This window comes from Amycolatopsis sp. NBC_01488, from assembly GCF_036227105.1.
Taxonomy (GTDB): Bacteria; Actinomycetota; Actinomycetes; order Mycobacteriales; family Pseudonocardiaceae; genus Amycolatopsis.
On the sequence record NZ_CP109434.1, the window covers coordinates 5,862,501 to 5,920,171 of the forward strand.

General features: G+C 71.2%; 44 protein-coding genes, 2 rRNA genes and 1 pseudogene (2 of these 47 cut by a window edge). 33 read left to right on the forward strand and 14 right to left on the reverse strand.

Annotation, left to right across the window (positions count from 1 at the left end; genetic code table 11):
• From OG738_RS27840 to OG738_RS27895, 12 genes and pseudogenes are all read left to right on the forward strand, one after another.
• Positions 1-2,233 (forward strand): 23S ribosomal RNA (locus OG738_RS27840); it begins 894 nt to the left of the window's first position.
• Positions 2,234-2,313: 80 nt separating this feature from the next.
• Positions 2,314-2,430: ribosomal RNA gene (rrf, locus tag OG738_RS27845) — 5S ribosomal RNA — on the forward strand.
• Between the two features lie 97 nt (positions 2,431-2,527).
• Positions 2,528-4,813, forward strand: a complete 2,286-nt coding sequence (locus tag OG738_RS27850) for a hypothetical protein (RefSeq protein WP_329045268.1) — start codon at positions 2,528-2,530, stop codon at positions 4,811-4,813.
• A complete protein-coding gene (locus OG738_RS27855; RefSeq protein ID WP_329045269.1) occupies positions 4,806-5,771 on the forward strand; it encodes an HAD-IIA family hydrolase in 966 nt (321 codons plus the stop codon). Before OG738_RS27850 ends, OG738_RS27855 begins: the two co-directional genes overlap by 8 nt.
• A 17-nt stretch (positions 5,772-5,788) precedes the next feature.
• On the forward strand, positions 5,789-5,986 hold the full coding sequence (locus OG738_RS27860) for a hypothetical protein (protein ID WP_043774930.1): 198 nt from the start codon (positions 5,789-5,791) through the stop codon (positions 5,984-5,986).
• A 5-nt stretch (positions 5,987-5,991) separates the two neighbouring features.
• Positions 5,992-6,819: a TlyA family RNA methyltransferase gene (locus OG738_RS27865; protein WP_329045274.1), complete on the forward strand. Its 828-nt coding sequence runs from the start codon at positions 5,992-5,994 to the stop codon at positions 6,817-6,819.
• Positions 6,816-7,742, forward strand: a complete 927-nt coding sequence (locus OG738_RS27870) for an NAD kinase (RefSeq protein WP_329045276.1) — start codon at positions 6,816-6,818, stop codon at positions 7,740-7,742. Before OG738_RS27865 ends, OG738_RS27870 begins: the two co-directional genes overlap by 4 nt.
• Before the next feature lie 90 nt (positions 7,743-7,832).
• The gene (gene recN / locus OG738_RS27875; RefSeq protein WP_329045277.1) at positions 7,833-9,614 is read left to right on the forward strand and encodes a DNA repair protein RecN; all 1,782 of its coding nucleotides are present in this window, start codon (positions 7,833-7,835) and stop codon (positions 9,612-9,614) included.
• 70 nt (positions 9,615-9,684) lie between these two features.
• Positions 9,685-10,677: pseudogene (locus OG738_RS27880) on the forward strand (zinc-binding alcohol dehydrogenase family protein).
• On the forward strand, positions 10,674-11,849 hold the full coding sequence (locus OG738_RS27885) for a DUF1266 domain-containing protein (RefSeq protein WP_329045278.1): 1,176 nt from the start codon (positions 10,674-10,676) through the stop codon (positions 11,847-11,849). Before OG738_RS27880 ends, OG738_RS27885 begins: the two are co-directional and overlap by 4 nt.
• A 98-nt stretch (positions 11,850-11,947) precedes the next feature.
• Complete coding sequence (gene steA, locus OG738_RS27890; RefSeq protein ID WP_329045279.1) at positions 11,948-13,132, forward strand: putative cytokinetic ring protein SteA; 1,185 nt, start codon at positions 11,948-11,950, stop codon at positions 13,130-13,132.
• Positions 13,129-14,079: a copper transporter gene (locus OG738_RS27895; RefSeq protein WP_329045281.1), complete on the forward strand. Its 951-nt coding sequence runs from the start codon at positions 13,129-13,131 to the stop codon at positions 14,077-14,079. Before steA ends, OG738_RS27895 begins: the two co-directional genes overlap by 4 nt.
• Before the next feature lie 52 nt (positions 14,080-14,131).
• On the opposite strand, the gene OG738_RS27900 is transcribed toward OG738_RS27895, so the two are convergent.
• The 4 genes from OG738_RS27900 to OG738_RS27915 form a co-directional block, all read right to left on the reverse strand.
• Positions 14,132-15,832, reverse strand: a complete 1,701-nt coding sequence (locus OG738_RS27900) for a glycosyl hydrolase family 18 protein (RefSeq protein WP_329045282.1) — start codon at positions 15,830-15,832, stop codon at positions 14,132-14,134.
• A gap of 204 nt (positions 15,833-16,036) precedes the next feature.
• Positions 16,037-17,305 carry an alginate lyase family protein gene (locus OG738_RS27905; RefSeq protein WP_329045285.1) on the reverse strand — a complete coding sequence of 423 codons (1,269 nt, stop codon included), beginning with the start codon at positions 17,303-17,305 and terminating at the stop codon, positions 16,037-16,039.
• Positions 17,306-17,397: 92 nt separating this feature from the next.
• Positions 17,398-18,105 carry an aspartate/glutamate racemase family protein gene (locus OG738_RS27910; protein ID WP_329045286.1) on the reverse strand — a complete coding sequence of 236 codons (708 nt, stop codon included), beginning with the start codon at positions 18,103-18,105 and terminating at the stop codon, positions 17,398-17,400.
• Positions 18,102-19,523 carry an NCS1 family nucleobase:cation symporter-1 gene (locus tag OG738_RS27915; protein ID WP_329045289.1) on the reverse strand — a complete coding sequence of 474 codons (1,422 nt, stop codon included), beginning with the start codon at positions 19,521-19,523 and terminating at the stop codon, positions 18,102-18,104. Before OG738_RS27915 ends, OG738_RS27910 begins: the two co-directional genes overlap by 4 nt.
• A gap of 212 nt (positions 19,524-19,735) precedes the next feature.
• Here OG738_RS27915 and OG738_RS27920 point away from each other — a divergent pair, with 212 nt between their 5' ends.
• Complete coding sequence (locus tag OG738_RS27920; RefSeq protein ID WP_329045291.1) at positions 19,736-20,419, forward strand: GntR family transcriptional regulator; 684 nt, start codon at positions 19,736-19,738, stop codon at positions 20,417-20,419.
• Here the strand turns inward: OG738_RS27920 and OG738_RS27925 are convergent.
• Positions 20,389-21,009, reverse strand: coding sequence for a DJ-1/PfpI family protein (locus OG738_RS27925; protein WP_329045292.1), 621 nt, complete (start codon positions 21,007-21,009; stop codon positions 20,389-20,391). The genes OG738_RS27920 and OG738_RS27925 overlap by 31 nt on opposite strands.
• A 62-nt stretch (positions 21,010-21,071) precedes the next feature.
• On the opposite strand from OG738_RS27925, the gene OG738_RS27930 reads away from it, so the two are divergent.
• The 4 genes from OG738_RS27930 to OG738_RS27945 all read left to right on the forward strand — a co-directional run bounded on the left by OG738_RS27930 (position 21,072) and on the right by OG738_RS27945 (position 26,196).
• Positions 21,072-22,403 (forward strand): aminotransferase-like domain-containing protein, encoded by a 1,332-nt coding sequence (locus OG738_RS27930; protein ID WP_329045293.1) that lies wholly within the window; start codon positions 21,072-21,074, stop codon positions 22,401-22,403.
• A 216-nt stretch (positions 22,404-22,619) separates the two neighbouring features.
• Positions 22,620-23,780: an acyltransferase gene (locus OG738_RS27935; protein ID WP_329045295.1), complete on the forward strand. Its 1,161-nt coding sequence runs from the start codon at positions 22,620-22,622 to the stop codon at positions 23,778-23,780.
• Between the two features lie 89 nt (positions 23,781-23,869).
• Positions 23,870-25,570, forward strand: coding sequence for a CTP synthase (locus OG738_RS27940; RefSeq protein ID WP_329045297.1), 1,701 nt, complete (start codon positions 23,870-23,872; stop codon positions 25,568-25,570).
• On the forward strand, positions 25,567-26,196 hold the full coding sequence (locus tag OG738_RS27945) for an NUDIX hydrolase (RefSeq protein ID WP_329045298.1): 630 nt from the start codon (positions 25,567-25,569) through the stop codon (positions 26,194-26,196). The genes OG738_RS27940 and OG738_RS27945 overlap by 4 nt, the downstream gene beginning before the upstream one ends.
• A 21-nt stretch (positions 26,197-26,217) precedes the next feature.
• On the opposite strand, the gene OG738_RS27950 is transcribed toward OG738_RS27945, so the two are convergent.
• Entirely contained in the window at positions 26,218-26,754 is a 537-nt protein-coding gene (locus tag OG738_RS27950; RefSeq protein ID WP_329045300.1) for a DUF1707 domain-containing protein, read from the reverse strand.
• A 79-nt stretch (positions 26,755-26,833) separates the two neighbouring features.
• On the opposite strand from OG738_RS27950, the gene xerD reads away from it, so the two are divergent.
• The 6 genes from xerD (at position 26,834) to OG738_RS27980 (ending at position 32,090) form a co-directional block, all read left to right on the forward strand.
• On the forward strand, positions 26,834-27,766 hold the full coding sequence (gene xerD / locus OG738_RS27955; RefSeq protein ID WP_329045302.1) for a site-specific tyrosine recombinase XerD: 933 nt from the start codon (positions 26,834-26,836) through the stop codon (positions 27,764-27,766).
• 147 nt (positions 27,767-27,913) lie between these two features.
• Positions 27,914-28,885, forward strand: a complete 972-nt coding sequence (locus OG738_RS27960; protein ID WP_329045304.1) for a ParA family protein — start codon at positions 27,914-27,916, stop codon at positions 28,883-28,885.
• Complete coding sequence (locus OG738_RS27965) at positions 28,882-29,298, forward strand: cobyrinic acid a,c-diamide synthase (protein ID WP_329045306.1); 417 nt, start codon at positions 28,882-28,884, stop codon at positions 29,296-29,298. Before OG738_RS27960 ends, OG738_RS27965 begins: the two co-directional genes overlap by 4 nt.
• On the forward strand, positions 29,298-30,212 hold the full coding sequence (locus OG738_RS27970) for a segregation and condensation protein A (RefSeq protein WP_329045308.1): 915 nt from the start codon (positions 29,298-29,300) through the stop codon (positions 30,210-30,212). Before OG738_RS27965 ends, OG738_RS27970 begins: the two co-directional genes overlap by 1 nt.
• Positions 30,213-30,649: 437 nt before the next feature.
• On the forward strand, positions 30,650-31,351 hold the full coding sequence (gene scpB, locus OG738_RS27975; protein ID WP_442875958.1) for an SMC-Scp complex subunit ScpB: 702 nt from the start codon (positions 30,650-30,652) through the stop codon (positions 31,349-31,351).
• Entirely contained in the window at positions 31,338-32,090 is a 753-nt protein-coding gene (locus OG738_RS27980; RefSeq protein ID WP_329045310.1) for a pseudouridine synthase, read from the forward strand. The genes scpB and OG738_RS27980 overlap by 14 nt, the downstream gene beginning before the upstream one ends.
• A 58-nt stretch (positions 32,091-32,148) precedes the next feature.
• Here OG738_RS27980 and OG738_RS27985 read toward each other — a convergent pair whose 3' ends face one another.
• The gene (locus OG738_RS27985) at positions 32,149-32,961 is read right to left on the reverse strand and encodes an SAM-dependent methyltransferase (protein ID WP_329045311.1); all 813 of its coding nucleotides are present in this window, start codon (positions 32,959-32,961) and stop codon (positions 32,149-32,151) included.
• A 66-nt stretch (positions 32,962-33,027) separates the two neighbouring features.
• Here OG738_RS27985 and OG738_RS27990 point away from each other — a divergent pair, with 66 nt between their 5' ends.
• A complete protein-coding gene (locus OG738_RS27990; protein ID WP_329045313.1) occupies positions 33,028-34,869 on the forward strand; it encodes a Xaa-Pro dipeptidyl-peptidase in 1,842 nt (613 codons plus the stop codon).
• Here OG738_RS27990 and OG738_RS27995 read toward each other — a convergent pair.
• Genes OG738_RS27995 through OG738_RS28005 form a run of 3 tightly spaced genes read right to left on the reverse strand, consistent with a single transcriptional unit; the run spans position 34,866 to position 36,955 of the window.
• On the reverse strand, positions 34,866-36,059 hold the full coding sequence (locus tag OG738_RS27995) for a cation:proton antiporter (RefSeq protein ID WP_329045314.1): 1,194 nt from the start codon (positions 36,057-36,059) through the stop codon (positions 34,866-34,868). The genes OG738_RS27990 and OG738_RS27995 overlap by 4 nt on opposite strands.
• Positions 36,060-36,066: 7 nt before the next feature.
• Positions 36,067-36,549 (reverse strand): cation:proton antiporter regulatory subunit, encoded by a 483-nt coding sequence (locus OG738_RS28000; RefSeq protein ID WP_329045315.1) that lies wholly within the window; start codon positions 36,547-36,549, stop codon positions 36,067-36,069.
• 37 nt (positions 36,550-36,586) lie between these two features.
• Positions 36,587-36,955, reverse strand: a complete 369-nt coding sequence (locus OG738_RS28005) for a DUF4267 domain-containing protein (RefSeq protein WP_329045316.1) — start codon at positions 36,953-36,955, stop codon at positions 36,587-36,589.
• 92 nt (positions 36,956-37,047) lie between these two features.
• Here OG738_RS28005 and OG738_RS28010 point away from each other — a divergent pair, with 92 nt between their 5' ends.
• From OG738_RS28010 to OG738_RS28035, 6 genes are all read left to right on the forward strand, one after another.
• Positions 37,048-37,614, forward strand: a complete 567-nt coding sequence (locus OG738_RS28010) for a TetR/AcrR family transcriptional regulator (protein WP_329045318.1) — start codon at positions 37,048-37,050, stop codon at positions 37,612-37,614.
• A 91-nt stretch (positions 37,615-37,705) separates the two neighbouring features.
• Entirely contained in the window at positions 37,706-38,410 is a 705-nt protein-coding gene (gene cmk, locus OG738_RS28015; protein ID WP_329056861.1) for a (d)CMP kinase, read from the forward strand.
• On the forward strand, positions 38,407-39,066 hold the full coding sequence (locus OG738_RS28020; RefSeq protein WP_329045319.1) for a lysophospholipid acyltransferase family protein: 660 nt from the start codon (positions 38,407-38,409) through the stop codon (positions 39,064-39,066). The genes cmk and OG738_RS28020 overlap by 4 nt, the downstream gene beginning before the upstream one ends.
• 15 nt (positions 39,067-39,081) lie before the next feature.
• Entirely contained in the window at positions 39,082-40,551 is a 1,470-nt protein-coding gene (gene der, locus OG738_RS28025; protein WP_329045321.1) for a ribosome biogenesis GTPase Der, read from the forward strand.
• 331 nt (positions 40,552-40,882) lie between these two features.
• The gene (locus OG738_RS28030) at positions 40,883-44,770 is read left to right on the forward strand and encodes a Pls/PosA family non-ribosomal peptide synthetase (RefSeq protein WP_329045323.1); all 3,888 of its coding nucleotides are present in this window, start codon (positions 40,883-40,885) and stop codon (positions 44,768-44,770) included.
• 91 nt (positions 44,771-44,861) lie between these two features.
• Positions 44,862-46,283 carry a M1 family metallopeptidase gene (locus OG738_RS28035; RefSeq protein WP_329045326.1) on the forward strand — a complete coding sequence of 474 codons (1,422 nt, stop codon included), beginning with the start codon at positions 44,862-44,864 and terminating at the stop codon, positions 46,281-46,283.
• 10 nt (positions 46,284-46,293) lie between these two features.
• Here OG738_RS28035 and OG738_RS28040 read toward each other — a convergent pair whose 3' ends face one another.
• Entirely contained in the window at positions 46,294-47,058 is a 765-nt protein-coding gene (locus OG738_RS28040; protein WP_329045328.1) for a hypothetical protein, read from the reverse strand.
• Positions 47,059-47,222: 164 nt separating this feature from the next.
• Here OG738_RS28040 and OG738_RS28045 point away from each other — a divergent pair, with 164 nt between their 5' ends.
• The 3 genes from OG738_RS28045 to OG738_RS28055 all read left to right on the forward strand — a co-directional run bounded on the left by OG738_RS28045 (position 47,223) and on the right by OG738_RS28055 (position 52,888).
• Entirely contained in the window at positions 47,223-49,514 is a 2,292-nt protein-coding gene (locus OG738_RS28045) for a glycosyl hydrolase family 95 catalytic domain-containing protein (RefSeq protein ID WP_329045329.1), read from the forward strand.
• A 24-nt stretch (positions 49,515-49,538) separates the two neighbouring features.
• Positions 49,539-51,815 carry a glycosyl hydrolase family 95 catalytic domain-containing protein gene (locus tag OG738_RS28050; protein ID WP_329045331.1) on the forward strand — a complete coding sequence of 759 codons (2,277 nt, stop codon included), beginning with the start codon at positions 49,539-49,541 and terminating at the stop codon, positions 51,813-51,815.
• A 128-nt stretch (positions 51,816-51,943) separates the two neighbouring features.
• On the forward strand, positions 51,944-52,888 hold the full coding sequence (locus OG738_RS28055; RefSeq protein ID WP_329045333.1) for a peptidylprolyl isomerase: 945 nt from the start codon (positions 51,944-51,946) through the stop codon (positions 52,886-52,888).
• A 119-nt stretch (positions 52,889-53,007) separates the two neighbouring features.
• On the opposite strand, the gene OG738_RS28060 is transcribed toward OG738_RS28055, so the two are convergent.
• From OG738_RS28060 to OG738_RS28070, 3 genes are all read right to left on the reverse strand, one after another.
• Positions 53,008-54,750, reverse strand: a complete 1,743-nt coding sequence (locus OG738_RS28060; protein ID WP_329045335.1) for an FAD-dependent monooxygenase — start codon at positions 54,748-54,750, stop codon at positions 53,008-53,010.
• Positions 54,747-56,522, reverse strand: coding sequence for a maleylacetate reductase and hydroxyquinol 1,2-dioxygenase domain-containing protein (locus OG738_RS28065; RefSeq protein WP_329045336.1), 1,776 nt, complete (start codon positions 56,520-56,522; stop codon positions 54,747-54,749). The genes OG738_RS28060 and OG738_RS28065 overlap by 4 nt, the downstream gene beginning before the upstream one ends.
• A 281-nt stretch (positions 56,523-56,803) precedes the next feature.
• Positions 56,804-57,671, reverse strand: the 3' portion of a protein-coding gene (locus tag OG738_RS28070; RefSeq protein ID WP_329045338.1) for an AraC family transcriptional regulator. 8 nt of this gene lie beyond the right edge of the window; 868 of the gene's 876 nt are visible here — the last part of the coding sequence; its start codon lies beyond the right edge, outside the window — the gene reads right to left on this strand; it ends in the stop codon at positions 56,804-56,806.

Genomic DNA, 57,671 nt, shown 5'->3' on the forward strand with positions numbered 1-57,671 from the left:
TTCTCCCCGAAATGCATTTAGGTGCAGCGTCACGTGTTTCTCTGCGGGGGTAGAGCTACTGGATGGTCTAGGGGCCTTACCGGGTTACCGAAATCAACCAAACTCCGAATACCGTAGTGTGAGAGCGTGGCAGTGAGACGGCGGGGGATAAGCTTCGTCGTCGAGAGGGAAACAGCCCAGAACACCAGCTAAGGCCCCTAAGTGTGTGCTCAGTGGGAAAGGATGTGGGATTGCCCAGACAACCAGGAGGTTGGCTTAGAAGCAGCCACCCTTGAAAGAGTGCGTAATAGCTCACTGGTCAAGTGGTCCTGCGCCGACAATGTAGCGGGGCTTAAGCACACCGCCGAAGCTGTGTCATTCATGCAATACATCGGTTGTTCTCCTTGAGGGAACGATCTAGTGGTGTGGATGGGTAGGGGAGCGTCCTGCATCCGGGGAAGCGGCGGCGGAAGCCAGTCGTGGAGGGTGTGGGAGTGAGAATGCAGGCATGAGTAGCGAATGCAGAGTGAGAAACTCTGCCGCCGGATGACCAAGGGTTCCTGGGCCAGGCTAATCCGCCCAGGGTAAGTCGGGACCTAAGGCGAGGCCGACAGGCGTAGTCGATGGACAACGGGTTGATATTCCCGTACCCGAGCATGTGCGCCCATGACGAGGCGTTTGATACTAACCACCCGAAGCCGCTCGGCGAAGTCTTCGGACCTAGTTGGGTGTGTGGAGCGTGGGGCCTGATTTCGTAGTAGTCAAGCGATGGGGTGACGCAGGAAGGTAGCTCCGCCAGGCGATGGTTGTCCTGGTGTAAGCGTGTAGGCCGGAACATAGGCAAATCCGTGTTCCATATAGGTTGAGACGTGATGCGTAGCCGTTTGAGGCGAAGTAGAGTGATCCTATGCTGCCGAGAAAAGCCTCTAGTGAGTGCATGCACGGCCCGTACCCCAAACCAACACAGGTGGTCAGGTAGAGAATACCAAGGCGATCGGGTGAACTGTGGTTAAGGAACTCGGCAAAATGCCCCCGTAACTTCGGGAGAAGGGGGGCCAAACACTCTGAAGCCTTTTTCGGGCTAGGGGTGGGTGGCCGCAGAGACCAGCGGAAAGCGACTGTTTACTAAAAACACAGGTCCATGCGAAGTCGCAAGACGATGTATATGGACTGACGCCTGCCCGGTGCTGGAACGTTAAGAGGACCGGTTAACTCCCTTTGGGGGGTGAAGCTGAGAATTTAAGCGCCAGTAAACGGCGGTGGTAACTATAACCATCCTAAGGTAGCGAAATTCCTTGTCGGGTAAGTTCCGACCTGCACGAATGGCGTAACGACTTTCCGGCTGTCTCAACCACAGGCCCGGCGAAATTGCACTACGAGTAAAGATGCTCGTTACGCGCGGCAGGACGGAAAGACCCCGGGACCTTTACTATAGTTTGGTATTGGTTTTCGGTTCGGCTTGTGTAGGATAGGTGGGAGACTGTGAAGTGGTCACGCTAGTGGCTGTGGAGTCGTTGTTGAAATACCACTCTGGTCGAATTGGGAATCTGAACCTCGGGCCATGATCTGGTTCAGGGACAGTGCCTGATGGGTAGTTTAACTGGGGCGGTTGCCTCCTAAAGAGTAACGGAGGCGCCCAAAGGTTCCCTCAGCCTGGTTGGCAATCAGGTGTTGAGTGCAAGTGCACAAGGGAGCTTGACTGTGAGACAGACATGTCGAGCAGGGACGAAAGTCGGGACTAGTGATCCGGCACCTCCTGGTGGAAGGGGTGTCGCTCAACGGATAAAAGGTACCCCGGGGATAACAGGCTGATCTTGCCCAAGAGTCCATATCGACGGCATGGTTTGGCACCTCGATGTCGGCTCGTCGCATCCTGGGGCCGGAGTAGGTCCCAAGGGTTGGGCTGTTCGCCCATTAAAGCGGCACGCGAGCTGGGTTTAGAACGTCGTGAGACAGTTCGGTCCCTATCCGCCGCGCGCGTAGGATACTTGAGGAAGGCTGTCCCTAGTACGAGAGGACCGGGACGGACGAACCTCTGGTGTGCCAGTTGTCCCGCCAGGGGCATGGCTGGTTGGCCACGTTCGGAAGGGATAACCGCTGAAGGCATCTAAGCGGGAAGCCTGTTCCAAGATGAGGTATCCCACCCTTTGTGGGTTAAGGCCCCCAAGAGACCATTGGGTTGATAGGCCAGAGATGGAAGCACAGTAATGTGTTGTCGAGTTGACTGGTACTAATAGGCCGAGGACTTGCCTACGAAGGTGTTACGCATCCACTCTACGGTTCTGAAACACCACACGCTGCTCTAGGTTGAGCAGATGTGTTGTTTCGTAGTGTTTCGGTGGTTTTAGCGTCAGGGAAACGCCCGGTCCCATTCCGAACCCGGAAGCTAAGCCTGATAGCGCCGATGGTACTGCAGCCGAAGGGTTGTGGGAGAGTAGGACACCGCCGAACTTACCTTCCGTACGGCCCGTTAGGATAGCCAGTTGGCTGCCCTAGCGGGCCGTACGCGTATGTCCAGAACAAGATTTTTTCCATGGCAGGAGGCCAGGTGTCCGAGTTCGGTCGACGAGACTCAGCGGATGATGGGTCCGGCCGATCGGCACGCCGGGACGAAGGCTCCCGGGACCGGTCGGACGCACCCCGGGGAGACCGGCGCGGTGCGCGGCAGGACCGCGGCGGCCGTGACAGCGCCCATCAGGGGCGGCCACGCCGGGACGACCAGGGAGTCCGCGGCGGCGGTAAGCCGTTCCGCAGCGGTGACGGTCCCCGCGACCGCGACCAGCGCGGAGGATACGCAGGTCAGGGCCGTGACAGCGGTCGCACCGGTGATCGCGACGATCGCCGCGGCGGCTACCGTGATTCGGGTGACCGCGCCGGTCGGCCGGGTGGCGGCAGCAAGTTTTCGGGCGGCTCCGGCCGTACGGGCGGCGGTCGGTTCGACGACCGCGGCGGCAACCGTTCGGGTGGTCGCTACGAGGACCGCGGCGGCGAGCGCTCGAGTCGCGGCTCCGACGACCGGGGTGGCCGCCCCGGCGGCAGCCGGCCCCAGGGCAAGGCGTCGTTCGGCGACCGCAAGCCCCGCTGGGAAGACCGCGGCGGCTCACCCCGCCGCGACGACGACCGCGGCACTCGTTCGGGTGGTTTCCGCTCCGACGACCGTGGCCGCGGCGGTGACTCCCGCGGTTACCAGCGGCGCGACGACGACCGGGGCGGTCGTCCCGGCGGCTACCGCTCCGACGACCGCGGTGGCCGGACGGGTGGCTACCGTTCGGACGACCGGCGTCCGGGCGGCTTCAAGTCGGATGACCGTGGGCGCGGTGGCAGTGACGACCGGCGTTCGGGCGGGTTCCGTTCGGACGACCGTGGGCGCGGTGCCAGCGACGACCGCCGCTCGGGTGGCTTCCGCTCCGACGACCGTGGCCGCGGCGGTGACTCCCGCGGATACCAGCGGCGCGACGACGACCGTGGCGGGAAGACCGGTGGGTACGGTTCGGGCGACCGGAACCGCGGAAGCAGCACCGGCGGGTTCCGCTCCGGCGACCGCCGCGACGACTCCCGCGGCGACCGCGGCGACTACCAGCGCCGTGACGACGACCGCGGCGGCAAGACCGGCGGCTACGGTTCGAGCGACCGCGGTCGGGGAACCGACCACGGCAGCGACCGCGTCGGCTACCAGCGCCGGGACGACGACCGCGGCAGCGATCGGCGCAGTGAGGACCGCGGCGGCTACCAGCGGCGCGACGACCGCGGCAGCGACGGGCGTAACGACGAGCGTGGCGGCTACCAGCGCCGTGACGACCGTGGCAGCGACCGGCCCAGCGACGACCGCGGCGGCGACCGGCCCAGCGACGACCGCGGCGGCGACCGGCGTAACGACGACCGCGGCGGCGACCGTGGCAGCTACCAGCGCCGCGGCGACGACCGGCGCAGCGACAGTCCCCGCGGTGACCGCAGCAGCTACCAGCGGCGCGACGACGACCGTGGTGGCAAGACCGGCTACCAGCGCCGTGACGACAAGCGTGACGACAAGCGCGGCGACGACCGTCCTCGCCGTGAGCCGCGGCCCAAGGTCGGGGCTCCGCTCGACGACGAGGCTCTCGCCAAGGAACTGCTCGAAGCGCCTGAACTGCCCGAGGACATCGAGTACTCCGACCTCGACGAGGAGGTCCGTCGCGAGCTGAGGACGCTGCCGAAGGGGCTGGCCGAGACCGTCGGGAAGCACCTCGTCGCCGCCGGGGGCCTGATCGACAGCGATCCCGAGGCCGCGCTCGAGCACGCCAAGTACGCCAAGGCCAAGGCTTCGCGCGTCCCGATCGTGCGCGAGGCGCTCGGCCTGGTCGCCTACCACGCCGGCAACTGGTCGGAGGCCCTCTCCGAACTGCGGGCCGTCCGGCGGATGACCCGCAGCGACGAGCACATCGCCATCATCGCCGACGCGGAGCGCGCGCTGGGCCGCCCCGAACGCGCCCTCGACCTGGCGAAGGAGGCCGACACCGCGAAGCTGAGCAAGGGCACGCAGGTCGAGCTCGCGATCGTCGCGGCCGGAGCGCGGCGGGACCTCGGGCAGCTCGACGCCGCCGTCGTCTCGCTGCAGAGCGACGACCTCAAGGCCGAGAAGCGTGATCCGTGGAGCGCGCGGCTCTTCTACGCCTACGCCGACAACCTCGAGGCCGCCGGGCGCAAGGACGACGCCGTCCGCTGGTTCCTCAACGCCGCCGAGGCCGACGCGGAGGACGAGACCGACGCCTCCGAGCGCGCCGCGGACCTGGCCAACGAAAAGACCGACAACACCGAGAACACCGAGACGAAGGACACCGAAGACGCGGATGAGTGACGCGCTGCTCGCGGCCTACGACGCGGTCCTGTTCGACCTCGACGGCACCGTCTACCACGGCTCCCAGGTGATCCCGGGCGCCCCGGAGACGGTCCGGGCCGCGCGCGAGCACGGCACGCCGGTCCGGTTCGTGACGAACAACGCGTCCAAGGCCCCGGCCGAGGTCGTCGACCACCTCACCGGACTCGGCATGCCCGCCGACGCCGGTGAGGTGCACACGAGCGCCCAGGCCGGCGTGCAGCTGCTGCAGGAACGGCTCGAGGCCGGCGCCGAGGTCCTCGTCGTCGGCACGGAGTCGCTCGTCGCCGAGGTCGCCGGGGCCGGCCTGAAGCCGGTGCGGGAGAACGGCGACGGCGTCCAGGCGGTCGTCCAGGGGCACTCACCCGACAACACCTGGGCCGCGCTGGCCGAGGCGTGCCTGGCCATCCGGGCGGGTGCGCTCTGGGTGGCCTGCAACGTCGACGCGACCCTGCCCAGCGAGCGCGGGCTGCTGCCCGGCAACGGCTCGATGGTCGCCGCGCTGCGCACCGCCACCGACGTCGAGCCGCTCGTCGCCGGGAAGCCGGAGCCGCTGCTCTTCCAGACCGCGGCGAAGTCCGCCGGTGCGGAGCATCCCCTCGTCGTCGGTGACCGGCTGGACACCGACATCGCCGGCGCGGTTGCCGCGGGCCTCGACTCGCTCGTCGTCCTGTCCGGCGTCGCGACGCCGAAGCAGCTGATCGAGGCCATCCCGGCCGAGCGCGCCACCTACCTCGCCCGGGACCTCACGGCCCTCGAGTCCAAAGCCGAGGACCTCAAGATCGGGCCGCGCCCGGGCTGGTCCGTCACCGCGGAGAACGGCGTTCTCGAAGCAGAGGGTGACGGCGACGACCTGGACCTGCTCCGCGCGCTGTGCCACACGGCCTGGGAGACCGGCGTCACCGAACTCGGCGAGCGCGCCAAGGCGAAGCTCGCCTGACTGATACCGTTTGTGACGTGCAGGACCACCCGTACCCCGTCCCGGGCCCGCCGCCCGGTTCGTTCTCCCAGCAGACCGACCCGCGGGCCGGCATCGACGAAGCCGTCGCCGGCCTGGACGACCTCGACGCGCTGCCGCTCGCGGAGCACGTCGAGCGTTTCGACGCCGTGCACACCGAGCTGACGGTCGCCCTCTCCAGCATCGACAAGGTCTGACCACGGTGCCCAAGCGGGCGCGCCTCGACGCGGAACTGGTTCGGCGCGGCCTCGCCCGGTCGCGCGAGCAGGCCTCGGCCCTGATCACCGGCGGCAAGGTCACCGTGCGCGGCATGGTGGCGAGCAAGCCCGCCACCGGCGTGGAGTCCGACGCGCCCATCGTCGTCCGCGACGAGGACGACCCCGGCTGGGCCTCCCGCGGCGCGCACAAGCTGCTCGGCGCCCTGAAAGCGTTCGACGGCCTGAGCGTCGAAGGCAAGCGCTGCCTCGACGCCGGCGCGTCCACCGGCGGCTTCACCGACGTCCTGCTCCGGAACGGCGCCGCCACCGTCATCGCCGCCGACGTGGGCCGTGGCCTGCTCGACTGGCGGATCCGCACTGACGACCGTGTGGTGGTCATGGACCGCACCAATGTTCGCACCCTCTCTCCCGACGACCTCGGCGGCCAGGTCGACGTCGTCGTCGGGGACCTCTCCTTCATCTCGCTCAAGCTCGTGCTGCCCGCGCTCGTCGCGTGCGCGCGCGAAGGCGCCGATCTGGTGCCGATGGTGAAACCGCAGTTCGAAGTGGGCAAGGACCGGCTCGGCAGCGGCGGCGTCGTCCGCGATCCGGAACTGCGCGCCGAATCGGTGCTCTCCGTCATCGACGAGGCCGCGAAACTGGGGCTCGCGCTGCGCGGCGTCACCGCGAGCCCGCTGCCGGGGCCGTCCGGGAACGTCGAGTACTTCGTGTGGCTGGGCAAAGAACACGTGGCCGAGTCCACTGTGGACGCGGTAGACAGGTCTGAGGCCGAGCGGCTCGTCCGAACCGCCGTCGAGGAAGGGCCCGCATGACCACCGAACGTGAAGTGCTCCTCATGGTGCACCCCGATCGCGAAGCGACGGGCGAGGCCGCGCGCGAGGTCTCGGCGCGCTTCGCCAAGGCCGGCATCCGGATCCGCGTGATCGAGGAAGACGTCTGCGCGCTCATCAACCCGGACCGGCACGGCGTCGGGTCGACCTGCACCGTCGTGGACCCGGACGACAACCCCGCCGACGGCGTCGAGCTGGTGTTCGTCCTCGGCGGCGACGGCACGCTGCTGCGGGCGGCCGAGCTGGCCCGCCCGGCCGGGGTGCCGGTGCTCGGCGTCAACCTCGGGCGCGTCGGCTTCCTCGCCGAGGCCGACTCGGACGCGCTGGCCGACACCGTGCAGCGCGTCGTCGACGGCGACTACCAGGTCGAAGAGCGGATGACCATCGACGTCACGGTCACCCACGCCGGCGCCGAGGTCGCCCGCACCTGGGCGCTCAACGAGGCCAGCGTCGAGAAGAGCACCCGCGAGCGGGTTCTCGACGCGCTCATCGAAGTCGACGGCCGGCCGGTTTCGGCCTTTGGCTGTGACGGTGTGCTGTGCGCCACACCGACCGGTTCGACGGCGTACGCGTTCTCGGCGGGCGGCCCGATCATCTGGCCGGACGTCCAGGCGCTGCTGGTGGTGCCGAGCAACGCGCACGCGATGTTCGCGCGGCCGCTGGTCGTCTCGCGGAACTCGGTGATCACCGTCGGGATCGACCCCGACGGCTCGTCCGCCGTCCTGACCTGCGACGGCGGCCGGCTCATCGAGCTGCCGCCGGGGGCCCGCGTGCGCGTGACGTGCGGCCAGACCCCCGTCCGGCTGGTCCGGCTGTGGGACGGCCCGTTCACCGACCGGCTCGTGCAGAAGTTCTCGCTGCCGGTGAAGAGCTGGCGGGAGCGCCACGCTCGCCCCTGCGAGTAACTACCGCTGGGCGATCCGTTCGAACATATCGGCGACTCGCCGGGGTCCCGCGCGCGCAGAGTGTCGGTGGGGGCCGCTACGGTAGGCGGCGTGCTGGCCGAGATGCGCATCCAGGGCCTCGGAGTCATCGAGGACGCCCTGCTGGAACTGCACGCGGGCTTCACCGTCGTGACCGGTGAGACGGGTGCCGGTAAGACCATGGTCGTCACCGGGCTGCACCTGCTGTCCGGGGGCCGCGCCGAGGTGTCCAAGGTCCGGACGGGGATGCTCAAGGCGTTCGTGGAAGGACGGTTCACCTACGCCGGCGTCGAAGGCGCCGAACGGATCGTCACCGAGTCGGGTGCCGACGTCGACGAGGACGGCAGCGTCATCGCGCTGCGGGCCGTCGCGGTCGACGGACGCTCGCGCGCCCATCTGGGCGGCCGGTCGGTGCCGGTCGGCGTGCTCGCGGAGCTGTCCGAACAGCTGATCGCGGTGCACGGGCAGAACGACCAGCTGCGGCTGCTGCGCCCGAGCGAACAGCGCGACGTGATCGACCGGTTCGCCGGCGACGCGGTGGGCAAGCCGCTCAGCGCGTACCGCGAGGTCCGGTCCGAGTGGCTGGCGGTGATCGCCGAGCTGACCGAGCGGTCGACGCGGTCCCGGGAGATGGCCCAGCAGGCCGACCTGCTGAAGCACGGGCTCACCGAGATCGACGCCGTCGCGCCGGAGCCGGGCGAGGACGTCGACCTCACCACCCAGATCAAGCGGCTCGCGGCGGCCGACGAGCTGCGCGCGGCCGCGACGGAGGCCCACGTCGCGCTGTCGGGCTCGCTGGACGGCGACCCGGACGTCCCGAGCGCGATGGCTTTGGTCTCCGAGGCGCTGCGGCGGCTCTCGACGTCCGAAGACGGCGTGCTGCGCGAGCTGGCGCCGCGGCTCGAGGAGGCGTCGGTGCTGCTGGCCGACGTCGGGGCCGAGCTGGGCTCGTACGTCGAGACGCTGGACGCCGACCCGGCGTTGCTGGAGAAGGTGCTGGCGCGCCAAGGCGACCTCAAGCGGCTGACCCGCAAGTACGCGGCGGACGTCGACGGCGTGCTCGCCTGGGCCGACGACGCGCGTCGTCGGCTCGAGTCGATGGACACCTCGGAGGAGGCGCTCGCCGAGCTGGCGCTGCGGCGCGACCAGCTCGCGGTGCAGCTGGCTGCGCACGCCGTTGAGGTGTCGGCGCCCCGGGAGAAGGCGGCGGCCGAGCTGGCTGCCGAAATCACGCGTGAGCTCTCCGGGCTGGCGATGGGCCAGGCCGCGATCGAGGTGACGGTCGAGCAGCGCCCCGCCGAGCACGGCGACACGCACGCGCTGACCATCGACGGCCGCGCGGTGCACGCGGGCGCGGACGGCGTCGACGACGTCGAGCTGCTGCTGCGCGCGCACGACGGCGCGCCGCCGCTGCCGGTGCACAAGGCCGCGTCGGGCGGCGAGCTGTCGCGGGTGATGCTGGCGATCGAGGTGGTGCTGGCCCACGCGGACACGGTGCAGACGCTGGTGTTCGACGAGGTCGACGCCGGGGTCGGCGGCCGCGCGGCGGTCGAGATCGGCCGCCGGCTGGCCCGGCTGGCGCGCACGCACCAGGTCCTGGTGGTGACGCACCTGCCGCAGGTCGCGGCGTTCGCCGACCAGCACCTGGTGGTGGACAAGGGCCACAGCGGCGGCGTGACCCGAAGCGGCGTGAAGAACCTGAAGCAGACCGAGCGGGTGAGCGAACTGGCTCGGATGCTCGCCGGGATGGACAACGAGACCGGCCGGGCGCACGCCGAGGAACTGCTGGCCACGGCGGAGAAGGACAAGGCCGAGTTCGTGCCGAAGCGGAAGCGGGCCGCCAAGAAGAAGTAGCGGTCCCGGGAAATACTTCTCGCGCCGACGGGTGTTGTGCGGGCTGTTCGCCCGCGAAGAAAGGACCCCGATGCGCGCGGTGGTACTCCGAGAACCCGGTCCCGTCGAAAACCTCGAACTGAAAGACCTTCCGCTGCCCTCGCCGAAGCCGGGCTGGGTGCGGATCGCCGTCAAGGCGTTCGGCCTCAACCGGTCCGAGCTGCACACCCGCCTGGGTCTGGCCGACGGCGTCACGTTCCCGCGGGTGCCCGGGATCGAGGCCGTCGGCGTGGTCGACGCCGATCCCAGCGGCGAATTCACGCCGGGGCAGCAGGTCGCGACCATGATGGGCGGGATGGGCCGCACGTTCGACGGCGGCTACGCCGAACACACCGTCGTGCCGAAGAACCAGGTCATCCCCTTCGAAAGCACCCTGCCCTGGGCGGTCATCGGCCAGGTCCCCGAGACGCTCCAGACCGCGTACGGCTCGCTCACCACCGGCCTCGACCTGAAAGACGGCCAGACGCTGCTGATCCGCGGCGGGACGTCCGCGCTCGGGTTCGCCACCGCGACCCTGGCGAAAGACCTCGGCGCCACGGTCTTCGCGACCACCCGGCAGCCGGATCGCCTCGAAACCCTGCGCGGGCACGGTGTCGACCACCCGCTGCTCGACGACGGCGACGTCGTGCGCCAGGTCCGGGAGATCGCGCCCGAAGGCGTCGACGCGGCCCTCGAACTCGTCGGGACGCCGACCCTGCCGGACACCCTGAAGGCCACCCGAGTGCACGGCACCGTGTGCTTCACGGGCATGCTGTCCAACCAGTAGACGATCTCGAACTTCTATCCGATCGGCTACCTTCCCGCCGGGGTGCGGTTGACCGCTTATGGTGGTGAGGCGGACGACCTGCCCGCCTCCGTCCTCCAGCGCCACCTCGACCGGATCGCCGACGGCACGACCAGCCTCGGCCCGGCCAAGGTGTACGCGATGACGGAGATCCGGCAGGCGCACGACGACCTGGAGCACAACCGGACGGCGGGCAAGCTCGTCGTGCTGACCGGCCGAGCGGAGGGAGCCGCCCCGTGATCCTGCCGCCGCCCGCCGACGTCGAAGCGCAGCTGGCCGCCGCCCGCCGCGACGGCGACCTCGACCGCTACCTCGGCCTGCTCGCCGGGGAAGAGCTCTTCGTCCCGATCCGGCGGGTCGACGCCCACAGCATCCTCGACGAGCGGGCCGAAACCTTCCCCAACGTCTACTTCGAGACGGGCGGCGACGAGTTCCTGCAGGTCTTCACCCGCGGCGCGCTGCCGGACCTCGGCCCGGACGTCGTCGCCATGAGCGGCGCGCTCGACTGGGCGGTCGACGGCGTCGGGCGGCACGAGCGGGTCGTGTTCAACCGCGGCACCCGCGGCGAGTGGCGGTTGCCGGGCGCGACCCTGCAGCCTTGGCTCGACGCGCACCACGACGACGTCGTCCCGCTGGAGGAGCAGGTCGAACGGCTGATCACCGCGCCGTACGGGCACCTCGAGGGGCCGATCGCGCACGCGCTGGCGTGCGGCGCGCACCTGGCGGTGCTCAACGCGGCGCCGTGGAACGTCCTCGACGCGCGCCGCCACGACTACGTCGCCGAGGTGCGGGGCCTGCGGGACTGGTGGGGTGTGCCGGACCCGCCGGCCTGGCGCGCGACGATGGCCGACCTGATCGGCGACGGCTACGCGCTGACGCCCGGCAACCTGGTGCTCATGCTGCGCCTGCGGTTCGCCGCCGAGTTCGGGTTGCGCAACGGCGAGTTCGACCCGCTGACCTGGGTGGAACTGGTGGACCGGTGGTGCGCGGAGAACGACGCCGAGGACCAGGCCGAGGAGCTGCGGCACACCGTCCGCCGGGTTTCGCGCTGCGAACAGCGCTTCCGCGCCGACGGCCTGGTCGACGCGGACGGGTTCGTCACGACGGCGCTGTCGTGGGACGTCGGCCGCGCGGTCAACATCGCCCGGTGGGGGCTCGCGGTCGGCTACTGCGACGCGCTGACCGCCGAGCTGATGGTGCTCGAAGCCGGTTCGCTCGCGCGCCGCTACCACCAGTCATGGGCCGACCTGTCCGCCGGGTACCTCATGGGCCGCGTGCTGCACGCCGAGGACGACGCGTTCGGCGAGTGGTACCCGGCGGCCGTGCGGGTCCACCACCAGCTCCTTCAGGACCCGGCGAGCCCCTGGGTGAACCTCGACTTCGGCTCGCTTTCGGAGGAGTCCGAAGCCTGACCCGCGCGGGGGAGGGCGAGGGGGCTCACCACAACGAGTCACCCCGGCTACGGCGTGGCGTACCTCGTCCCACGAGCAAATTTGTCACCATCGGCCACATGAAGCTCACCGGCTTGCTCACGCGGAACCAAGAACCCCTCCCGGGGATCACCGGGGTCGCCCGGGTCGACCGCCGCACCCGGGAGCTGCTGCGCCGGATCAGTCCTGGCGACATCGTCGTGCTCGACCAGCTGGACCTCGACCGCGCGACGGCCGACGCCCTGGTGGAGGCCGAGGTCGCCGGCGTGGTCAACGCTTCGCCGTCGATTTCCGGCCGCTTCCCGAACATGGGGCCCGAAATCCTCGTGGCCGCCGGCGTCCCGCTGGTCGACTCGGTCGGCGGTGAGCTGCTGCGCACCATCAAGGACGGCACGAAGCTGCGGCTGCACGACGGCGTCGTGTACGTCGGCGAGCGCCAGGTCGCCTCCGGCATCGAGCAGACCGCCGACAGCGTCGCGGACCAGATGATCGAAGCCAAGGCCGGGATGTCGACGCAGCTGGAAGCGTTTTCGGCCAACACCATCGAGTTCCTGCGCCGCGAGCGCACGCTGATCCTCGACGGCGTCGGCGTGCCGGAGCTGAAGGTGGCGCTCCGCGACCGGCACGTGCTGGTCGTCGCGGGCGGCAACGGGCACGCCGAGGACCTCAAGAAGCTCAAGAAGTACATCGGCGAGCACCGGCCGGTGCTGATCGGCGTCGACGCGGGTGCCGACACCCTGCGCGTGCAGGGCTACCGGCCGGACGTCATCGTCGGCGACCCCACCGGGATCGGCACCACCACGCTGCGCGGCGGCGCCGAGGTCGTGGTGCCCGCCCAGCCGGACGGGCACGCGCCCGGCGTCGAGCGGATCCAGGACCTCGGCATCGGCGCGGTGACGTTCCCCGCGTCGGGCAACGCCGAGGACCTCGCGCTGCTGCTGGCCGACGCGCACGGCGCGAGCCTGGTCGTCACCGTCGGCTTCCAGGCGACGCTGCGCGAGTTCCTCGACCACGGGCGGTCCGGGTCGAACCCGTCGACGTTCCTGACCCGGCTGAAGCTCGGCACGAAGCTCGTCGACGGGAAGGCCGTGGCGACGCTGCACCGCAGCCGGGTGTCGGTCGGCGCGGTCGTGCTGCTCGTGCTCGCCGCGGTCGTGGTGGTCGCCGCGGCCCTGCTGGTGTCCGACGTGGGCTCGGTCTACCTGGACTGGCTCCGGCACACCGGGAATTCGCTCGCTGCCTGGGTCAAGGGATTGTTCACGTGATTTCGCTGCGCTACCACGTCGTTTCCATCGCCGCGTGCTTCCTCGCGCTCGCCGTCGGGGTCGTGCTCGGCTCGACGGCGCTGAACGGCACGCTGCTGTCGGGGCTCGCGGGGGAGAAGAAGGACCTGGGCAGCCAGGTCTCCGACCTCGAGGCGCAGCGCAACGCGCTCAACGCCCGGCTGGCCGACGCGGACGCGTTCGCCGGCTCGATGGGCCCGAAGGTCGTCGCCGGGGCGCTCGACAAGCGGTCGGTGGTGCTCGTGACCACCGAGGACGCGCGCCCGGCCGACCGGGACGCACTGAAGCAGCTGATCGGGCAGGCCGGCGCGTCGGTGACCGGTGAGGTGCAGCTGACGTCCGCGTTCGCCGACCCGGAGAAGGCCGACCAGCTCCGCGACGTCGTCACGCGCCTGCAGCCCGCGGGCTCGAAGTTCCCGACCGCGGGCGACTCCGGCACGCTCGCCGGCGCGCTGCTCGGTTCGGTGCTGCTGCTGGACAAGACCACCGCGAAGCCGCAGTCGTCGGGCGAAGAGCTGGCCGCCGCGATCGGCGGGCTCACCGACGGCGGGTTCGTCAAGGCGGGGGCGGACGTCAAGCCGGCGCAGCTGGCGATCGTGCTGACCGGGCCCCAGCCGACCGGCGACGGCGCCGGTGACCGTTCGGCGACGATCGCCCGGTTCGCCACGCAGCTCGACCGCGGTGGCGCGGGCACGGTCCTGGCCGGCGACGCCGGTTCCGCGGAAGGCACGGGCCCGCTGGGCGTCGTCCGCGCGGACACCTCGGCGACGTCGATCCTGTCCACTGTGGACAACGTGGACTCGTCGGCCGGGCGGGTGAGCACGGTGCTGGCGTTGAAGGAACAGCTCGACGGGGGCGCGGGCCGGTACGGCATCGCGGGCAACGCGACGGCCCCCGCACCGGGCGTCGGCGCCCCCACTGGCAACTGACGTCGTGAGTGAGAAACAGCGTTAGAACGCTGTTTCTCACTCACGACGTCGTTCAGCTAGCCAGCCACAGCGCCGGGACGTTCGGCGGTTCCCAGCCCGGCTGCGACGTGTGCGCCTGGCGGCACGTGTACGTCTGGCCGTTGTAGGTCACCTTGGCACCGGCGGCGTACGCGGTCCACGGTGCCCACGCGGGCACCGAAGGCGGCGTGGTGGGCGTGGTGGTCGGCGGGGTCGTGGTCGTCGGTGGGGTCGTCGGTGTCGTGGGAGTGGTCGGCGTGGTGGGTGTCGTCGGGGTCGTGGTGGGCGGCGGGCTCGAGCAGTTCGGCGTCGAGGCCGCGAGCCCGTTGACCACGGCGTGGAACAACGTCGAACCCGGGTCCAGGTCGTAGAGCGAGAACATCATCGCGCCGCCGAGGCCGGTGCAGTGGATGTAGTCCGTGCGCGCCTTGACCGACTGCGCCGACGAGCCGCCGTAGAAGTTCGTCCCGTCGTAGAACCAGGCCGACTGCGTGACCGGGTCCCAGTACGTGTCCGCCGGGTTGTCGACGACGCCGGAGAGTTCCTTGTACATCGCCACGCCCGGCACGTTGCCGCTCAGCGCGTGCCCGGGCGACGGCCCCGAAGCGGACTGGTACAGGCCGTGGTTCGACCCGGCCGGCACGCCGGTCCAGCCGCGGTAGTAGAACGGGATGCCCAGCGTCAGCTTGTTCGCCGGGAAGCCGCCCGCGATGCCGTACGCGCTGTTGCCGTGCAGGTAGTCCTTGATCACCGAGTCGGTCGTGTACTTCTCGGTGCCCGGCGGGATCGTGCCGGACGGGTCGTTCGGCGAGGAGTACAGCGGGTCCTGGAAGTTCGTCGGCCCGGTCGCGTCCCACGCGCCGTGCATGTCGTAGGTCATCGCGTCGCCGAAGTCCAGGTACTGCCCGATCTTGTCGGTCTGGATCTTCGCGATCTTGTCCTGGCCGCCCGGCAACGCGGCCGACAGCGCGTAGTGCTTGCCGCCCAACGCGTCCAGCTCGCTGCGGAACTCCGCCATCAGCGCGGTGTAGTTCGCCGTGTCGGCGGCGCTGTAGTGGTTGCCGACGTGCCCGGTGGGCGAACCCGGGTACTCCCAGTCGATGTCGATGCCGTCGAAGATGCCCGCCGCGGTGCCCGGGCCGCCGTAGCCGCCGGACGCGGGGATGTTGCCCTTGATGAACATGTCGAGGCACGAGCTGACGAACTTCTTGCGCGACGCGTCGGTCGCGGCGGCGTCGGAGAAGTACTTCGAGTACGTCCAGCCGCCGATCGACAGCAGCACCTTGAGGTTCGGGTGCCGCGCCTTGAGCTCCTGCAGCTGGTGGAAGTTGCCCACGATCGGCTGGTTCCAGGTGTCGGCCGTGCCGTCGACGCTGATGTCGGAGCCGAACGTCTTCTGGTAGTCGGCGAACTGGTCCTCGCCGCCGTCGCCCGCGTTCGGGTCGGTCTCGCCGCCCGGATCCGGCGTCGTCGCCTTCGTGGCTTCGAAGCAGGTGAGGTTGTTCGGGTCGATGTTCTCGAAGTCGTAGAGGAGGTAGTCGAGGTTGCCGGCGATGGCGTCGACGTTCTTCAGGTAGTAGGCGTTCTGGTAGATGCTCCACTGGTCGTAGTAGGCGATCCGGACCCCGCCGGAGGTCGCGGCGGCCGCACCGGGCGCCGCTGGGCCGGCGACGGTCAGCCCGCCGATCACGACAGCGGCGGCCGCGGCGGCGACCAGGGCGAATCTTCGCTGCATGGGCGTCTCCTCGCGCAGGCGGACGGCCCTCTCCCGGGCCGCTACGGCGCGGGAGAGGGCGTACGCGACGGTTCTTCACGAAGCGGGGCCGGCCTCGGTCATGAATGTGCGCGCGCGGACACCGAGTGTCAATACTTTGGACTAGACCAATCTGGGAGGGTGTGCGCTATGGGGCGTGGTGTCCGGTTTTTTTGACCACTGCCCCTACTTCAGTGGCGGGTCGAGCGGGAAGCACGAGACGCGCACCGGCCACGTGTCGCCGCCGGACGGCAGCGGCATCTGCTTCAGCGCCGCGGCCGCGGCGGAGTCGTGGGCCTCCTCGGCCGCGGCGTGGAAGATGTCGGCCGCGATCGACTGGTCGAACACGCCGATCTGCTGGTGCGGCCAGGCTTCCGCGCCGTGCAGGGCGCCGGGGATCAGCTGGTCGACGACCGTCCGCAGGGTCACCCCGTTCGGTGCCCGGTACTTCCAGACGTCGATGCCGAGGTTCTTCCCGACCTCCGCCATCCGGCCCCACGCGGTGAGGTTGAAGTTGACGTAGTGCCAGGACATCGTCCGCGTCAGCTCCAGCGGCTGGCTGCCGTCGGCGGCGAACTGCACCGGGAACCGGTTCTTCTCCGCGTCGAGGACGATCTTCCGCGCGGTGTCGCGCTGGCCCAGGTAGGCCGCGATCGTCGCGTTCTGCATGTCGAGGAAGGTGCCGTGGTTGTTGGTGGCGGCCAGTTCCAGCTTCGCCTGGGGGCTGGTCTGCATCCAGGTCAGGTACTGCGTCAGCCACGCCTTGACGCCGGCGCGGTCCTTGCCCGTCCAGCCCGGGGCCCCGCCGTCGAGCAGCGCGAACGTGTCGACGACCTGGCTGAACGACTGCGTCGAGTCGATGATCCCGGTGCCGCTGATCGTGGTCCTGCACGGGATGATCTGCGAGTAGGTCATGTTCGGGTTCATCTTGGTGGCCGGGTCGAGGAACCAGGTCCGGATGTCGAGCGCCGCGCGTTTCGCGTACTTCGCGTCGCCGGTGTAGTACCAGGCGAGCGAGAGGTAGTACATCGCGTCCCAGGCGACCATCCGGTAGGTGTGGTCGGTGATCGCGTCGGCCTCCGGGTTGCGCTGGCCGTCCCGGTTCACGTACGGGCAGCCCTGCGGGTTCTCCGGCGTCTTCGCACTCGCCCACCAGTACGGCGCGTGGCTCAGGTAGTCGTGCTTGTCGCCGCTCGGCGGCGCGGTCGGCTTGTCCATGACCGACCAGGGGCCGGCGGTCAGCGCGGTGTTCGCCTTGTCCAGCACGACTTTCAGCGCGTCCCGCTGGGCCTTGGACGCGTGCCCGCCGCGGACGGCCTGCCGGATCGCCGCGAGCTTGCCGCCGTCGGTGACGACGGTGTGCGGTGGCGACGCGGCCACCGCCGTCCCGCTGACCGGGACCAGGATCATGCTCGCAGACAGCGCCAGCGCGCCCAGTACGCGTAGCCTTCGCACCTTCGACCGCCCTTTCGGGGACGTCAAAGTCCCCACTCGTCACCGGGCGGCGGTACGGCAGTGGCGATTCTGTCCGGGCGGTGCGGGCGATGTCAATCGGGCCAGGTACGGCGTTTGTCCAACGGACGCGCGTAGGACCCCGCGCGGCTGGTCTTCAGCCCCAGGGCCACCAGTGACTCCGCGAGCCGGACGGCGGCCGCGACGCCGTCGATCACCGGGATGTCCAGCATCGTCGCGATCTTCCGGTCGAGGCCCGTCATCCCGGCGCAGCCGAGCACCAGCACCTCCGCGCCGGCGTCGCGGGCGCGACGGCCCGCGGTCAGCAGCGCCGACTCCGTGCGGCGCTCGTCGGTCAGCTCCAGCACGCCGAGCCCGGCGCCGGTGACCGTGACGCAGTTCTGCGCCACTCCCGCCGCGTGCAGGCTGTCCTCGATCAGCCCGCACGTCCGGTCCAAAGTGGTCACCACGCCGTAGCGGCGGCCGAGCAGGCAGGCCAGGTGCGCGGCCGCTTCCGTGATGTCGACGACCGGGACGTCCAGCAGCTCGCGCGCGCCTTCGCGGCCGTGCTCGCCGAAGCCGGCGAGCACCACCGCGTCGAACGGCTCGTCCAGGCCCCGCAACAGGTCCAGCACCGCCGCGGCGGACAGGAAGCTGTCCAGCCAGCCTTCCGCGGACTCCGGTCCCCAGCGAGGCGTGCGCGCGAGGATCTCGGTGCCGGGGCTCGCGGCGGCGCGCGCCCCGGCCTCGATCTCCTTCGTCATCGCCTCGGTGGTGTTGCAGTTGGTGACGACGATCCTCATCGGTGCTTCCTCGACACCGCGAAGTACAGGGCCGCCGACGAAGCCGTGCCGATGAACCACGAGTACGGCGCGGCCGGCGCGAAGAACGGCACCAGCGCGATCACCGCGGCCAGCGCGGCGGTCGGGAAGAACGTGACGAGCGCGCGCGGGTTCACCCGGGGGTAGATCCCGCCGTCGACGAACAGCTGAGCGACGTCGACCTTGCCGCGCCGGATCAGGTAGTAGTCGACGATCATGATCGCGAACAGCGGCCCGAGGAACGCGCCGAGCCCGCCGAGGAAGTAGTTGACGACCGTCGGGGACGAGTAGAGCTTCCACGGCAGCACGCACAGCGCGGCGACCGCGCTGATCAGCCCGCCGACGGTGAACGTGATCCGCTTCGGCCAGATGTTGGCCAGGTCGTAGGCGGGGGAGACGAAGTTCGCGACGATGTTGACGCCCATGGTGGCGACGGCGAACGTCAGCGCGCCGGCGATCAGCACCGGCGTGTTGTGCACCTTGGACAGCAGCTCGGCCGGGTCGGTGATGGCCTCGCCGAACACCTGCATGCTGCCCGCGGTCACGATCACCGACAGCAGCGCGAACGCGGTCGAGTTGATCGGCAGGCCCCAGAAGTTGCCGCGCTTCACCGTCTTCTGGTCCGGCGCGTTGCGGGAGAAGTCGCAGAAGTTCAGCATCAGCGTGCCGTAGGTGGCCAGGATCAGCCCGGCCGCGCCGAACCACTGCCGGATCTGCTCGCCGGGCGACAGGTGCTTCGGGCTGCTGGTCAGCGAGATGTGCCAGTGCCCGGCGGCGAGGATCCAGACGGCGAGGGCGATCATCACGAGCCAGATCGCCGGGCCGCACCAGTCCTGGAACTTGCGCACCGACTCCATGCCGCGGGTGAGGATCAGCGCCTGGACCGCCCACAGCGCCACGAAGCAGATCCAGCCGAGCGCGTGCAGGCCGAGGAAACCGTGCTCGGTCAACGGTTTCAGGCCCGGGTCGATGGTGAGCACGAGCAGCGTGATGGCCACGCTCGCGAGGTAGGTCTGGATGCCGTACCAGAAGATCGCGATGACCGCGCGGATCAGCGCGGGCAGGTTGGCGCCGAACGTGCCGAAGCTGATCCGCGCGACGACCGGGAACGGCACGCCGGTGCGCTGCCCGATCCGGCCCATCAGGTTCATGCCGACGTAGATGATGACGAACCCGAAGAGCAGGGCGGTGAACACCTGCCAGGCCGACAGGCCGAGCACGAACAGCCCGGCCGCGAAGGTGTAGTTGCCGAGGTTGTGCACGTCGGACATCCACAGCGCGAAGATGTCGTAGACCTTCCAGCGGCGGTCCTTCGCCGGGGCGAGGTCTTCGTTCCAGAGCCGGGGATCCGGCGGCGGGCTCGTCTCTTGCTGGGATTCGGTGAGCGGGGCGGCGGTCATGCGGGCCTCCGATCGACACATTCTTTCGGGGGTTCCGGGTGGCGGAGCCCCCGGCCGGGGCGAAGGCCCCGTGTGACACAGTGCGGCGACGGCGATTTGGGATACCAAAATTTGGCATCCCAAATATCACCCCGATGTCCGCGCCCGTCAACCCTCCGCCCGATAAACTCGCGTAACGTCCGGTTACGGGCGTGTTGAGCGAGAGGGGACCCGTGACGTCGGCGAGCGAGCGGCAACCTCTCGCGGCCACCCGGCAGCGGGTGCGCGACGAGCTGCGCGAACGGATCCTGACCGGCCGCCTCCGCCCCGGCGACCGGCTGGTCGAGCGCGAGCTGGCGGAAGACCTCGGCGTGTCCAGGGTGCCGGTGCGCGAGGCCATCCGCAGCCTCGAGGCCGAAGGGTTCCTCGTCGAGCAGTCGGCGCGGCGGATCGTCGTGCGGCAGCTCGCGCGGGTCGACGTCGAGGAGCTGTTCGACGTCCGGGAAGCCCTCGAAGGGCTCGCCGCGGGACGCGCCGCCGAACGGGCGGGCGCGCCGGAGCTGAAGCGCCTGGAACGGATGCTCGCCGACGCGGCCCGCGCGACGGCCCGCGGCGACGCGGCCCGGATCACCGTGCTCAACTCGCGCTTCCACGACGAGATCGTGGCCATCGCGGGCAACACGCTGCTGACCACGATGCTGCAGCCCCTGCAGGGCCGGCTCCGCTGGCTCACCAGCCAGAACGAGCACTGGGCCGAGCTGCTCGACGAGCACCGCCGGCTCTACGAGGCGATCGCGTCGGGGGACGCGGAGCGCGCGAAGGCGTTCGCCGTCGAGCACGTGCGGGTCAACCGCGAGGTGACCTTGAAGTCCCTCTTCGGCACCGATCAGGCGGAGATCGGCGCCGGTTCGAGGTAGGGCGTCACGTTCCGCAGCGCCCGCTCGACGTACTCCTCCTTCTCGCCGACCGGCGCGACGTAGTGCATGGCGTGCTCGGCCGCTTCGAGGCCGTGCAGCCGGGCGAGGACCCAGGTGGCGAGGTAGGCCGAGGCCAGGCAGCCGCCCGCGGTGGCGAGCGGGCCGCGGGCGAAGAACGGCTGGTTCAGGACCTCGACGCCCGCCGCGAGGACCCAGGGCTTGGTCGTGAGATCGGTGCAGGCGGGCACGTCCGCGAGCAGCCCGAGCTTCGCCAGCACGAGCGTGCCGGAGCACTGCGCGCCGATCAGCTGCCGCGCCGGGTCGAGGCCACGCAGCGTCGTCATGATCGCCGGGTCCTCGACAACCTCCCGGGTCTTCGCGCCGCTGCCGACGATCACGGCGTCGGCCGTGCAGGCTTCGTCCAGGCCGATCATCGCGTCGATCGTCACCCCGTTCATGGACGTCACCCGCGGCGTGGGACTCGCGATCGAGACGCGCCAGCCCGGTTCTTTGACGCGGTTGAGGACGCCCAGCGCGATGAGCGAGTCGAGTTCGTTGTAGCCGTCGAAGGTGAGGATCGCGGTGTGCATGCCCGCACGCTAGGCCGGTCGATCCAGGACAGTCCGCAAATTGTCCTGCCTACAATCGCGGCGTGCGGGTGCCGAAGTACAAGGGCGTCGTGGACGCGTTCACGGCGAAGATCCGGGGCGGCCGGTGGCCGGCCGGAACGCGGCTGCCCACCCACCGGCGGCTCGCGGCCGACGAGGGCATCGCCGTCGTGACGGCCTCCCGCGTCTACGCCGAGCTGGCAGCGATGGGCCTGGTCAGCTGCGAGCAGGGGCGGGGCACGTTCGTCCGGGACCTCGCCGCCGGTGACGGCGTCGACGAGCGGGCGGTCGCGGCCGACGCCGTCGACCTCAGCTTCAACTCGCCTTCGATCCCCGGCCAGGCCGATCTGCTGCGCGAGGCACTGCGGGACCTCGCCACGGCCGGGGACCTCGACGCGCTGCTGCGCTACCAGCCGCACCGCGGACGCGCCGACGACCGCGCCGCCGTCGCCCGGCACCTGCGAAGGCGCGGGCTCGACGTCGGCCGCGAACGCGTGCTGATCGTCGACGGCGCCCAGCACGGCCTGGCGGTGACGGCGATGGCGCTGCTGCGGCCCGGCGACGTCGTCGCGGTCGACGCCCTCACCTACCCGGGCTTCCGGGTGCTCGCGCGCACGCTCGGGCTCGACCTCGCGCCGCTGCCGGTGACCGCCGAGGGTCCCGATCTCGACGCCCTCGACCGGCTGTGCCGACGGCGCCGGGTGCGCGCGGTGTACGCGATGCCGACCCTGCACAACCCGCTGGGCTGGGTGCTCTCCGCCGGGCAGCGCGCGCGGCTCGTGGAGATCGCCCGGCAGCACGGGCTGACGATCATCGAGGACGCTTCGTACGCCTACCTCGCCGAGGAGGCGCCGCCGCCGCTGGCGATGCTCGCGCCCGAAACGACCGTCTACGTTTCGGGACTGTCCAAGAGCGTCGCGACCGGGTTGCGCGTCGGGTTCGTCGCCGCGCCGCCCGGTCTCGTCGCCGGGCTCGAGACCGCGATCCGGTCCACGACGTGGAACACGCCCGCCCTGACCGCGGCCCTCGCGCGCCGCTGGCTCGACGACGGTACCGTGGCCCGCTTGGAGGTCCGCAAGCGCGAAGACGCGCGAGGGCGCCAGGCGCTCGCTTCGGAGGTGCTGGCCGGGCTTCCGTGGATCGGGCACCCGTCGTCGTACTTCCGGTGGCTGCCGCTCGCCCCCGACTCCCGGCCGGACCGCATCGTCGCGGCGCTGGCCCGGCGGCGGGTGGCGGTCGCCACGGCCGAGCCGTTCGCGACGACCCCGGCCGTCCCGCAGGCGCTGCGGCCGGCGCTCGGTTCGGTGGGACACGCCGAACTCCGTGCCGCTCTCGAAGCGGTCCGGCAGGAGGTCGAAGGGGATGTTTTCCGCTGATCACGGCCGGATGACGAAGGTCACGCTCGGTGCCGGAAGGCTCACGCGTTAACATGGTCGCCGGCTCCCCGCTCCCTGAGCGGACGTGGCATTTCCAACAGCCCGCGGAGGCCCGGCCAACAGGCGCTTCCCAGTGCCTTCATGGGAAGTTCACAGAATGGGTGGCAAGTCTGACAACGTGAACCACGCCGACGACGGTGCCGGAATGGCGGCACGATGACGACTGCCCAGGCCACTCTCGAGGCGCCGTCCCGGATCGCGAGACCGGGTGGGAAAGCGCCGTACCTGCACCAGATCGACCTGTTCCGGCTGGTCACGTTCGCCTGCGTCATCCTCATCCACGTGGTGGGTGCGACGAACTTCGCGCAGGACGTCGGCGCCAACGCCGTCGAGACCCCGCTGCACTTCACGCGGGAGGCGTTCTTCGCGCTGACCGGGTTCGTGCTGGTGTTCCAGAACCGCGGCCGGGAGATCACCCCGGCCGACTTCTGGCGCCGCCGGCTGCCGCTGGTCGCGACGCCGTACCTGGCCTGGTCGATGTTCTTCTGGGCGTTCTCGCTGGTCACCGGCACGCAGCAGCCGGCATCGCTCGAAGCGTCGATGCGCCTGCTGCTCAAGGACCTCGCCACCGGCGGCGCCTGGTACCACCTGTACTTCCTGCTCGTGACGATGCAGGTCTACCTGCTGTTCCCGTGGATCATGAAGCTGCTGCGGGCGACCGAGGGCAAGCACAAGTGGCTGCTGCTGGGCAGCGGGGCGCTGCAGGTCGGCGTGACGCTCTTCATGACGTACCAGCCGTTCGGCGTCAGCTACGAGACGATCACCCACCTGTACGCCACGTTGCTGCCGTACCAGTTCTACACGCTGTTCGGCGCCGTGGTGGCCATGCACTTCGAGGCCGTGCACGCCTGGGTCGGCCGGCACCGGCTGCTGCTCGGCGGCGCGCTCGTGGCGGTGCTGGCCGGCACCGAGTGGTACTACCTCCGGACCGTCCACAGTGGAACGTTCCCGCAGGTGACCAGCGACCCGTTCCAGCCCTACCTCATCCCGTGGTGCGTGACCGTGATCGCGGCGATCTACGCCTTCACGACGTGGTGGGCCGCGCGGCGCAGGGAGGGCGGCCGGGGTGCCCGGCTGGTCTCGTGGGCGGCGAACCGGTCGTTCAGCATCTTCCTGGTCCACCCGCTCGCGCTGGCGTTCCTCGGCCCGGTGATCCCGCACGTGGCGGAGCGCTTCGGCGCGCCCTGGCTGAGCGTGATCATCTACGTGGCCACGCTCGCGCTGACGATCGTCATCGTCGAGGCGCTGCGGCGCCTCCCGGGCAGTCGCGCGCTCACCGGACGGCCGCGCCTGCGGCTCGCCAAGGCCGCCGCCTGAGTCACCCCGCCGGGTGGTCAAGAGCACAAAAGACACTTCGGGCATGTCCCGGCGCGCGGTTCCGCGGTCTTCGGATATGCTGGCGGCCCGTGGGACTTCAGTCGCGGGCTACCAAGTACGTATTTGTCACCGGAGGCGTCGCCTCCTCTCTGGGTAAGGGACTCACGGCTTCCAGCCTGGGACAACTCCTTACCGCGCGCGGGCTTCGCGTCACGATGCAGAAGCTCGATCCGTACCTCAACGTCGACCCCGGGACGATGAACCCGTTCCAGCACGGTGAGGTGTTCGTCACCGACGACGGCGCCGAGACCGACCTCGACATCGGGCACTACGAGCGCTTCCTCGACCGCGACCTCGACGGCAAGGCCAACGTCACGACCGGCCAGGTCTACTCCGAGGTGATCGCCAAGGAGCGCCGCGGCGAGTACCTCGGCGACACCGTGCAGGTCATTCCGCACATCACCGACGAGATCAAGTCCCGGATCACCGCGGCCGCCGAGCCCGACGAGGCCGGCCAGACGCCGGACGTCGTGATCACCGAGGTCGGCGGCACGGTCGGCGACATCGAGTCCCTGCCGTTCCTGGAGGCCTGCCGCCAGGTCCGCCACGACGTCGGCCGCGACCACTGCTTCTTCCTGCACGTCTCGCTGGTGCCGTACCTGGCGCCGTCGGGCGAGCTCAAGACGAAGCCGACCCAGCACTCGGTCGCCGCGCTGCGCAACATCGGCATCCAGCCCGACGCGCTGGTCTGCCGGGCCGACCGCGAGATCCCCGAGGACCTCAAGCGCAAGATCGGCCTGATGTGCGACGTCGACACCGAGGCCGTCATCGCCTGCCCGGACGCGCGGTCGATCTACGACATCCCGAAGGTGCTGCACGGCGAGGCGCTCGACGCCTACGTCGTCCGCCGCCTCGGGCTGCCGTTCCGCGACGTCGACTGGACGGTGTGGGGCGACCTGCTCGACCGGGTGCACAACCCGAGCGAGATCGTGCGGATCGCGGTCGTCGGCAAGTACATCGACCTGCCGGACGCCTACCTGTCGGTCACCGAGGCCCTGCGTGCGGGCGGGTTCGCCCACCGCGCCAAGGTCGAGATCGTCTGGGTCGCCTCCGACGACGCGCAGACCGCGTCCGGCGCCGCGTCCGTGCTGTCCGATGTGGACGGTGTGCTGATCCCGGGCGGGTTCGGCATCCGCGGCATCGAGGGCAAGGTCGGCGCGATCGAGTACGCCCGCACCCGCGGCGTCCCGCTGCTCGGCCTGTGCCTCGGCCTGCAGTGCATGGTCATCGAGGGCGCCCGGCACCTGGCCGGCATCACCGACGCCGGCTCGTCGGAGTTCGACGAGAACACCCAGCACCCGGTGATCTCGACGATGGCCGACCAGCGCGACGTCGTCGCGGGGGAGCGCGACATGGGCGGCACCATGCGCCTGGGCGCCTACCCGGCGAAGCTCAAGCCGGGTTCGCAGGTCGCGAAGGCGTACGGCACCACCGAGGTGTCCGAGCGCCACCGGCACCGCTACGAGGTCAACAACGCCTACCGCAAGCAGCTCTCGGACGCGGGCCTGGTGTTCTCCGGCACGTCGCCGGACGACCGCCTGGTCGAGTTCGTCGAGCTGCCGGCCGAGGTGCACCCGTTCTTCGTCGGCACCCAGGCGCACCCCGAGCTCAAGAGCCGCCCGACTCGGCCGCACCCGCTCTTCAGCGCGTTCGTCAAGGCCGTCGTGGACCGCAAGGTCGCCGAGCGGCTGCCGGTCGAGCTGCCCGAAGCCCCGGTGGCGGCCCGATGACCGCGCCGGGCGAGCACGAGTTCAGCGTCGCCTCCAGCCGGGATGTCCACATCGGACGCGTCGTCGGTCTGCGGATCGACGAGGTCGTGATGCCGGACGGCAACACCGCGACCCGCGAGGTGATCGAGCACCTCGGCGCGGTGGCGATCGTCGCCTTGGACGACGACCAGCAGGTCACGCTCATCCACCAGTACCGGCACCCGATCGGGCACCGGCTGTGGGAGCTGCCCGCCGGCCTGATCGACCACCTCGGCGAGGACCCGGTCGGCACGGCCAAGCGCGAGCTGGTCGAGGAGGTCGGGCTGGCCGCCGCGGACTGGGTGACCCTGGTCGACGTCGCGGCGTCGCCCGGCTTCACCGACGAGGTCGTGCGGGTCTTCCTGGCCCGCGGACTGTCCGATGTGGACCGCGACGTGCTCGGCGAGGAGGAGGCGGACCTCGTCATCCGCAAGTTCCCGCTCGCCGAGGCCGTCCGGATGGCCCTGGCGGGCGAGCTGATCAACGGCGCGACGGTGTCCGGCGTGCTGGCCGCGCACGCGGTCGTCACCGGCGGCGCCGAGGCGCGCCCGGCAGACGCGCCGTGGGAGGACCGCCCGACGGCGTTCGCCAAGCGCAAGGAAGCCTGAGCCGCTCCGCTGCGTCCCGGTTCAGGGGCGCAGCGGACGGCCCTGGGCATCCAGGCCGCCGTTGTTCAGGAGCATGATGCCGTCGACGATCGGCCAGATCATGCCGACCCCGGTCATCAGGACGACGAACAGCTGCAGCAGGCCCAGCCCGATCTGGCCGGTGTAGAACCGGCCGGCGCCGAACGGCAGCACGATCTGGAGCACCCCGGCCACGGTCTTGGACCGGTAGGAGTAGGGGACCGGCGCGTACGGCACCGGGGCCGGCGGCGCGTACGGGTCCGGCATCGGCGGGGCGTACATCGGCAGCTGCATCGTCGGCTGCGCGTACATCGTCGGCTGCGCGTACATCGGCGGCGGCGGGCCGAAGAAGCCCGGGTGCGGCTGCGGCAGGTCGCGGAACAGCGGCCGCAGGTCGCCCAGCGTCGTCGCCGCGTAGGCGTCCGTCACCCGCGTCTCGTACTCGTCCGGCGTGATGCGGCCCATGCCGAAGTGGTCGGCCAGCAGCCTCGCCGCTTCCTCCCGCTCGGCCGTGCCGATGCGGAGCTCGTCCGACTCCATGAAATCCACGGTAACCGCGTCCAGCTGAGAACGGGGTTTCTGCCGGGTCACGGCCCCCGGGCGGCCTAAGGTGTCCGGCGTGGCCTCCAGCCCGCACAGCACGGCCGGCGCGATCGCCGCGTACCTCGACCACCTGGTCGTCGAACGCGGAACCGCGCGCAACACCCTGGACAGCTACGCCCGTGACCTGCGCCGGTACGCCGCGCACCTCGACGGCGTCGGCATCGCCAAGATCGCCGACGTCACCGCCGCGCACGTCACCTCCTTCGGTGCCGCTCTTCGTGAAGGCGACGACGAGCACCGGCCGCTGGCCGCGTCGTCGGCCGCGCGGGCGCTGGTCGCCGTGCGGGGCCTGCACAAGTTCGCCCACGCCGAGGGGCTCACCGAGCACAACCCGGCCCGCGAGGTCCGGCCGCCGACGCCGGCGAAGCGGCTGCCCAAGGCGTTGCCCGTCGACGACGTCCTGCGGCTGCTCGAGACCCCGCCGCCGGACGGCGAACGCCCCCTGCGCGACCGGGCGCTGCTGGAAGTGCTCTACTCCACCGGCGCCCGGATCTCCGAAGCCGTCGGGCTGGACGTCGACGACGTCGACGACACCGAACGCACCGTCCTGCTCGACGGCAAGGGCGGCAAGCAGCGCATCGTCCCGATCGGGCGGCCGGCGCTCGCCGCGCTGCACGCCTACACGGTCCGCGCGCGCCCGGCGCTCGCCGCCCACGGCCGCGGCACCGCGGCGCTGTTCCTCAACGCCCGCGGCAGCCGGCTTTCGCGGCAGAGCGCGTGGCAGGTCCTCAAGGACACCGCCGAACGGGCGGGGATCGTCGCCGCGGTCTCGCCGCACACCCTGCGCCACTCCTTCGCCACGCACCTGCTCGAAGGCGGCGCGGACGTCCGGGTCGTCCAGGAACTGCTCGGCCACGCTTCGGTGACGACGACGCAGGTGTACACGCTGGTCACGGTCAACACCCTGCGCGAGGTGTACGCGACGGCGCACCCCCGGGCACTGGGCTAGACGGCCCTATAGAGGGTCGACAGCCTTCATACGCTGGACCGACGGTCGAGTGACATTGCCCCACCGAGTCCGGCGCGTTGCTTTGCCGGGGGTTCGGCTCCGCGCATAGGCTGCGGCGGACGCTGACGAACAAGGAGCTTTCCCGCCATGTCGACACCGAACCAGCCGGCCCACCCGGCCGAGTCCGCCGGGTCGGCGGCGGCGAACCTCAGCCAGGTCACCATCGCCACGCCCGCGATCCACGACGGCGACGAACCGCAGGAGCGCAACGGCAAGAAGGTCAGGCTCGAGGGCATCGGGCCGACCGGCCGCCCGATCCGCGAGCACCCCGATCCGGCGCCGCTGGAGCAGCACGGCCCGGCCAAGATCATGGCGATGTGCAACCAGAAGGGCGGCGTCGGCAAGACGACGTCGACCATCAACCTGGGCGCCGCGCTCGCCGAGTACGGCCGCAAGGTGCTGCTCGTCGACTTCGACCCGCAGGGCGCCCTCGCCGTCGGGCTCGGCATCCAGCCGCACGAGCTCGACCACACGGTCTACAACGCCATCATGGAGCGGTCGGTCAGCGCCACCGACGTGCTGATGAAAACCCGCGTCGACGGCGTTGACCTGCTGCCGAGCAACATCGACCTGTCCGCGGCGGAGGTCCAGCTCGTCGCCGAGGTAGGGCGCGAGCACACGTTGTTACGGGTCCTGCGTCCGGTCATGAACGACTACGACTATGTTCTTGTCGACTGCCAGCCCTCGCTCGGCTTGCTCACGGTGAACGCGCTGACCGCTGCGGACGGCGTGATCATCCCGCTGGAGTGCGAGTTCTTCAGTCTGCGAGGCGTCGCCCTCCTGATCGACACCATCGAGAAGGTCCAGGAACGCCTCAACCCCAAACTGGACATAGTCGGGATTCTCGCCACCATGTACGACCCGAGAACCCTGCATTCGAAGGAGGTCATGGCTCGCGTGGTGGAGGCATTCGGCGAGACCGTGTTCGACACGGTCATCAACCGCACCGTGCGGTTCCCCGAGACGACGGTCGCGGGTGAGCCGATCACGACCTGGGCGCCCAAGTCGGCCGGCGCGGCGGCGTACCGTCAGCTGGCCCGCGAGGTGATCGCTCGGTGAGCAGGCGCGCCTCCCTGCCCGGAGCGTCGGAACTCTTCAGGATCACGACCAGCACCGCCAGCCCCGCCCTCGACCTCCCACCCCAGGCGCCGCCGCCCGCGCCCGCCGAACCCGTCGAGCCCACGGGCAACGGCCGGACCGAACAGCTCGCCCGCAGCGCGGCCCCGCACGGGTCCGGCCGGACCAAGCACGACGCGAAGATCACCGTGTACGTCTCCGGCGACGAGCTCGTCGCCATGGAGCAGGCCCGGCTGACGTTGCGCGCGAAGCACGACCTGGTCGTCGACCGCGGCCGGCTGGTCCGCGAGGCGGTCGCCGTGCTGCTGGCCGACTTCGACCAGAACGGCGAAGAGTCGGTGCTGGTGCAGCGGCTGCGGGTGGTCGGCTCAGACGGCGGCGAAACCGAGGGCTGATGGACGAGCCGGCACCGGTCCCGGCACCGGCTCCGGAGGACCTGGTTCCCGAAGAGCACCAGACGGTGCACGGCGGGATGATCCCCGAAGGCGTCAACACCGAGGAACTGAGCACGTCGAAGTTCAAGGTGCGGCTGGCCAACTTCGAGGGACCGTTCGACCTGCTGCTGCAGCTGATCTCGCAGCACCAGCTCGACGTCACCGAGGTGGCGCTGCACCGGGTCACCGACGACTTCATCGCGTACACGCGGGCGCTGGGCACCGACTGGAACCTCGACGAGACGACGGAGTTCCTGGTCATCGCGGCAACGCTCCTGGATTTGAAGGCAGCACGCCTGCTGCCCGCGGCCGAGGTCGAGAGCGAGGACGACCTGGCGCTGCTCGAAGCACGTGACCTGCTGTTCGCGCGCGTGCTGCAGTACCGCGCGTACAAGCAGGTGGCAGCCCTGTTCGGCGAGCTGGAGCAGGGCGCGCTGCGGCGCTACCCGCGATCGGTGGCGCTGGAGGACCGGTTCGTCGGGCTGCTGCCCGAGGTCATGCTGGGCGTGACGCCGGAGAAGTTCGCGGAGATCGCGGTGGCGGTCTTCCGGCCGAAGCCGCCGCCGACGGTGTCGATCGCCCACATCCACATGGGCCGCATCTCGGTGCGCGAGCACGCGGCGGTGCTGCGGGTGATGCTGGCGGAACGCGGGCAGGCGACGTTCGGCGAGCTGGTCGACGACTGCGAGCACACGGTCGAGATCGTGGCGCGCTTCCTGGCGCTGCTGGAGCTCTACCGCGAGGCGACGGTCCAGTTCGAGCAGACCGAGGCACTGGCGGAGCTGCACGTCCGCTGGACGGGCGGCTCGAAGGAAGAGGCCTCCGCGGCGGCCGAGCTGGACCGCATCGCCGGAGACGAAGAGGAGTACGGGTGAGCCCCGAAGAAAACGACCGGGTGGAAGCACCGCAACCGCCGGTGCCGCCGGTGGGCGAGCCGGCCGAGGTGCCGTCCGCCGGGGTCGAGGCACCGGAACCGCCTGCGGGTGAGCCTGCCGAGGGCGCGGCGGAGCTGGCTCTCGAAGAGGCGCTGTCCGGCGAGCCGGTCACCGAGGACGGCGAGCCGGTGGTCGAGGAGGCCACTGCCGAGGCGGCCGAAGCCGCGGCCGCCGACGAAGCTTCGGTCGAGGTGGCTGCCGAGCCTGAGGTCGGTGGCGCTGCCGCTGTTGAGCCGGCTGATGTCCCCGGGTCGGCGGCTGATGCTGCCGCCGAGCCGGCTGAGGTGGCTGCCGAGCCTGAGGTCGATGGCGCTGCCGCTGTTGAGCCGGCCGAAGCGCCCGGGTCGGAGGCTGATGCTGCCGCCGAGCCGGCTGAGGTGGCTGCCGAGCCTGAGGTCGATGGCGCTGCCGCTGTTGAGCCGGCCGAAGCCCCCGAGTCGGAGGCCGAGGTCGCCGCCGAGCCGGTCGACCTCGACCCCGCTGATCCCGAGTCCGACCTCGTCGCCGCGGGCGATGCCGACTCGCTGCCCGACGTCACCTCCGACGAGGCCCTCGAAGCCGCCCTCGAGGCCCTTCTCCTCGTCGTCGACTCGCCCGCCAGTGAGGAACTCCTCGCCGAAACCGTCGGGCAGCCCAAGGCGCGGATCGTCGTCGCGCTCCGGACCATGGCGCAGAAGTTCACCGACCGCTCCTCCGGGATCGACCTGCGGCGCGTCGGCGAAGGGTGGCGGTTCTACACTAGGGACGTCTACGCCCCGTTCGTGGAGAAGCTCCTGCTGGACGGCCAGCGGTCGAAGCTGACCCGGGCCGCGCTGGAGAGCCTCGCCGTGATCGCGTACCGGCAGCCGGTGACCCGTGCGCGGGTCGCCGCGGTGCGCGGCGTGAACGTGGACGGCGTGATCCGGACGCTCCTCGCGCGCGGCCTCATCGAAGAGATGGGGACCGACCCCGAGACGACCGGCACGCTGTACGTGACGACCGAGCTGTTCCTGGAGCGACTGGGGCTGTCGTCACTGAACGACCTGCCCGCCATCGCTCCGTTGCTACCCGAAGTGGACACCATCGATGACATCCAGTGAACACCCCGACGGCATCCGCCTGCAGAAGGTGCTGTCGCAGGCCGGGGTCGCCTCCCGGCGTGCGGCGGAGGACCTGATCGCGGCCGGCCGGGTCGAGGTGAACGGCGAGGTCGTCACCGAGCTGGGCCGCCGGGTGCACCCGGACGAGGCGATCATCCACGTCGACGGCACCCGCGTGAACCTGCGCGACGACCTGATCTACCTCGCCCTGAACAAGCCCAAGGGCGTGCACTCGACCATGTCGGACGACCGCGGCCGCCCGTGCGTCGGCGACTACCTGGCCGGCCGCTACGAGGAGACCCCCGGCGTCGTGCACGTCGGGCGGCTCGACGAGAACACCGAGGGCCTGCTGCTGCTCACCAACGACGGCGACCTCGGGCACCGGCTGATGCACCCGTCCTACCGGGTGCTCAAGACCTACCTCGCCGAGGTCGACGGCCTCGTGCCGCGCGGCCTGGGCAAGGAACTGCGCAACGGCTGGGAGCTGCCGGACGGCATCGTCAAGGTCGACCAGTTCCGGGTCAAGGACATGCACTCCGGCAAGTCGCTGGTGGAGCTGGTCATCCACGAGGGCAAGAAGCACATCGTGCGCCGCCTGCTCAAGGACACCGGGCACCCGGTGCTCAAGCTGGTCCGCACCGCGGTCGGCGACGTCCAGCTCGGCAACCAGCGCGTCGGCTCGATCCGGCGGCTGACGAAGACCGAGGTCGGCGCGCTCTACCGCAACGTCGAGCTCTGACGCCGCTCTTTGGGGGTCCGGGTGGCGAAGCCCCCGGCCTGGGGCGAAGCCCCGGTTGTCAGAGCACGGCGGTGACGAACCCGTCCGGGGTCTGCTCGTCCTGGCGGCCGTACCCCGCCGCCAGCTCCGAGCGGGTGACTGTGGCGGGCTCCCAGCCGTGCTCGCGCAGCCACTGCGGGGCCCGGTCGCCGAGGCCGCCCTTCCGCAGGCGCGTGACGTGCTCACCGCCCGGGGCCGCCTTGGCGCGCGCCAGCAGGCTATCCGGCGCGTCGCCCGGCCGGTGTTCGAACGACACCCGGCTACCCGGCGCGGACAGCTCGCCCACGGTGGTCAGCAGCCGGGAAGCCTCCTCGTACGACAGGTAGATCAACAGCCCCTCGGCCAGCCACGCCGTCGGCACGGCGGGGTCGAACCCGGCTTCGCGCAGCGGCGCGGCCCAATCCTCCCGTAGGTCCGCGCGCACGACGATCCGCGCGCACGCCGGTGTGGCGCCCTGCGTGGCGAGCACGTCGTCCTTGAACGCCAGCACATCCGGTAGGTCCAGCTCGAACAGCCGGGTGCCCGGCGGCCAGGCCAGCCGGAACGCCCGCGCGTCGAGCCCGGCCGCGAGGAGCACGACCTGCGCGCAGCCGGCGTCGAGCAGGTAGTCGTCGAAGAACCGGGTCCGGATGGCGACCTGCGGGTAGATCAGGGCGCCCAGGCCCGCCTGCGCGCTGCCGCGTTCCAGGCCGGGGAGGGCCGAGCGGCCCGCCGCGAAGAACGCGGCCGCGTAGGGGTCGTCGAACAGGCGGTCCGGGCGGCTGCTTTCGTAGGCGCGCAACGCGGCGACGCCGACAGCCGTGCGGCTCACTGCGGGCAGGGACTCCGTCACGGGGCCACCGTACGCCCGACTTTCCGCCGTGGCGGTGGTGATCCCCGGCTCGCTAGCGTGACGGGCATGCGACTCGGGGTGGTGTGCGGGGTCCTCGCGGTGCTCGTGGCCGGCACGGTGGCGCCGGCCGCCGCGGCGCCCGCGGCGAGCGAGCCGGTCTACGACTACGCGAAGGCGGTCCGTGAAACCGTCTGGGTCGACATCGGCCACGACGGCGACGGCGACGGCAAGCCCGACCGCGTCGCCGCCGACATCGTCCGGCCGAGCGAGCTGACCTCGGGCGTGCCGGTGATCATGGACGCCAGCCCGTACTACTCGTGCTGCGGGCGCGGCAACGAGAGCGAGCTCAAGTCGTACGACAGCGCCGGGAAGCCGGTGAAGTTCCCCCTGTTCTACGACAATTACTTCGTGCCGCGCGGGTACGCCGTGGTGCTCGTCGACCTGGTCGGGACGAACCGGTCCGCCGGCTGCGCGGACGTCGGCGGCGCTTCGGACGTCGACTCGGCGCGCAAGGTCGTCGACTGGCTGAACGGGCGCGCCACCGGGTACAGCGCGAAGACCGGCGGGAGCGCGGTGACCGCGGGCTGGAGCTCCGGGAACGTCGGCATGATCGGGAAGTCCTACGACGGCACGATCGCCAACGGCGTCGCGGCGACCGGTGTCGCGGGGCTGAAGACGATCGTGCCGATCTCGGCGATCAGCTCCTGGTACGACTACTACCGCTCCGACGGCGCGACGTTCGGCTTCAACCCGGACGGGCTGGCGCAGACCGTCGAAGCAGGCAACAGCGGGCAGAACTGCTCCGCGCAGAACCAGGTCCTCAAGCAGGGCGCGACGGCCAACGGCGACTACGGGCCGCAGTGGGCGGACCGGGACTACGCCGCGCACGCGGGCACCGTGCGCGCGAGCGTGCTGCTGTCGCACGGCGTCAACGACCTGAACGTCAAGACGATCAACTTCGGCCAGTGGTGGAGCGGGCTGAACGTCGAGAAGAAGATCTGGCTGTCGCAGACCGGGCACGTCGACCCGTTCGACTACCGGCGCGCCGACTGGGTCGACCTGCTGCACCGGTGGTTCGACCACTACCTGCTGGGCCTCGACAACGGCGTCCAGAACGGGCCGCAGGCCAGCGTCGAGCGGCAGCCGGACCAGTGGGCCGACCAGAGTGCCTACCCGGCCGCCGGCGCGGTGGCCACGACCTTGCGGCCGCACACCTCCGGTTCGCTCGGCACCGCGACGGCGTCGGGGACGGCGTCGTTCACCGACAACCCGAACGCCGGCGAGGACACCTGGGTGACGAACCCGGGCAGCGCGGCGCTGACCTACTCGACCGGCACGCTGGCCTCGGACCTGCAGGTGTCCGGGACGACGTCGATCACGGTGACGGCGACGCCGAGCACGGCGTCGGCCCGGCTTTCCGCGCTGCTGGTGGACCTCGGCGCGGCGACGATCCGCAACTTCGCCGGCAGCGGCGAAGGGGTCAAGACGGGGACCACGGAGAACTGCTGGGGCTCGTCGGCGCCGGGTGACGATGCCTGCTACAAGATCACGTCGGCGGACGTGAAGAAGGTCGGCTACACGATCCTCAGCCGCGGCTGGGCGGACCTGGCGAACTACGCTTCCCTTGCGCAGGAACGGGTTCTGACGCCGGGGACGGCGTACACGATGACGTTCCGGCTGGCCTCGACCGACCACGTCGTGCCGAAGGGGCACGCGCTGGCGTTGATCATCGGCGGCACGGACGGGAGCTTCATCCGCGGCCCGGCCCAGCCGGGGCGGGTCACGCTGGAGCTGGCCCGGACGTCGGCGTCGGTCCCGCTGGTGGGCATCCCGCAGGCCGCGACGACCCACCCGGCCCCGGCCGGCGGCGCGTTCGTGCCGTCGGCGGGCCGGGCGGACCTGCGCTAGCTCGCTTCGGCCGCCGCGGTCTGGGTGGCCGTCTTCCGGTGCAGCGCGCGGGCGATCGGCTCCACCACCCGCGCCGCCGTCGGGCCGAGGATCGCCATCAGCAGCACGTACGCCGTCGCCAACGCGGCCAGTTCGCCGTCCACCGCGCCCGCCGTCACCGCCAGGCCCGCGATGACGATCGAGAACTCGCCCCGGGCCACCAACGCCGCTCCGGCGCGGGCCCGGCCCATCTTCCCGATGCCCTGCCGCCGCGCCGCCCACCAGCCGGTGCCGACCTTCGTCAGCGTCGTCACCACCGCGAGCACGATCGCCCAGCCGAGCACCGGCGGGATCGACGCCGGGTTCGTGTTGAGCCCGAACACCACGAAGAACACCGCCGCGAACAGGTCCCGCAGCGGTTCGAGCAGGTGCGTCGCGTTCTCCGCCGTCGAGCCCGAGATCGCGATGCCGAGCAGGAACGCGCCGACCGCGGCCGACACCTGCATCGCCGAGGCCAGCCCGGCCACCAGCAGCGCCGCGCCGAGGACCTTGAGCAGGAACACTTCGCGGTCCGGGCTGTCGACGGCGGCCGAGACGTACCGGCCGAACTTCAGGGCGATCACCAGGACCACGGTGATCACCAGCAGCGAGATCCCGACGGCCTCCAGGCCGCCGAGGAACGAGACGCCGCCCAGCACCGCCGTGAGGATCGGCAGGTAGAGCGCCATCACCAGGTCCTCGAACACGAGGATCGACAGCACCACCGGCGTCTCGCGGTTGCCGAGCCGGCCGAGGTCGCCGAGGACCTTCGCGACGATGCCGGACGACGAGATGTACGTGACGCCCGCCAGCACCATCGCGCCGACCGGGCCCCAGCCCAGCAGCAGCGCGACGGCCGCGCCGGGGGCGGCGTTGAGGACGATGTCGAGCAGGCCCGCCGTCCACGAGCGGCGCAGCCCGGTGAACAGCTCGGCCGCGGAGTACTCCAGGCCGAGCAGCAGGAGCAGCAGCACGACGCCGATTTCGCCGGCGAGGTGGGTGAAGCCGCCGATGTCGGTCAGCGGGATCAGCCCGCCGGAGCCGAAGCAGAGGCCGCCGAGCAGGTAGAGCGGGATGGGGGAGAGGCCGATCTTCCCGGCCAGGCGTCCGAGCGCGCCCAGCACGAAGAAGACCGCCCCCAGTTCGATCAGGGACAGCGCGGTGTGGTCCATCGGCCGCTCAGCCGTACTTGAGGATCTTGACGGCGGCTTCGAGGCCTTCGCCCGTGCCGACCGCAACCAGCAGGTCGCCGCCGGTCAGCGTGAAGTCCGGGGTCGGCGACGGGTGCACCTGGCCGGCCCGCGCCACCGCGACCACCGAAACGCCGGTGCGGGTGCGCATCGCCGTGTCGCCGAGCGTGCGGCCGTCGAACGGCCCGGACGGCTTGACCGGCAGCTGCCGCGTGCTGATTCCCGGCAGGTCCCGGTGCTCCTCCGTGAGCTGCGCGACCAGCTGCGGCGCGCCGAGCAGGTTGGCCAATGCGCCCGCCTCGTCCGCGGTCAGCGGGATCGAGGCGGCGCAGGCGTCGGGATCGTCCGATTTGGAGACGATCAGCTCGATGTGGCCGTCCCGCTGGGTGACGACGCCGATGCGGCGGCCGGTACGGGTGGCGAAGTCCTTGCGGACCCCGATGCCGGGCAGGGGCGTTACTTCGACGTTCACCCAACCACCGTAACCCAGGTGTCCGATTCGCGGGATTTCAGCCGAGTAGCAGGAGCAGGCCCGCGACGATCATCACGACGGCGGTCAGGCCGTGGACGCCGAAGGCAATGGCCTTCTTTCCCTGGTGGCGCAGGACGATCAGCATGTCGAAGACGGGCCAGCCGGCCGCGACGAGGATGACCCAGCCCAGCGCGTGCGGGTCGCCGTAGATCATCAGGGCCAGCGGGATCAGGCCGGCCCCGATGTCGCGGCCGCCTTTGACGTTGAGGAAGGTCTCGGCGTTTTCGGGGACTTCCTTGAAGCCGAAGCCCGCGGCGATCTTCGCCGGCGCGAAGAGGTAGTTGAGGCCGATGTAGATGATCCCGAGCGCGACGATCGCGACGAGGACGTAGCCGGTGACGACCATGGTGTTCCCTCCAGTGTTTCTAGCATCGCTAGGATTGCTAGCAACGCTAATCTAGCGACGCTATTTTGTCTAGCAGTGCTAGCATGCGCCGTATGACCCAGCGACAACGGCGTGTGCGCGACCGGACCGAACGCGGGCGGCGGATCGTGGCCGCGGCCAGGGAGCTGGCCGAGGCGGAGGGCTGGGACGCGGTCACCACCCGGCGGCTCGCGGCCCTGATCGAGTACAGCCAGCCGGTGCTCTACAGCCACTTCCCCGGCGGCAAGGACGCGATCATGACGGCGGCCGCGCTGGAGGGCTTCACCGAGCTGGCCGCGACGCTGGTGGCGGCCCGCGCTGGAGGCCTCGCCGGGGTGGGGGAGGCGTATGTGGCCTTCGCCGAGGAGAAACCGGCCCTCTACGACGCCATGTTCACGCTCGCCTCGGAGCTGCCGTTCGCCGAGGACGACACCCCGGAGGTGATGAAGGCGTGCTTCGCCGCGCTCCTCGCGGTCATCGAGCCGACGGCGAAGGAGCAGGACGCGGGCGCGTTGACCGAGGTGTTCTGGAGCACGTTGCACGGCCTGGTGACCCTGGATCGCGGCCACCGGCTGTCCCCGGCCCACCGTGACGAGCGCCTCGCGCTGGTGGTCGCCCGCTTCGGCGCGCGGGGCGACTGATCTCCGCCGCACCCCGACCGGCAGAATGGACACCAAGCCGACCGATGACGAGAACGCGAGGAGTGTGCCGGTGACGGGAGCCCTACGAGGTGTGGTCGCGCTGGACGGCCCGTCGGGGACCGGGAAGACCACCGTCGCGCGCAAGCTCGCCCAGCGTCTCGGCGCCGGGTACCTCGACACCGGCGCCATGTACCGGATGGTCACCCTCGCCGTGCTGCGGGCCGGGATCGACCCGGCCGACGCGGACGCCGTCGCCGCGCTCGCCGACGGTGCCGACTTCAGCATCGGCACCAGCCCCGACCGGCCCGAGATCCGGCTGGCCGGCGCGGACGTCGCCACCGACATCCGCGGGCCCGAGGTCACCAAGGCCGTCTCGCCCGTCTCCGCCGTGCCGCACGTGCGCGAGCTGCTCGTCGCCCGGCAGCGGCGGATCATCGACGACGTGCTGGAGCACCGGGGCGGCATCGTCGTCGAAGGCCGCGACATCGGCACGGTCGTCGCGCCGGACTCGCCGCTGAAGGTCTACCTGACCGCGTCCGCCGACGTCCGCGCGTCGCGCCGCAGCACGCAGGACACCGCCGCCGGGCGGAAGTCCTCGGTCGCCGACGCGCTGGCGAGCGTCGAACGCCGCGACCACCTCGACTCGACCCGCACCACCTCGCCGCTGCGCGCGGCCGACGACGCCGTGCCCGTCGACACCTCGGAACTGTCGATCGACCAGGTGATCGTCGCCCTCAGCGAGCTGGCCAGCCACCGCGGTCTCCTGGCGGGGTGCAACGCCGAGGTCGCTCGATGAAAGCTGACGGACTGCCGGAAGGCTCCGTCGGCGCACTCCACGACGCCGGGCGAGTCTTCGCCCGGTATCATCTGCGGTCGGCCTTCCGCGTCCGCGTGCACGGCCGTGAGCGCATGCCCGCCACCGGGCCGGTGCTCGTGATCGCGAACCACAGCTCGATGATCGAACCGCAGCTGATCTTCGGAATGCTGCCGCGGCGTTCGGCGTTCCTGGTCAAGGCCGAGATGTTCACGGGCCTCGCCGGGAAGTTCCTGCGGGCCATCGGGCAGATCCCGCTCAAGCGCGGCGAGATCGACCGCAAGCCGCTGCTGACCGCGGTCGGCGTGCTCAACGGCGGCGGCGTCGTCGGGATCTTCCCCGAGGGCACCCGCGGTGCCGGGGACGTCGGTGCGGCCGAACGCGGCGCGGCCTGGCTCGTCCGGGCCTCCGGCGCGACCGTGCTCCCGGTCGCGACGCGGGGCACGCGCAAGCCGGCGGACGGCAAGCGGCGCTGGCGCCCGCGCGTGGACATCCTCGTGGGGGAGCCGTTCACGCCGAAGGTCGGCCCCGGGAAGACCGGGCTCGACCAGGGCACCGAAGAGCTGCGCGGCGAGCTCGCGGCGCTCGTGAAGACTTTGGACGATTGGCGTTCCGAACACGGATTCGGCTCGCCATAAGGGAAACAGGTAGTCATGGAAGAGCTAGACAGCGTCGGCGAGGTCGACGGCACCTGGTCGGACGAGACCGAGTTCGCCAGGCTCGACGCGCAGATCGAGGCGGCGGAAGCGGCCGAGGAGGCGGCGCTCGGGCAACCGGTGCTCGCCGTCGTCGGCCGGCCCAACGTGGGCAAGTCGACGCTGGTCAACCGGATCATCGGCCGCCGCGAGGCCGTCGTGCAGGACGTGCCGGGAGTGACCCGCGACCGCGTCGCCTACGACGCCTACTGGGGCGGGCGCAAGTTCACCCTGGTCGACACCGGTGGGTGGGAGCCGGACGCGACCGGGCTGCAGGCGTCCGTCGCCGCCCAGGCCGAGCTGGCCATGCAGACCGCGGACGCGGTGCTGCTGGTGATCGACGCCTCGGTCGGCGCGACCGCGACCGACGAAGCCGTCTCCAAGGTGCTGCGCCGCTCGAAGAAGCCGGTGCTGCTGGCCGCCAACAAGGTCGACGACGACCGGCTGCTCGCGGACACCGCGTCGCTGTGGTCGCTCGGGCTCGGCGAGCCGCACCCGGTCAGCGCGCTGCACGGACGCAGCTCCGGCGACCTGCTCGACGCGATCCTCAAGGCCCTGCCCGAAGCGCCCCGCGAAGGCGGCGCCGCCTCGACCGGCCCACGGCGCGTCGCGCTGGTCGGTAAGCCGAACGTCGGCAAGTCGAGCCTGCTGAACAAGCTCTCCGGCGAGGAGCGCTCGGTCGTCGACTCGGTCGCGGGCACCACCGTCGACCCGGTCGACTCGCTGGTCGAGCTGGACGGCGAGACCTGGCGGTTCGTCGACACCGCGGGCCTGCGCAAGCGCGTCAACTTCGCCGCCGGCGCCGAGTACTACGCCTCGCTGCGCACCAAGACCGCGATCGACGCGGCCGAGGTCGCGATCGTGCTGCTCGACGCGGCCGAGCCGATCTCGGAGCAGGACCTGCGGGTGCTGACCATGGTCGTCGAGGCCGGCCGCGCCTGCGTGCTCGCGTTCAACAAGTGGGACCTGGTCGACGAAGACCGCCGGCACGCGATGGTCCGCGAGCTGGAGCGCGGCCTGGTCCGCGTGCCGTGGGCGGAGAAGGTCAACGTCTCGGCGCTGACCGGCCGTTCGGTGCGCAAGATCGCCCCGGCGCTGCGGACGGCGCTGGCGTCGTGGGACAAGCGGGTGCCGACCGGCCAGCTCAACGCGTGGCTGTCCGACCTGATCGCGGCCACCCCGCCGCCGGTCCGCGGCGGCAAGCAGCCGAAGGTGTTGTTCGCGACGCAGGCCGGCATCCGGCCGCCGACGCTGGTGCTGTTCACCACCGGTTTCCTCGAGGCGGGCTACCGCCGGTTCATCGAGCGCAAGTTCCGCGAGCAGTTCGGTTTCGCGGGCAGCCCCGTTCGGGTGAATGTGCGGGTTCGCGAAAAGAAGGCGAAACCGAAGGTCGGCGGTAAAGCGGCCCGGCCCGCCAAATCCCGGTGACGTTTCGGGCATCACACGTGATCCCGCAGGCATCACTCGTGATCCCGCAGGCATCACTCGTGATCCCGGGGGCATCACTCGTGATGGGAGGGGCATCACTCTCGATGCCCCTCCCATCACGCATGATGCCTCTTTGATCACGCCCGATGCCCGCACCTGCGTGAGGTCCGACACTCCGTCGTGACCCTGTGGACACCTTTTCTTCACCTGCGGGTATGGTGAAGGGTCGTTGCGGGCGCCTCATTCGGAGAGCTGGCCCGATTGAGGCTCCCGAAAGGTGAGTGGTGGGCTTGCGCGCCCATGGTTTTGTGCTGCACGAGGTGAGCGGACGATGACCGTCACCGTCGAACCCGCCGGATCCGTCGCCGAGGTGACCCTCGCGCCGGTCGCCGATCGGGCCCTCTTATGGTCCGGCCTCGGCGCCGGCGAGCGCACCCTCCTCGACATCCTCGCCGCCACCGCCGAGCGGCACCCCAACGCCGCCGCGATCGACGACGGCACCACGACGCTGACCTACCGGCGGCTCCTCGAGGAGATCGACGCCTACGGTCGCCGGCTGCGCGGCTACGGCGTCGGCCTCGGCGACCGCGTCGGCATCCGGATTTCCTCCGGTACCGCCGAGCTGTACGTCGCGATCCTCGCCACCCTGTCCGTCGGCGCCGCCTACGTGCCGGTCGACGCGGACGACCCGGACGAGCGCGCCGAGCTGGTCTTCGAGGAGGCCCAGGTCGCCGCGGTGGCCACCGACGGCAAGATCAACGTGCACAGCACGCCGGGCGGCCGTGCCGGCGTTCCCGGCCCGGCCGACGACGCCTGGATCATCTTCACCTCCGGTTCCACCGGCAAGCCCAAGGGCGTCGCGGTGAGCCACGCGAGTGCCGCCGCGTTCGTCGACGCCGAGGCCGACCTGTTCCTCACCGAGGAGCCGATCGGCCCGGGCGACCGCGTCCTGGCCGGCCTGAGCGTCGCCTTCGACGCCTCCTGCGAAGAGATGTGGCTGGCCTGGCGGCACGGCGCCTGCCTGGTCCCGGCGCCGCGTGCGCTGGTCCGCACCGGCGTCGACCTCGGCCCCTGGCTGGTCGCGCAGCGCATCACCGTCGTCTCGACCGTGCCGACGCTGGCCGCACTGTGGCCCGCCGACGCCCTCGAAGACGTCCGCCTGCTCATCTTCGGCGGGGAAGCGTGCCCGCCGGAGCTGGCCGAGCGCGTCGCCGTCGAAGGCTGCGAAGTCTGGAACACCTACGGTCCGACCGAGGCCACCGTCGTCGCCTGCGCCGCGCAGCTGACCGGCGAGGGCCCGGTCCGGATCGGCCTGCCGCTCGCCGGCTGGCAGCTCGCCGTGGTCAACGACGAGGGCGAGCCGGTCGCCATGGGCGAGACCGGTGAGCTGGTCATCGGCGGGGTCGGCCTGGCCCGCTACCTCGACGCCGAGAAGGACGCCGAGAAGTTCGCGCCGCTGCCGTCGCTGGGCTGGCAGCGCGCCTACCGCTCGGGCGACATGGTCCGCGCCGAAGCCGAGGGCCTGCTGTTCCTCGGCCGGCTCGACGAGCAGGTCAAGCTCGGCGGCCGCCGCATCGAGCTGGGCGAGGTCGACGCCGCGCTGCAGGCCCTGCCGGGCGTGCAGGGCGCGGCCGCCGCGATCCGCCGCACCAAGGCGGGCAACCAGGTCCTGGTCGGGTACGTCGTGCCCGCTGCCGGTGTGCCCTTCAACCAGGACGAAGCCGCGAACCGGCTGCGCGCGCACCTGCCCGCTGCGCTGGTGCCGCTGCTGGCCGTCGTCGACGACCTGCCGACCCGCACGTCCGGCAAGGTCGACCGCGCCGCCCTCCCGTGGCCGCTGTCCACTGTGGACGCCGTCGGGCTGTCCCCGACGGAGACGTGGCTCGCCGAAGGCTGGGCCGAGATCCTCGGCGTGTCGGTGGACGACCCGAAGGCCGACTTCTTCACCCACGGCGGCGGCAGCCTCACCGCCGCGCAGGTCGTCGCGCGCATCCGTACCCGGCACCCGCAGGTGTCGGTCGCCGACGTCTACGCCCACCCCAAGCTGGGCGCGCTGGCCGCGATGCTGGACGCGCTGAGCGGCCAGGCCACCGAGCGCCGCGACATCGCGCCGACCCCGCGTCGTGCCGGGATCATCCAGGCGCTGCTGATGGTGCCGCTGATGGGTCTCGTCGGCCTGCGCTGGGCGACGCTCGCCGCCGCGCTGTCGAACGTCCTGTCCCTGCTCGGGTTCACCTGGGCACCCACGCTGAACTGGGCGTGGCTCGGCCTGGCCTGGGTCGTGCTGTTCAGCCCGGCCGGCCGGATCGCGATCGCGGCGGGCGGTGCCCGTGTGCTGCTCTCCGGTGTCCGCCCCGGCACCTACCCGCGTGGCGGGAGTGTCCACTTGCGACTGTGGACGGCCGAGAAGCTCGCCGAGTTCTCCGGCGCGGACAGCGTCGCGGGCGCGTCTTGGATGACGACGTACGCGAAGGCGCTCGGCGCGCGGATCGGCAAGGACGTAGACCTCCATTCGCCGCCGCCGGTCACCGGGTTCCTCAAGCTGGGCCGCGGCGCGGCGATCGAGCCCGAGGTCGACCTGACCGGCCACTGGGTCGACGGCGACCGCGTGCACATCGGCAAGGTCCGCGTCGGGGCGGAAGCCCGCATCGGCGCGCGCAGCACGCTGTTCCCCGGCGTCCGCATCGGCAAGGGCGCGGAGATCGCGGCCGGGTCGACCGTCCGCGGCGCCGTCCCGGCCGGGCAGCGCTGGGCCGGTTCGCCCGCCGGGCGCGTGGCGAAGGACGAGCGCGACGCGCTGAAGTGGCCGTCGAGCCGCCCGCCGCGGTCGCACTTCTGGGCCACCGTCTACGGCGCGACCTCGCTGCTGCTCGGCTTCCTGCCGGGCATCGCCGCACTGGCCGGTGTCGCCGTGCTCGGCTACGCGATCGCCGGGGCGCCTACCCTTCTGGACGCCTTCACCCGGGCGCTGGTCTTCGTGCCGGTCGCGACCCTGGCGTACTTCGCCGCGTACATGCTGCTCGTGCTGGTCGGCGTCCGGTCGCTGAGCATCGGCATGGTCGAGGGCTACCACCCGGTGCACGGCCGGATCGCGTGGCAGGTCTGGGCCACCGAACGCCTGATGAGCATGGCCCGCGAAGGCCTGTTCCCGGTGTACGCCAGCCTGTTCACGCCGGTGTGGCTGCGGCTGCTCGGCGCGAAGGTGGGCCGCAACGTCGAGGCGTCGACCGTGCTGGCGCTGCCGAAGATGACCAAGGTCGACAGCGGCGCGTTCCTGGCCGACGACACGATGGTCGCCACCTACGAGCTCGGCCACGGCTGGCTGCACGTCGCCCCGGCGCGCATCGGCAAGCAGGCCTTCCTCGGCAACTCGGGGATGACCGCGCCCGGCCGGTCGGTGCCGAAGCGCGGCCTGGTCGGCGTCCTGTCGTCGACGCCGCTGAAGGCGAAGAAGGGCTCGTCGTACCTCGGCATGCCGCCGCTGCCGGTGCGCCGCGCGATCGGCGACGCCGACACGAGCCGCACCTACACCCCGGCGCTGCACCTGAAGGCGGCGCGGGCGCTGGTCGAGCTGTGCCGGATCATCCCGGTCATGTGCGGCGTCGCGCTGACCGTCTCGGTCGCCTTCGGGCTGCTGTGGGCGGCGACGGCGTTCGGCTTCGGCGTCGCCCTGCTGCTGGCCGGGCCCGCCCTGCTGGCCGCCGGGATCGTCGCGGCGCTGACCGCGACCGTGCTGAAGTGGCTGCTGGTCGGCAAGTTCCGCGAGATCGACCACCCGCTGTGGAGCTCCTTCGTCTGGCGCAACGAGCTGGCCGACACCTTCGTCGAGGCCTTGGCCGTGCCGTGGCTGATCGGCTCGATCGGCGGCACCCCGCTGCTGTCGGCGTGGCTGCGCACGATGGGCGTCAAGATCGGCCGCGGCGTCTGGCTCGAGACGTACTGGCTGCCCGAGGCCGACCTCGTCGAGCTGGGCGACGGCGCGACGATCAACCGCGGCTGCGTCGTGCAGACGCACCTGTTCCACGACCGGATCATGAGCATGTCGAGCGTGACCCTCGGCGAGGGCGCCACGCTCGGCCCGCACGGCATCGTGCTGCCCGGCGCGGGCATCGGCGCGCGCACCACGGTCGGCCCGGGCTCCCTCGTGACCCGCGGCGACGAGGTGCCGGCCGACACGCGCTGGCTCGGCAACCCGATCTCCGCGTGGACGGGTAAGTAGAAGGTCACGAAGTACCCACCGGGCTCGCCGGACTCACCTGTGCCGTGCGAGCCTGGTTTGGTACGTCGGTACGAGGAAAGGTTCGGCACGGGTGGTTTCGAAGGCTCCTGCTCCGGCACCCGGCGCGGATACTTCCGGTGATCCCTACCTCCCCGCCCACGGCAACGGTGGCTACCGGACCCGGCACTACGCCCTGAACCTCGACTACAAGGTGGGGCCGAACCGGCTCTCGGCCTCCGCCGTGATCACCGCGGAGGCGACGCAGGCGCTTTCCCGCGTCAGCCTGGACTTCGGCGAATTCCGGATCAACCGCGTGCTGGTCGACGGCAAGCCCGCGAAGTACCTGAAGCGGGGCGCCAAGCTGCACGTGCGCCCGGCGAAGTCGATCGCGCCGGGCGCCGGGTTCACGGTCGAGGTGCACTACGTCGGCAACCCGCGTCCGGTGCGGAGCCGCTGGGGCGACGTCGGCTGGGACGAGCTGACCGACGGCGCGCTCGTGGCGAGCCAGCCGGTCGGCGCGCCGTCCTGGTTCCCGTGCAACGACCACCCGGCGGACAAGGCGGCCTACTCGGTGACCGTGACGACGGCGTCGCCGTACCTGGTCGCGGTCACCGGCACCCTCGTCGAGCGGTCCACGTCGGCCAGCACGACGAGGTGGGTGTTCGAGCGGCCGGAGCCGACGTCGACGTACCTGATGAGCGTGCAGATCGGCCGCTACGACGACGTGGAGCTGTCCGGCCGCGGCTGGTTCCCGCACGCGGGGGTGGGCCTGCGGCGCCTGAGCCTCGGCATCGGGCGTGCCAGCGGGCAGGTGGAGTCGGTCTTCGAGACCGTGCCGCAGCGGGCCGCCGTGCCGTCGCGGCTGCGCCGGGCGTTCGAGCGCGACTTCGGGCGGCAGGACCGGATGATGGAGTTCCTGCAGCGGCTGTTCGGGCCGTACCCCTTCCCCGAGTACGTCATCGTCGTCACGGACGACGACCTCGACGACCCGATCGAGGCGCAGGGCATGGCGGTCTTCGGCGCGAACCACGTCGACGGCCGCCGCACCCACGAGCGGCTCGTCCTGCACGAGCTGTCCCACCAGTGGTTCGGCAACAGCCTGACGGTGGCCGACTGGCGCCACATCTGGCTCAACGAGGGTTTCGCGACCTACGCCGAGTGGCTGTGGTCGGAGGAGTCCGGCGGACAGTCGGCGCAGGCACTGGCCCGCGGCTGGCACACGCGGATCAAGGCCAGGCCGGCGGACGTCCGGATCGCCGACCCCGGCGTGTCGCGGATGTTCGACGAGCGGGTGTACAAGCGCGGCGCGCTGACACTGCACGCCCTGCGGGCGGAGATCGGCGACGCGGCGTTCTTCGCGCTGCTGAAGGCGTGGACCGGCGACCACCGGCACGGCCTGGTGACGACGGCCGAGTTCGTCGCACTGGCGGAGGTGTACGCGGCTCGCCCGCTGACGGCGTTCTTCGCCCGCTGGCTGGACACGCCCGCGCTGCCACCCCTGCCCGGCCCCTGACCGGCGGACCTCAGGGCACGAACGTCGAGCCGCACGTGGCGCAGCGGGCCGTGACCGTGCGCGGCGCCCGGGTGTCGTGGCCGCACGCCGGGCACGCCACCGTGCCGTCCTCGAGGCGGTACGGCGGGCGCGTGTAGTCCTCGAGCGCGCGCCGGCGGCCCAGCTCGGACGCCTCCGCCGCGGCGCCGGTGAACCTCGCGGGCTCCTCGCCGAACGCCAGCGCCCGCTTCGCCAGCACGTAGCCCATTTCCGGTGGCGTCAGGTAGCCGACGCGGGACGTCGTCCGGCGGCGGGTGTAGGTCCCCTGGACGACGTCGACGCGGTAGGCCGCCAGCATCGGGTGCCCGAGGCCGAGGTACAGCGCCGCCGTGTCCGTGAGGATCTCGTTGCGGGCCAGGTCCGCGTGCCGGATGCCGTGGCGGTGCAGGAAGACGTGCGTGACCTCGTGCGCCAGCACCGCCGGGGCGTCCCGGGGATCGTCGCGGTAGTGCGGGCTGAGCGTCACGACGTACTCGGGGCCCGGCGCCAGCTCGACCTCGCCGACGTGCCCGCCGAGCGGCCCGAACCCGACGACCACCCGGACGTCCCCGATGCCCAGGTGCCGGGTCATCGCCGCGGCGACCTCGGTGAGCGGGCCGGCGTCGGGCAGCGCGAGGGTGCCGAACGCCTTCACCACCGGCCCGGACAGCCGCGCGTACAGCTCGCGGATCGCGCCCTGGACGTCGTCCAGGTGATCGAACGGGGCTGCCGGTCGCGGCCGCCGGAGAAGGGCCATACCCGCTAGACGACCGAGTCGACTGCCGAGTTCCCCGGATACATCGGATGTCTCTGCCGCTTTCTGGGTGAACAGCTCTGGCTTTCTCCAGCTCTGTCTGCAAATATGGCCGGACGCCGCCTGTGGATCTCGTGAAACGTAGTATGAATGCGAAGGGACGCTTCATGGACGCAGTGTCGCGGCGTACCGTGCTCCGCTCCGCCTCGGTCATGGCGGGAGCCGCCGCGTTCGGGGGGCTGTGGGCCCGGGCCGCGCCGCCCGCGCTGGCCGCCGGGAACCCGCACCGGGACGTCGCCGCCGACGCGCGCATGGTCTGGCAGCTGCTGCCGAAGAACTGGCAGGAAGGCCCGTTCCTGGCCAACGGCTACCTCGGCGCGCAGGTCTACGCCGGGACGACGCCGCAGGTGCTCAAGGTGATGCTGAGCCACACCCAGGTCCAGGACCAGCGCAGCCAGTGGGAGGCCGGAATCGGCCTGTCCCGGCTGCCGATCGGCTACCTCACGCTGAGCATGGCCGGCGCGATCACCGCCGTCGACTGGACGCTCGACCTGTACAACGCCGAGCTCGGCGGCACGATCACCACCACGCAGGGCTCGGTCGCGTTCTCCGCCGTCGTGCACGACGACCTCGGCGTGCTGCTCGTCTCGCTGACGCCGAGCGCGGGGGAGGCCGGTGCGGCGTGGGCGTTCCAGCCGCTGGAGTCGGCGACCACCCGGACCGTCCGCAAGCCACCGGAGTACGTCGCGAACCCCGCGCCCGAGCTCGCCGACGGCTACTGCGCCCAGCCGATGCTCGCCGGTGGCGGCTACACGACCGCGTGGCGGGAACGCGCGATCGGGGCGCGCCGGCTGCTCGCCGCGACCGTCGCCTACAGCTTTCCGGGCACGACGCACACCGCGGACGCTCTCTCGGCCGTGCGGAAAGCGCTTGCCGCGCACCCGGACGCGCTGCTCGCCCGCCACCGCCGCTGGTGGAACGACTACCACGCGCGCAGCTTCGTTTCGGTGCCGGACAAGCAGGTCCAGCGGTTCTACTGGATCCAGCTGTACAAGATCGCCGCCGCCACGCGGGCCGGCGGACCGGTCGTCTCCGAGTGGGGCCCGTGGTTCCCGGAGGTCGGCAACAGCTGGACCGCGGTCTGGTGGAACCTCAACGTCCAGGTCACCTACCCGATCGTCAACAGCAGCAACCACCCGGAGCTCGACGCCGTCACCGAGACCTTCCGGCGCGACCACGCGAACCTCGAGACGTCCGTGCCGCCCGCCTACCGCGACGGCGACACCTACGCGCTGTCGCACCCGGGCGACTGGCGGCTGCGGCCCGGCGGCACGCGCTCGGTCGGCGTCCCCGGGACGACGTCCAAGACCGACCAGACCGGGAACCTGCTGTGGGGCCTGCACAACGTCTGGCTCGCCTACCGCCACCACCTGGACCGCCGCGTGCTGCGCGACGTCCTGTACCCGACGCTGGCCAAGGCGCTGAACTTCTACCGCCACTTCCTCTTCACCGGCCCGGACGGGTCCCTGCACCTGCCGCTGACCCGGTCGCCGGAGTACGCCGACGCGGCCGACTGCACCTACGACCTGTCGCTGATCCGCTGGGCCGCGCGCACGCTCGCCGACTCCGCGCGGACCCTGTGCCTCGACGAGCCGCGGGTCCCGATCTGGCAGGAGATCGGCGCGAAGCTGGTGCCGTACCACGAAACCGCCGCCGACGGCGTGCTGATCGGTGACGGCGTGCCGCTCGCCGAGTCGCATCGGCACTTCTCGCACCTGCTGTGGCTCTACCCGTTGCGGGAGAAGATCTGGGACAGAGCGGGCGACCGCGACGTCATGACGCGGACGTTCCGGCACTGGATCGCCGACCAGACGGCCTGGCACGGCTACAGCTACGCGGCTGCGTCCTCGATGAGCTCGGTGATGGACGCTCCCGAAGAAGCGTTGCGGTACCTGAAGTTCTTCCTCGACCGCAACGTCGTGGCCGACACCGAGCTGACCGCGAACACGATGTACCGCGAGGGCGCCAACTTCGCGATCGAAAGCCCGATCACCGCCGCTCAGTCCGTTGTGGACATGCTGGTGCAGGGGTCCGGCGGCGTGCTCAAGGTCTTCCCGTCGGTGTCGGCGACCTGGCGCGACGCGTCGATCGCCGGCCTGCGCGCGGAGGGCGCGTTCCTCGTCGACGCGTCCCGCCGCGACGGCCGGACCGAGTTCGTGCGCGTGCACAGCGAAGCCGGCGAACCGCTCGTGCTGCAGCACGGCGTCACCGGGGACGTCGACGTCCGTGACGAGCACGGCCGCCGGCTGCCGTGGCGCCCGGCCGGCCCCGGCCGGATCGCGATCGGGCTGCGGCGCGGCGGCACCGCCGTCGTCACCCCGCGGGGCGGGCGGGCGGACTTCGCGCCCCGCGACGTCCCGGCTCTCGGCCCCGCGCCGGCATGGGGCCTGCCGAGCTGAACCGCTTTCGACAAGGAGGTCGCAATGGTCATCACCCGAAGGACCGTGCTCGGTGGCGCGGTCGCCGGGATCGCGGCCGGCGCGGCGGGCATCACGCCCGCTTTCGCCGACGTGCCCGGCAGCGACGACTTCGGCTGGGCCGGGTTCCTCGGCACCGCCGATCTGTACTGGCGGCGGCTGCCGAAGACCTGGTACGAGGGACCGTTCCTGGGCAACGGGTTCCTCGGCTCCGGCATCTACGCCGAGCCCGGGCGGAACGCGATCCGGTTCAACGTCCAGCACAGCCAGGTCCAGGACCACCGCCCCGAGTTCGGCTCGCTGTTCGGCCTGGCCCGGCTGCCGATCGGGTACTTCACGCTCGAACCGGTCGGCGCGATCACCGCGGTCGACTGGCGGATGGACCTGTGGAACGCCGAGCTGACCGGCACGATCACGACGGCCGCGGGCAGCCTGCGCCTGCGCGCGATCGTCCACACCGGACAGTCGCTGCTGGCCGTCGAGATCCGGCCGTCCGACGGGGAACGCGCGTTCAAGTGGGTGTTCCACCCGGCCGTCGCGGTCAGCCCGCGTGCCGACCCGGTGTGGGGCAAGCCGCCGCCGGCCGGGTACACCGCGAACCCGCCGGTGCAGCTGAGCGGCAGCGGGGACGCGCAGCTCGCCGTCCAGCCGCTGCTGGCCGGCGGCGAGCACGTGACGGCCTGGCGGGAGGTGGCGCGCGGTGGCACGCGCACGCTGTACACGTCGGTCGCGTGGTCGCACCCGGCGAAGACGTCTGCGGCGCGGGCGCTCGCGACGGTCCGCCGGGCTTCCGTCTTCGCCGAGCTGACCCAGGACCACCGGCGCTGGTGGCACGACTACTACCGGGCGAGCTTCCTGTCCATTCCGGACACCCGGCTGCAGAGCTTCTACTGGATCCAGCTGTACAAGGTCGCGTCGGCGGCCCGGCGGGAGGCGCCGGTGATGGCGACGTCCGGGCCGTGGCTGGAGAACACGCCGTGGCCGGCGACGTGGTGGAACCTCAACGTCCAGCTCGAGTACTGGCTGATCCACGGCTCGAACCACCTGGAGCTGGACGCCGTCAGCTACGCTCTCGACAAGTACCGGAGCAACCTGACGAGCCAGGTCGCGACGCCGTACCAGGCCGACTCCGCGGGCATCCCGCGCACGACCGACATGACGCTGCTCAACGGCGTCTCGAACGCCACCAGCGGGTTCCCCGTCGGCGTCCCGGGGCAGGACCCGCCGACACCGGAGGTCGGCAACCTGACCTGGGCACTGCACAACGTCTGGCTGTCCTACCGCCACACGATGGACCGGACGTTGCTGTACGGCACGCTGTTCCCGTTGCTGCGCAAGGCGATCAACTACTACCTGCACTTCCTCGCGCCGGGCCAGGACGGCAAGCTGCACCTGCCGCCGACGTTCTCGCCCGAGTACGGCGTCGACGCGCCGAACTGCAACTACGACCTCTCGCTCATCCGCTGGGGGTGCAAGACGCTGCTGCAGACCGCGCCCGGCGATCCACTGGCACCGAAGTGGCGGGACGTCCTGGCTTCGCTGGTGGACTACCCGGCCGACGCGAACGGGTACATGATCGGCGCGGGTGTGCCGTTCGCGAAGTCGCACCGGCATTATTCGCACCTGCTGCAGATCTACCCGCTCTACGACGTCACGTGGGAGCAGCCGGAGCACCGGCAGATCATCGAGACGTCGCTGAACCACTGGGTCGGCTTCGAAGGCGCGCTGCAGGGCTACACGTTCACCGGGGCGGCGTCGATCTCGGCACAGATGCTGCGCGGCGAGCAGGCGGCGTTCTACCTCGGCGAGCTGCAACGGCGTTACATCCAGCCGAACACGATGTACAAGGAGTCCGGGCCGGTCATCGAGACGCCGTTGTCGGCGGCGAAGTCCGTGCAGGACATGCTGGTCCAGAGCTGGGGTGGGGTGGTCCGGCTGTTCCCGGCGGTCCCCGCGGCCTGGGGCGACATCGCGCTGCGGGACTTCCGCACCGAGGGCGCGTTCCTGCTCAGCGCGTCGCGGTCGGGCGGGAAGACCCGGTGGCTGAAGGTGCACAGCGAGGCGGGGGCGCCGTGCGTGCTGCGGCCGGGCATCGAGGGTGAGCTGGCGGTGACGGACGCGCGAGGCCGGCCGCGGCGCTGGCGGCGGCTGGCCACCGGGGACGTCCAGGTCGAGCTGGGGCGGGGTGAGGACGCTTTCGTGTACCGGAGGGGCGACCGGCCGGACTTCGGGGTGCGGCCGGTCGTGCCCGGCGGGGCGAGCGCGCCGTGGGGGTTGCCGTGAGCTGAACGGGTCGGTCGCCGGTCTTCGAGTGGCCCTCCGCGTTTGCCTTGGTCCGCGCCTCCTTCCCGGAATCCCGCCCGGGGAGGAGGTCTTCGCGGCACAATGGGCGGCGTACGAGGGGAGCGCGGATGAACCAGCCGGGGGCACCGGGGGAGCGGCCGGAGGCGAGCGGGCCTCGGTACCCGTATCCGCAGCAGCCCCACCAGCCAGGATTCCCGTACCCGCAGTGGCAGCCGCCGGTGCCGCCGAAGAAGACGTCGCCCGCCGCCGTGGTGCTGATCATCGGGTCGGTCGTCGTCGTCATCCTGATGGCGCTGGCCTTCCTGGCCTGGGGTTATCCCGGGTTCCTGCGCGAACCGGACGCCAAGGGCGCCATCGGCACGGCGCAGCCCACGTCCGCGTCCCCGGCGACCGCCCTTTCGAGTGCCCCGGCGGAGGTGCCGAGCGGCGGCCGTGCCCCGATGCCGAAGCGCCCGAAGCCCCTGGCCGACCCGGTGACCTGCGCCTTCACCCCGGATCCGACGTCACCGGCGCCGAAGAAGGTCGTGCCGCCGCCCGACGGCCCCGTGTCGTCGTCCGGCACGGTGTCCGTCCGCCTGACGACGAGCGCCGGCGACATCGGCCTCACGCTCGACCGGGCGCTCGCCCCGTGCACCGTGGTCAACTTCCTGAGCCTGGCCGAGCAAGGCTTCTACGACGGCACGTCGTGCCACCGGCTGTCCGTGACGGCCGGCCTGCAGATGCTCCAGTGCGGCGACCCGATCGGCGACGGCACCGGCGGCCCCGGCTACACGATCCGCGACGAGGTGTTCCCCGAATTGACGTACGGCCGCGGCGTCCTCGCCATGGCGAAGACGTCCCAGCCCGACTCGGGTGGCTCCCAGTTCTTCGTGGTCTTCGGCGACGTCCAGGTCTCGCCGGAGTACACGGTGTTCGGCAGCATCGACGACGCCGGCCTCGGCGTCCTGGACAACGTCGCCCGCGGCGGCATCGACCCGTCGAAGCCGGGCATGGGCGACGGCAGCGGCCCCCCGAAGATCCCGGTCACCTTCACCCACGTCACGACCCCGTGAGCCGTGCGGTAACGGGCAGCACGCGTGATTGAGCGGGCATCACCTGTGATTGGAGGGGCATCTCGTGCGATGCCCCTCCAATCACGTGCGATGCCTCTCTGATCACGCGTGATGCCCCTTCAATCACGGTCGAGGAGGTGGCGGAAGGCGTCCAGGAGGGACTTCGCTGCTTCGGGGGACGACGTGCGGTGGCGCCAGGCGACGTAGCCGTCCGGGCGGACCAGGAGGCAGCCGTCCTCGTCGATGCCGCTGAGACGGGACCAGTCGCCGTACGCGTCGCGGCCTTCGGGATCGCCGACACGCACCGCGCGCAGGTCGAGGCCCAGGTCGGCGCCCACCTTGGCCGCCGCGTCGCGCCACGGCGTGCCGGTCAGCCCGGTGAACACCGTCCAGCGGCCGCCGCCGACGAGGTCCAAAGTGGACACCCGACGCCCGTGCGGGCCCACCAGCCACGCGTGCGGCAGCTTCGCTCCCGGCTCGGTGCTCGGCTGGTGGAACAGCTCGGGATCGCGGTCCGGCTGCGCCACGACGCCGTCGGGCACCACCGCGCCCGAAGAGTACCGCTGGTCCAGCTCGACGCCGTGGGCGTTGAACTCGTAGTGCTTCAGCTCGATCGCCTTCGCCAGCTCACGCCGTTTCAGCGCGCCCTCGGCCGTGGGCGCGAGGCAGGTCTCGAGCCCGGCGGTGACGCCGTCGGCGTCGGTGTCGCCGGTGATGCCCAGCGCGGCGAAGATCGGCCCGAACTGGTCGCGGCTCAGGTTCGCGCGGTCGACGATCTGCTTGCCCACCGGCGCCCGTTCGGCACTGTAGCTGTCCAGCAGCCCTTCGCCCGCTTCGCCGCGAAGCACCATCGCGAGCTTCCACGCGAGGTTGTAGGAGTCCTGGATCGACGTGTTCGAGCCCAGCCCGTTGGACGGCGGATGCCGGTGCACGGCGTCCCCGGCGCAGAACACCCGGCCGCTGCGGTACTCCGTCGCGTAGTTGTGGTTGACCGTCCACAGCGACGTCGACGTGATCTCGACGTCGAGGTCCGGGTCGCCGACCAGATCGCGCACGAGCCGCGTCGCCTCCTCGACGTCGACCTCCGGCGGGGCCTGCTCGATGTCGTAGCCCCAGGTCAGCAGCCACTCGTTCCACGGCCGCACCATCCGGACCAGGCCCATCCCGATCCCGCCGAGGTGCGCGCCGGGCCGCATCACCCAGTACAGGACGCTCGGCCGGTGCGCGACGTACGGGCCGAGGTCGGCGGTGAACGTGATGTTCATGCTGCCCGCCTTGCCGGTCTGCCCGGCGATCGGCAGGCCGGCCTGCTCGGCGACGCGGCTGCGCGCGCCGTCCGCGCCGATCAGGTACTTGGCGCGCAGGGTGAACTCGTCGCCGCGCACGCGGTCGAGGAAGCGGGCCGTGACGCCGTCTTCGTCCTGCGTGAAGTCGAGGAACTCGGTGTCCAGCCGCAGTTTCGCGCCGCGCGCGGCGGCTTCGCTCGCCAGGATCGGCTCGAGGTAGGTCTGCGGCAGGTCGATCATGTGACACGGGCTGGCCGCGGCGTACTCCGACGCCGAGGCGTCGCCGGTGCCCCAGCTGGCGATGCGGCCGATCTCCGGGCCGGTCAGGGACGTGCAGAGCACGGTGTCGCCCATCAGCTCCGGCGGCGTGCCGACGGCCAGGGCCTGGTCTTCGACGCCGAGGTCGCGCAGCACCTCCATGGTGCGCTGGTTGGTGATGTGCGCGCGGGGCGTGTTGGCCATCCAGCCGTACTTGGTGGCCAGCACGGTCGGCACGCCGTAGGTGGCGAGCAGCAGCGCGGCGGAGCCGCCGGCCGGGCCGCTGCCGACCACGATGACGTCGGTGTCGTAGCTCATTCGCTGCTCCCGGAGATGCGGAACGTGAAGTCGAGCCGCCGTCCGGTTCCACCGGGCTGCTCGCCGAAGTCGACGATCAGGCCGTCCTTGACGCCGAACACGGTGTCGGAGTCGAGGTACTCCCCGCCGGCGACGAACAGCTGCGTGATCAGGGTGCGGTAGCCCGGCTTGGCGATCATGAAGTGCACGTGCGGCGCGCGGTAGGGGTGCCGCCCGACGGCGTCGAGCAGCTGCCCGACGGGGCCGTCGGCGGGAATGGGGTACGCGCTCGGCACGATCGTCCGGAACCGCAGCCGGCCCTCGGCGTCGGTGCGGAACCGGGCGCGCAGCACCGGGCCGTCGACGTCGGGCAGCTGGACGTCGTAGAAACCGTCCTCATTGGACTGCCAGACGTCGACGATCGCGTCCGGGACCGGCCGGTCTCCGGTGTCGGTGACGCGGATGTCCGTCCACAGGGGAGTCCCGGGCAGTCCGTCGGCGATGTCGGCGCCCTGCGGGGTTTCGGGTGGTCCTTCGACGTAGAAGGGACCCAGCACGGCCGACGGCGTGGTGTCCGGCGTCCGCGAGTTCGTCAGGACGTCGACGACGCTCGACACGCCCAGGGTGTCCGAGAGGAGGATGAACTCCTGCCGGGTGTCGGTGGTGATGTGCCCGGCGCGGGTCAGGAAGCCGATCGCGTACTCCCACTCGTCCTGCGTGAGGTCGGTGCGGATGGCGTAGCCGTGCAGCGTCTCGACGAGGTCGGTGAGGAGTTCGCGGACGCGGTCCGGCGCGGCGGCGAAGCTGTCGACGACCTGTTTCGTGAGCGCCTTGAGGCTCGGGCGCGCGGCGGGGCGGGTGCCGTTGATCGCTTGACGCAGCAGCTCCGCTTCCGGTTCGTCGGCGATGTCCGCTTCGGTGAGCCCGAGTTCGCCGAGCGAGTGCGGGATCGGCAGGCTCGCGGCGAGCGCGAAGACGTCGTCCGCGTCGTCGAGGCCCTTGTGCGCCATGACGTACGGGAGGAGGACGGCGTGCGTTTCCGCGTGCGGCAGGCCGAACTTGCCGCCGAGGAGGTGGCAGAGGCGGTGGTGCAGGCCCATCTCGACGGCGTCGAGGCAGGTGCCCGCCAGCCAGGCCCCGCGCAGGACGTCGGTGCGGGCGTCCACATCGGACGGATTCGCGGCCAGGCGGGGCAACGCACTCGTGAGGAGCCTCGTCGCCTCGGCCGCGAGCAGGTCGGTCATCGGGTTGGCGTCCGGGGCGTAGCGGGCCTCGACGGCGTGGGCGAGCGCATTGAGCCCGCTGGCGGCGGAGATCGGCACCGGCAGCCCGAGCGTCAGGTCGACGTCGTAGAGGACGGTTTCGGGCCGGACCTGGGGCGACTTCCGCGTGGTCTTGCGGCCGTCGGCGGTCTGCCCGAGGACGTCGGTGAGCTCGGAGCCCGCGTACGTCGTCGGGACGATCAGCTGCGGCAGGTCGGTGTGGAGGGCGATGGCCTTGGCCAGCCCGGTGGCGGAGCCGCCGCCGATCGCGACGACGCCGTCGACGTCGTGCTCGGCGACGACCTTGAGCGCGCGTTCGGTGACGTCGACGGGGGTGTGCATGGCGGCGTCCTCGAAGCGCGCGGCCAGCAGCGGCCCGAGCGCGTCGGCGGCCCGGTCGGCGAACCGCGGGCTGCCGACCAGCAGAACGCGGCTCAGCCCGAGACGGCGTGCCTCGTCACCGAGGGTGCCGAGCGTGCCGTGGCCGAAGACCACCCGGACGGGGTTCGCGGCGTAGGTGAACGAGGTCATGGGGCGAGTATCCGGACGCCGGGGGCCGCGGTCCTGCACGTTCGTGCTGCGAGGCGGCACGAAACGCGCGTGTCGCCCGCTGGCGAGCGCAGACCCCGGCACCGTGATCGAAGCCGGAACCCGCGTGATTCGGGCCGGGACTCGCGTGATTCGGGCCGGGACTCGCGTGATTAGGGCCGGAAGTCGCGAGTCACGGCTTCGATCACGCGAGTTCCGGCCCCAATCACGCCGGTCACGGCTCCGATCACGCTGGTGACGGCTTCGATCACGCGAGTTGCGAGTCAGCCTGCCCGGCGCAGGGCTGCCGGGGTCGTGCCGAGCTGGGCGCGCAGGACTCGCGTCAAGTGCTCCTGGTGGGAGAAGCCGCAGCGGGCCGCGATGTCGGCGATCGGGTCGTCGCCCGTGCGCAGCAGCAGGCCGGCCTGCTCCACTCGCAGCCGCAGCAGGAAGCGGTGCGGGGGCAGGCCCGTGCGGGCCTTGAACTGGCGCGAAAACTGGCTCACGCTCAGTCCGGCGAGCGCGGCCAGTTCCGCCAGCGGCACCGGTTCGGCCAGGCGCTCCGCCATCAGGTCGCGGACCTGGGCGAACTGCCGGTCGGAGAGGCCTCGCGCCGGGGCGGGCTCGCGGCCCGGGCCGGCGTAGTGGCGGCGGACCAGCTGGGCCGCGACGAGCGCACCCAGCTGGTCGGCGTACGTGCGGGCGCTCGGCTCCCAGTCGCGGACGACGGCGTCGAGGCTGAGGACCAGCTGTTCGAGCAGGGGGTCGGTGCTGCCGAGTTCCTCGGCGAGCCGGACGGGTGCGTGCTCGCCGGCGGCCTCCTGCACGGCGTCGTCGGCGACGTACACGTGCACGGTTTCGAGTTCCCCGCCGAGCTCGACGGACAGGTCCGCGTGCGACGGCTGCAGGAACAGCCCGCCGGCGGGCATCCGGCGGCTGCGTTCGCGCGGGGTCCCGACGCCGCGCCGGACCGTCACCGGACCGTCGAGGTGCAGGATCAGCTGGTGGCTGCGTGCGGGCGCGAACGCGGCGCGGTAGGGACGTTCCCGCTGCTTGGAGACGTAGACCCGGTCCCAGCCGAGCCCGGCACTGGTCCGTTCGGGCCGGACCCAGGGCAGCGCGAGGATGCCGTTGGTGTCGCCCAGCCCGAGT

What these genes read in the sequence shown, in the direction of transcription:
- OG738_RS27995 (WP_329045314.1), bottom strand. Translation starts at nt 36,059, where the DNA reads ATGGACCACACCGCGCTGTCCCTGATCGAACTGGGGGCGGTCTTCTTC.
- steA (WP_329045279.1), top strand. Translation starts at nt 11,948, where the DNA reads ATGAAGCTCACCGGCTTGCTCACGCGGAACCAAGAACCCCTCCCGGGG.
- OG738_RS28050 (WP_329045331.1), top strand. Translation starts at nt 49,539, where the DNA reads ATGGTCATCACCCGAAGGACCGTGCTCGGTGGCGCGGTCGCCGGGATC.
- OG738_RS28020 (WP_329045319.1), top strand. Translation starts at nt 38,407, where the DNA reads ATGAAAGCTGACGGACTGCCGGAAGGCTCCGTCGGCGCACTCCACGAC.
- OG738_RS27870 (WP_329045276.1), top strand. Translation starts at nt 6,816, where the DNA reads ATGACCACCGAACGTGAAGTGCTCCTCATGGTGCACCCCGATCGCGAA.
- OG738_RS27915 (WP_329045289.1), bottom strand. Translation starts at nt 19,523, where the DNA reads ATGACCGCCGCCCCGCTCACCGAATCCCAGCAAGAGACGAGCCCGCCG.
- OG738_RS27945 (WP_329045298.1), top strand. Translation starts at nt 25,567, where the DNA reads ATGACCGCGCCGGGCGAGCACGAGTTCAGCGTCGCCTCCAGCCGGGAT.
- OG738_RS27925 (WP_329045292.1), bottom strand. Translation starts at nt 21,009, where the DNA reads ATGCACACCGCGATCCTCACCTTCGACGGCTACAACGAACTCGACTCG.
- OG738_RS27960 (WP_329045304.1), top strand. Translation starts at nt 27,914, where the DNA reads ATGTCGACACCGAACCAGCCGGCCCACCCGGCCGAGTCCGCCGGGTCG.
- OG738_RS27980 (WP_329045310.1), top strand. Translation starts at nt 31,338, where the DNA reads ATGACATCCAGTGAACACCCCGACGGCATCCGCCTGCAGAAGGTGCTG.
- OG738_RS28005 (WP_329045316.1), bottom strand. Translation starts at nt 36,955, where the DNA reads ATGGTCGTCACCGGCTACGTCCTCGTCGCGATCGTCGCGCTCGGGATC.
- OG738_RS28045 (WP_329045329.1), top strand. Translation starts at nt 47,223, where the DNA reads ATGGACGCAGTGTCGCGGCGTACCGTGCTCCGCTCCGCCTCGGTCATG.
- OG738_RS28030 (WP_329045323.1), top strand. Translation starts at nt 40,883, where the DNA reads ATGACCGTCACCGTCGAACCCGCCGGATCCGTCGCCGAGGTGACCCTC.
- OG738_RS27910 (WP_329045286.1), bottom strand. Translation starts at nt 18,105, where the DNA reads ATGAGGATCGTCGTCACCAACTGCAACACCACCGAGGCGATGACGAAG.
- OG738_RS28065 (WP_329045336.1), bottom strand. Translation starts at nt 56,522, where the DNA reads ATGACCTCGTTCACCTACGCCGCGAACCCCGTCCGGGTGGTCTTCGGC.
- OG738_RS27990 (WP_329045313.1), top strand. Translation starts at nt 33,028, where the DNA reads ATGCGACTCGGGGTGGTGTGCGGGGTCCTCGCGGTGCTCGTGGCCGGC.
- OG738_RS27970 (WP_329045308.1), top strand. Translation starts at nt 29,298, where the DNA reads ATGGACGAGCCGGCACCGGTCCCGGCACCGGCTCCGGAGGACCTGGTT.
- OG738_RS27855 (WP_329045269.1), top strand. Translation starts at nt 4,806, where the DNA reads ATGAGTGACGCGCTGCTCGCGGCCTACGACGCGGTCCTGTTCGACCTC.
- OG738_RS27900 (WP_329045282.1), bottom strand. Translation starts at nt 15,832, where the DNA reads ATGCAGCGAAGATTCGCCCTGGTCGCCGCCGCGGCCGCCGCTGTCGTG.
- OG738_RS28060 (WP_329045335.1), bottom strand. Translation starts at nt 54,750, where the DNA reads ATGAGCTACGACACCGACGTCATCGTGGTCGGCAGCGGCCCGGCCGGC.
- der (WP_329045321.1), top strand. Translation starts at nt 39,082, where the DNA reads ATGGAAGAGCTAGACAGCGTCGGCGAGGTCGACGGCACCTGGTCGGAC.
- OG738_RS28055 (WP_329045333.1), top strand. Translation starts at nt 51,944, where the DNA reads ATGAACCAGCCGGGGGCACCGGGGGAGCGGCCGGAGGCGAGCGGGCCT.
- OG738_RS27935 (WP_329045295.1), top strand. Translation starts at nt 22,620, where the DNA reads ATGACGACTGCCCAGGCCACTCTCGAGGCGCCGTCCCGGATCGCGAGA.
- OG738_RS28010 (WP_329045318.1), top strand. Translation starts at nt 37,048, where the DNA reads ATGACCCAGCGACAACGGCGTGTGCGCGACCGGACCGAACGCGGGCGG.
- OG738_RS27950 (WP_329045300.1), bottom strand. Translation starts at nt 26,754, where the DNA reads ATGGAGTCGGACGAGCTCCGCATCGGCACGGCCGAGCGGGAGGAAGCG.
- OG738_RS28040 (WP_329045328.1), bottom strand. Translation starts at nt 47,058, where the DNA reads ATGGCCCTTCTCCGGCGGCCGCGACCGGCAGCCCCGTTCGATCACCTG.